Origin of the sequence: Psychrobacter sp. APC 3426, assembly GCF_030408035.1 — a bacterium.
Classification (GTDB): domain Bacteria; phylum Pseudomonadota; class Gammaproteobacteria; order Pseudomonadales; family Moraxellaceae; genus Psychrobacter.
Window position 1 is genome coordinate 1 of the sequence record NZ_JASDCF010000025.1, and the last position, 46,030, is coordinate 46,030.

The 46,030-nt window shown below is 43.1% G+C and carries 31 protein-coding genes and 1 tRNA gene; 21 read left to right on the forward strand and 11 right to left on the reverse strand.

Annotation, left to right across the window (positions count from 1 at the left end; translation table 11 throughout):
- Positions 1 to 845: 845 nt before the first annotated feature.
- On the reverse strand, positions 846 to 1,550 hold the full coding sequence (locus QL919_RS11290; protein ID WP_290189620.1) for a hypothetical protein: 705 nt from the start codon (positions 1,548 to 1,550) through the stop codon (positions 846 to 848).
- Between the two features lie 396 nt (positions 1,551 to 1,946).
- Entirely contained in the window at positions 1,947 to 2,960 is a 1,014-nt protein-coding gene (locus tag QL919_RS11295; protein WP_290189621.1) for a hypothetical protein, read from the reverse strand.
- A gap of 359 nt (positions 2,961 to 3,319) precedes the next feature.
- Between QL919_RS11295 and QL919_RS11300 the strand changes: the two genes are divergently transcribed.
- From QL919_RS11300 to QL919_RS11325, 6 genes are all read left to right on the forward strand, one after another.
- On the forward strand, positions 3,320 to 4,354 hold the full coding sequence (locus tag QL919_RS11300) for a LysR family transcriptional regulator (RefSeq protein ID WP_290189622.1): 1,035 nt from the start codon (positions 3,320 to 3,322) through the stop codon (positions 4,352 to 4,354).
- A gap of 424 nt (positions 4,355 to 4,778) precedes the next feature.
- Entirely contained in the window at positions 4,779 to 5,966 is a 1,188-nt protein-coding gene (locus QL919_RS11305; protein ID WP_290189649.1) for a divalent metal cation transporter, read from the forward strand.
- Positions 5,967 to 6,305: 339 nt separating this feature from the next.
- Entirely contained in the window at positions 6,306 to 7,199 is an 894-nt protein-coding gene (gene prpB / locus QL919_RS11310) for a methylisocitrate lyase (RefSeq protein ID WP_290189623.1), read from the forward strand.
- 111 nt (positions 7,200 to 7,310) lie between these two features.
- Positions 7,311 to 8,453 (forward strand): 2-methylcitrate synthase, encoded by a 1,143-nt coding sequence (prpC, locus tag QL919_RS11315; RefSeq protein WP_290189624.1) that lies wholly within the window; start codon positions 7,311 to 7,313, stop codon positions 8,451 to 8,453.
- A gap of 243 nt (positions 8,454 to 8,696) precedes the next feature.
- On the forward strand, positions 8,697 to 11,336 hold the full coding sequence (gene acnD, locus QL919_RS11320) for a Fe/S-dependent 2-methylisocitrate dehydratase AcnD (RefSeq protein ID WP_290189650.1): 2,640 nt from the start codon (positions 8,697 to 8,699) through the stop codon (positions 11,334 to 11,336).
- 164 nt (positions 11,337 to 11,500) lie between these two features.
- Positions 11,501 to 11,692 (forward strand): type II toxin-antitoxin system prevent-host-death family antitoxin, encoded by a 192-nt coding sequence (locus QL919_RS11325; protein ID WP_290189625.1) that lies wholly within the window; start codon positions 11,501 to 11,503, stop codon positions 11,690 to 11,692.
- Here QL919_RS11325 and QL919_RS11330 read toward each other — a convergent pair.
- Complete coding sequence (locus QL919_RS11330; protein ID WP_290189626.1) at positions 11,689 to 12,639, reverse strand: hypothetical protein; 951 nt, start codon at positions 12,637 to 12,639, stop codon at positions 11,689 to 11,691. The genes QL919_RS11325 and QL919_RS11330 overlap by 4 nt on opposite strands.
- Before the next feature lie 70 nt (positions 12,640 to 12,709).
- Here QL919_RS11330 and prpF point away from each other — a divergent pair, with 70 nt between their 5' ends.
- From prpF to QL919_RS11360, 6 genes are all read left to right on the forward strand, one after another.
- Positions 12,710 to 13,963, forward strand: coding sequence for a 2-methylaconitate cis-trans isomerase PrpF (prpF, locus tag QL919_RS11335; RefSeq protein ID WP_290189627.1), 1,254 nt, complete (start codon positions 12,710 to 12,712; stop codon positions 13,961 to 13,963).
- Positions 13,964 to 14,159: 196 nt separating this feature from the next.
- Positions 14,160 to 15,461: an adenosylmethionine--8-amino-7-oxononanoate transaminase gene (gene bioA, locus QL919_RS11340; protein WP_290189628.1), complete on the forward strand. Its 1,302-nt coding sequence runs from the start codon at positions 14,160 to 14,162 to the stop codon at positions 15,459 to 15,461.
- Complete coding sequence (gene bioD / locus QL919_RS11345; RefSeq protein ID WP_290189629.1) at positions 15,458 to 16,177, forward strand: dethiobiotin synthase; 720 nt, start codon at positions 15,458 to 15,460, stop codon at positions 16,175 to 16,177. Before bioA ends, bioD begins: the two co-directional genes overlap by 4 nt.
- A gap of 140 nt (positions 16,178 to 16,317) precedes the next feature.
- A complete protein-coding gene (locus tag QL919_RS11350; RefSeq protein ID WP_290189630.1) occupies positions 16,318 to 18,165 on the forward strand; it encodes an ABC transporter ATP-binding protein in 1,848 nt (615 codons plus the stop codon).
- A gap of 123 nt (positions 18,166 to 18,288) precedes the next feature.
- Entirely contained in the window at positions 18,289 to 18,879 is a 591-nt protein-coding gene (locus tag QL919_RS11355) for a GNAT family N-acetyltransferase (protein WP_290189631.1), read from the forward strand.
- Positions 18,880 to 19,032: 153 nt separating this feature from the next.
- Positions 19,033 to 20,550 carry a bifunctional 2-methylcitrate dehydratase/aconitate hydratase gene (locus tag QL919_RS11360; protein WP_290189632.1) on the forward strand — a complete coding sequence of 506 codons (1,518 nt, stop codon included), beginning with the start codon at positions 19,033 to 19,035 and terminating at the stop codon, positions 20,548 to 20,550.
- 63 nt (positions 20,551 to 20,613) lie between these two features.
- Here the strand turns inward: QL919_RS11360 and QL919_RS11365 are convergent, their stop codons facing one another.
- Positions 20,614 to 20,874, reverse strand: coding sequence for a hypothetical protein (locus QL919_RS11365; protein WP_290189633.1), 261 nt, complete (start codon positions 20,872 to 20,874; stop codon positions 20,614 to 20,616).
- The gene (locus QL919_RS11370; RefSeq protein ID WP_290189634.1) at positions 20,871 to 21,371 is read right to left on the reverse strand and encodes an SDR family NAD(P)-dependent oxidoreductase; all 501 of its coding nucleotides are present in this window, start codon (positions 21,369 to 21,371) and stop codon (positions 20,871 to 20,873) included. Before QL919_RS11370 ends, QL919_RS11365 begins: the two co-directional genes overlap by 4 nt.
- Positions 21,372 to 21,625: 254 nt before the next feature.
- On the opposite strand from QL919_RS11370, the gene QL919_RS11375 reads away from it, so the two are divergent.
- A complete protein-coding gene (locus QL919_RS11375) occupies positions 21,626 to 23,062 on the forward strand; it encodes a DUF2868 domain-containing protein (RefSeq protein WP_290189635.1) in 1,437 nt (478 codons plus the stop codon).
- A gap of 56 nt (positions 23,063 to 23,118) precedes the next feature.
- Positions 23,119 to 24,747, forward strand: coding sequence for a DUF3482 domain-containing protein (locus QL919_RS11380; RefSeq protein ID WP_290189636.1), 1,629 nt, complete (start codon positions 23,119 to 23,121; stop codon positions 24,745 to 24,747).
- Between the two features lie 50 nt (positions 24,748 to 24,797).
- Here the strand turns inward: QL919_RS11380 and QL919_RS11385 are convergent, their stop codons facing one another.
- The 3 genes from QL919_RS11385 to QL919_RS11395 all read right to left on the reverse strand — a co-directional run bounded on the left by QL919_RS11385 (position 24,798) and on the right by QL919_RS11395 (position 28,035).
- The gene (locus tag QL919_RS11385) at positions 24,798 to 25,820 is read right to left on the reverse strand and encodes an ArsA family ATPase (protein ID WP_290189637.1); all 1,023 of its coding nucleotides are present in this window, start codon (positions 25,818 to 25,820) and stop codon (positions 24,798 to 24,800) included.
- A 51-nt stretch (positions 25,821 to 25,871) separates the two neighbouring features.
- Entirely contained in the window at positions 25,872 to 26,150 is a 279-nt protein-coding gene (locus QL919_RS11390; RefSeq protein WP_356650378.1) for a cory-CC-star protein, read from the reverse strand.
- 205 nt (positions 26,151 to 26,355) lie between these two features.
- A complete protein-coding gene (locus tag QL919_RS11395; RefSeq protein WP_290189639.1) occupies positions 26,356 to 28,035 on the reverse strand; it encodes a carbon starvation protein A in 1,680 nt (559 codons plus the stop codon).
- A 301-nt stretch (positions 28,036 to 28,336) separates the two neighbouring features.
- On the opposite strand from QL919_RS11395, the gene QL919_RS11400 reads away from it, so the two are divergent.
- Positions 28,337 to 29,005: a hypothetical protein gene (locus QL919_RS11400; protein WP_290189640.1), complete on the forward strand. Its 669-nt coding sequence runs from the start codon at positions 28,337 to 28,339 to the stop codon at positions 29,003 to 29,005.
- A gap of 90 nt (positions 29,006 to 29,095) precedes the next feature.
- Positions 29,096 to 29,659 carry a hypoxanthine-guanine phosphoribosyltransferase gene (locus QL919_RS11405; RefSeq protein WP_290189641.1) on the forward strand — a complete coding sequence of 188 codons (564 nt, stop codon included), beginning with the start codon at positions 29,096 to 29,098 and terminating at the stop codon, positions 29,657 to 29,659.
- Positions 29,660 to 29,733: 74 nt separating this feature from the next.
- Here QL919_RS11405 and recD read toward each other — a convergent pair whose 3' ends face one another.
- From recD to QL919_RS11420, 3 genes are all read right to left on the reverse strand, one after another.
- Positions 29,734 to 31,962 (reverse strand): exodeoxyribonuclease V subunit alpha, encoded by a 2,229-nt coding sequence (gene recD, locus QL919_RS11410; RefSeq protein ID WP_290189642.1) that lies wholly within the window; start codon positions 31,960 to 31,962, stop codon positions 29,734 to 29,736.
- Positions 31,963 to 32,063: 101 nt separating this feature from the next.
- Entirely contained in the window at positions 32,064 to 36,653 is a 4,590-nt protein-coding gene (locus QL919_RS11415) for a UvrD-helicase domain-containing protein (RefSeq protein ID WP_290189643.1), read from the reverse strand.
- Between the two features lie 84 nt (positions 36,654 to 36,737).
- Positions 36,738 to 41,270, reverse strand: coding sequence for an exodeoxyribonuclease V subunit gamma (locus QL919_RS11420; RefSeq protein WP_290189644.1), 4,533 nt, complete (start codon positions 41,268 to 41,270; stop codon positions 36,738 to 36,740).
- A 376-nt stretch (positions 41,271 to 41,646) separates the two neighbouring features.
- On the opposite strand from QL919_RS11420, the gene QL919_RS11425 reads away from it, so the two are divergent.
- The 5 genes from QL919_RS11425 to QL919_RS11445 form a co-directional block, all read left to right on the forward strand.
- On the forward strand, positions 41,647 to 42,264 hold the full coding sequence (locus QL919_RS11425) for a hypothetical protein (RefSeq protein WP_290189645.1): 618 nt from the start codon (positions 41,647 to 41,649) through the stop codon (positions 42,262 to 42,264).
- A 70-nt stretch (positions 42,265 to 42,334) separates the two neighbouring features.
- The gene (locus QL919_RS11430) at positions 42,335 to 43,177 is read left to right on the forward strand and encodes a hypothetical protein (RefSeq protein ID WP_290189646.1); all 843 of its coding nucleotides are present in this window, start codon (positions 42,335 to 42,337) and stop codon (positions 43,175 to 43,177) included.
- 66 nt (positions 43,178 to 43,243) lie between these two features.
- A tRNA-Arg gene (locus QL919_RS11435) sits at positions 43,244 to 43,319 on the forward strand.
- A gap of 220 nt (positions 43,320 to 43,539) precedes the next feature.
- Positions 43,540 to 45,003: a tyrosine-type recombinase/integrase gene (locus QL919_RS11440; protein WP_290189647.1), complete on the forward strand. Its 1,464-nt coding sequence runs from the start codon at positions 43,540 to 43,542 to the stop codon at positions 45,001 to 45,003.
- A 189-nt stretch (positions 45,004 to 45,192) separates the two neighbouring features.
- On the forward strand, positions 45,193 to 46,030 hold an 838-nt coding region (locus tag QL919_RS11445; protein ID WP_290189648.1), incomplete at its 3' end, for a hypothetical protein.

Sequence of the window (46,030 nt, forward strand, 5' to 3'; positions counted from 1 at the left end):
TTACCTGTTCAAATAACCATTGTAATCATCACTAGTATAATTACTAACTGATATACTCGGGGCGGTTCAATAACCTTAAATGATTAAGTCAATCTAAAATATTCTTAGACACGTTGCCCGTAGCATTGAACTCTAAAAAGCATTGTTTCACTACTTATAAATAGCTAATAACCGTTGTGGAATTATGAAGTTCTCCATTAACATACTCCCAATCCTCTTTGGAGGCGTCTGGATTATACGCTGTTCTAACATCTAAATTCCCTTAATTATCATAGTCTAATAGTATTAAAAGACATCTCCCATTTGCTAGATAGATAGTTAGATTCAACAGTTCAACCTCTTTTTCTGCGAGCTCATTTTCTATTGTTATCTTCCCTATACAATAAGCGTTTGACTTGGCTTATCAATCATACGTAACTGGTTTATTTCCCTTGCCTTCTTTACCTGAATATCCAGAAATAGTTACTGATACCAGATACCATCTCCGCCTTTTCTAGCCATTGCTGCATTGTCAGCTTTACAGTAATCGCATACATTAATAAATGAGGATTATCGTACTCAGTCTAAGTTGAATATTAAGGTTCATGAACCATTTATTTTTATATTGACTATAGGTCATTGTTTTTACTAGATAATTATCTATTTTAACTCGCGAACCCAACTTTAGGTAGCCATAACGCAAATAGACTGTTTTAGAGTGAGCCCTGGTAAGGGTTTTATATAGATGCCGCATGGTCAATACTGACCAAATAAAATAAGTGACTGATATTTTAAGTGCTTAATATTTACGGTTACCTATTCTGCTGACTAGATAAGACCTCAAATCAATTAATGATAGATAACAGTCAATCTGTTGTCTCACGGTACAACACTATCTGTGCTTCTTGTGCAAAGTCATCAAAACTAATGGCGGGTTCTGTATTTCCTTCTTCAGGTACGACATTGGTGTTTTGGATACTCATCGAACGCATTCTGGTTCTAACGGTTGTCGGCATACTTTCTGTATTAGTAGCAATCAAGCTGTCATTATCACTCGCATCATTATCAGCATTGCCATTATTAACACCATTGACGATATTAGCATTATCTACTGTCTCAACAACGTCCGTACTATCACTAACCGCTGTATTGCTATTTCCTACCAAAACTTCAGTGGCAATAGGTATTGCTGGCGCCTGAGTGGATACTGTCGGTAAGCGTTCAGATAAAGACACAATAATACCTGTCACGTTAAGTATCACGACGATGACACCTATCAGTAGTACAGCGCAAAAAACACCAACCACAGTAAGCCACTTAGTACCACGGCTTGACCTACCCTCAGATGCATCAAATGTTTGAATAGGCGTTAATATATTAGTGTTAGCGTAATTTGATGTATGAGGTTTTTCGATAGCGCCTTCTTTTTCAAGAGCGGCACTTTTTATGGTTTGCTTGAGGTACTGCTCATACACGCCACGTGTACGTTTATTTATTTTAAGCTCAGCACTACTTTCTGCAGGCAGTTCTTGACTGTCATATAAGTTGCTATCGTTATTTGAGCTCTGCATAAATCCTCAAGTCCATATATTTGTATATCGGCATATATCCTGTGCATCTAAGCATCATACAAATATCATAGAAATATACAATCTATTTTAGTATGAACGATATATCTATCAGATAAACGGTCGAAAAACCATCGTTATAGCAAACGTTAGTTTATTAATATGAAAACAAGGCATGGCTCATATAGTTGCTGGTTGCAGTATATTTTGCGATTTATAGCGGTTATAAACGTTGTATGATATAAAAACACAGGAAAGCCAGGAGTAACAAGCTATCCGCAGATTTTAACAGTCATCGCAATGATAACTTTAGTTGATTAATGAGCTTTTACCAGTGTACATCAGTCAATGTGTTGATAAGTATTATGGTTATCCATATGGCGTTTCCTTATACATGCTTTAATCAGTCTCACGGTATAAAGTGGTCTGTGATTCGTCTCGAAAATCCTCATAGGTAATCACAGGTTCAGCATTGGAGTCGGCATTCATTGGTTTGTCCGATTGCTGTGCAGGCGCTATGGCTGTTGTTGTCTTAACTGGCTCTTGAGTTGATGGTTGCTCGTTTATAGCTGAGTTATCAATACTAGAAGTTGATACATTGGCTGTTGTCGTTGTAGTCGGTTCTTCTGCTGGCTCTACAGCTTCGTTACTAGCAGAGGCTGAACTCATTGGTGCGACCTTATCACCCACGATGCTTTTCACACCTTTACTGATATTGTCCGTTGTGACATTTTCAAAGGCGATATTGTCGGTTGATTGAGACAAATTACTAATAGTGCTATAGCCCAATACAATACCCGCCAGCAGTAACGAGCCAAAAGCCATGGTGATTAAAAATGGTTTACGTTTGCTTGCTGGCGTACTTACCGGTTCGGGCTCATGTGACGTTGGTACTGATACCTGATTGAATATTGAGCTGGTTTGATTGTCTTCTGCGTGGATGAGACTTTCATCTTCAGCCAAATAGACATTATCATCTGATACCAAGACTTTATCTATATTGTCGTGAGTATCAGGCTCATTATTGTTATCCTGATCTCCCACCTCTTCCCTGTTGGAAAAATCAAATGGAAAATCGAGTCCTTTATCCTCGTCGTCGAGATATTCTGTTTCGTTGCTTGAGGCTGATGTTGTTTTATCGCTCTCTGTAGCTGCTTCATCGGTATTTGAAAACAGACTAAGCTCTTCTGCGGTTAATGGTTCATAAGCAGATGGCTTGTTGAAACCTAGTAACGGCTCTAACTTTCTATTTGGCTCAATGCTATCAGTCGTACTCTCTACACGTTTAAGAAAGCGCTTATAGATATCACCGTTTTGTTTTTCCTGACGGTTTTTGGCATCAGCAATCTTTGCTAGCGTTGATTCAAGCTTTTTATCAAGGTCAATGCTACTGTCATTGTTGCTATCATTCATAGAAGGATACCGTGCCAGTTATACTATTGTGGTCAGATGGCTGTTAGAATTAATAATACAGGTTATTTGCTAAATGTAACAATAACGTTACCGTCAATATAGTTGTCTAGCGCTCTACCTTCAAGCACAATTTGTACATATGGCCGATTTTGTACAAATGATAGAAAGTAAATAGAGAATAATATGCTCAAAACCATCCCTCATCTAGCCTGCCATTTATTAAATGTGTAGAAGGCGCTTAGTAACTTCAATAAGAGACATTAACGAGACGCATTTTAGAGATGTGGTTTTTTAGAAACAAAAAGCATTTACCATATAGCGTATGACATGATAAGTGATAGATAACAGGCTTTTACGATATGGATTTAAAACAGCTTAACGCCTTCATTGCCATCGCAGATTTGCGCAGCTTTAGTGCAGCCGCGACTAAAACGGGACTGTCACAACCAAGTCTAAGCCGCCTACTCAAGCAGCTAGAGACGGATATGGGTGTGGAGTTGATAGACCGTTATCATAGACCACTACATCTAACAGAAGCGGGTGCGTTTTTTTACGATAAGATCAGTGCCATACTGACAGAGATTGATACAGTCACTAGCATGACGCAGCGCTTATCAGCACCAAGCAGCATTCTCAATATTGGCTTTGTACCTTCGGTATTATATGGACTCCTTCCTGAAATCATCGCCATGCTAAAGCAGTCGAATCCTGATATCGAGGTCAATCTCAAGGACATCAGCTCATATCAGCAAGTAGAAGCACTTAAGTCTGGCGAGATTGACATTGGCTTTGGGCGTTTTGCTCACCAAGATCCATGGATACAGCAAATATTGCTGCGTCATGAACGTTATATGGTGGCACTACCCAAAGCGCATCCTATGGCTCAGGTGCGTGAGCAGCGCTTAATCGACTTGGCCAATAACCGTTTGATTTTATACCATCAAACGCATCTGCCTATGGCAACCACTGTTTTAGCATCGAACGCTATTAGCACTGGACTGACAGCCAATACTATAGATGACGTAGCCAAAAGCTCATCCAATGGCTTATCCAGTGATAGCCATTTAGAGAACAAGCCTATCACCGAGCCGTTATTGCACTTGTTTGCACAGTACGGCATCTCTCCATTTATGACCACGACAGTGAGTGACTTGCAAGTGGCGCTCGGCTTAGTGGCTGCAGGTGAAGGCATCACACTGGTACCTGCCAGCTTACAGACCGTACGGACGGAGCAGATAAGCTACCAAAGACTGCTACATGAGAATGTTACCTCCCCTATCTACTTACATACCCTAAAAGACCTTGTTCACCCCAATATTCCTCATTTGCTTACGGCTGTTTATGAGGTTTATGAACAACGAGGCATCACCTATCGAAAACAAAATTTTGCCTAACGGTCGTAAATGATAAGAATAGTCTCAAATTTTCAGATATCGGCTGCGTATTGTGGTATAAAGAAACGCCAAAAATAATCAGTCCTAACCCTTGATATTACTAGCTTAGTATGCTAACTATCGAGAATGGATATGCAAACAATTAGTAATAATAATTAGGATAATCATTCTCCTGCACAGTGTCAGTGTGCTAAAGTCGATTCAATATGAATCGTTTTATATTTAAGCAGTTTATAAAACGATTATCTAACGACCATTGGCAGACTGACACAGGTAAGTGATGATTTGCCGTTTCAAACATTTAGAGGTATTCATGTCCACACAACCACTCAATAACCCACGCACCAACCCAAATACCACTGACGATGCTGCTGACTCGCAGCCTCAGGGTTTTAGTTGGCGAATATTCGGACCAGGTATTCTGATGGCGACTGCTGCTATCGGTGGTTCGCATTTGATTTCATCAACGCAGGCAGGTGCGATATATGGTTGGCAGTTAGCCATTATGATTATCTTGGCCAACGTGTTTAAGTATCCGTTCTTTCGCTTCGGTACTGACTATGTTTATGACACTGGCGAGAGTTTGATTGCGGGTTATGCTAAGCGCTCAAAAGTCTATCTCTGGGTTTACTTCATTCTATCTATCCTATCGGCCGTCATCAGTACTGGCGCCGTATCTCTGATTGCCGCTGTGATATTAGGCTTTATGCTACCCGCCTCTATCGGTCTCTCAACGATGGCATTATCTTTAATCATCGTCGCCGTCTCTTGGTTTTTTCTGATTGCTGGGCACTACAAGCTACTTGATGGCGTGACCAAATGGATCATGATTGCTTTGACGACAGCTACTGTCGCTGCGGTGATTATTGCTGCTGGCAAGCCGACAGTGATGGCCGCTGACTTTGTCGCCGCTTCTCCTTGGAATCTGGCAACACTAGGTTTTATCGTCGCGCTGATGGGCTGGATGCCTGCACCGCTTGAGTTCGCTGCCATTACCTCAATGTGGACATCAGCAAAAGTTAAAACAGACCACACGACCCATCGTCAAGGTTTGCTTGATTTCAATGTTGGTTACTCAGTCTCTGCGATTTTGGCATTGTTCTTTTTGTCATTGGGTGTGTTTGTTCAGTATGGCTCAGGTCAAGAGATTGAGTTGGTTGGCGGGGCTTATATCAATCAGTTAATCAACATGTATACGGCAACCATTGGTGAATGGTCAAGATTACTGGTCGCCTTCGTCGCCTTTATGTGTATGTTCGGTACCACGATAACCTGTGCAGATGGTTACGGTCGTGCCAACGCTGAATGCTGGCGTTTGCTAAAAGGTGAAAGTGAAATCAATAAGAAACAAATTGCCTTTTGGACCACTTATGCTATCGGTGGTGGTCTGGTTATTATTACGTTCTTCACGGGTCAGTTGGGTACGATGCTCAAATTTGCCATGATATCTGCGTTTGTCTCAGCACCTGTATTTGGTTGGTTGAACTACTCACTGGTAAAAAGCCATAAGAAGCTATCCGTTGGTATGAATGCATTGTCCATTGCCGGTCTGATTTTCTTAGCTGGCTTTGCCTTGCTGTTCTTGGTCAATCTCGCCGGTTTGTTTGGCTAAGCCATACTTTTAGATAGCGCTTGATATAAAACAGCCCTTTTAGCTTAGCTAACAGGGCTTTTTTTTGGTGAAGAGACTATGTTCTTAGAAGTTAAGATAGTATCAATTGTAAATAAATGTAAATTATCATCCGAGTATTTGAGAGAAATGAATACTAAATCTAATAAACTATTAATTTATGGATAATAGTATTTATATAATAAATACTATTAATAATTATACACTGTCTGTTTATTATTATTAATCAATAGAGGCTAACCAATGCTTTGCACGGTTGGATAATTGGGTATAATCAGGAGCAACAATGATAAGACTACCCCTCCACGTAAGGACTACGACATGACTTCATCATCAGCTGGCGCGCGCTTCCGCACTGCCATGAAACAAAAAAACGATAACAACCAACCACTACAAATTGTCGGTACCATTAACGCGTACACGGCCATGATGGCAACCCAAGTTGGTCATCAGGCAATATATCTCTCTGGTGGCGGTGTGGCAAACGCCTCATTTGGTCTACCTGACCTTGGCATGACTAGTCTTGATAACGTCCTAGAAGATGCGCGCCGTATTACTGATGCAGTAGACACCCCTCTTCTAGTAGACATCGATACGGGTTGGGGCGGTGCATTTAACATCAGCCAGACCGTTAGAAAAATGGAAAAGGCAGGCGTGGCCGCGGTTCATATCGAAGACCAAATTGCACAAAAGCGCTGTGGTCATCGCCCTAACAAAGAAATCGTCAGCATCTCAGAAATGGTAGACCGTCTAAAGGCCGCCTTAGATGCCAAAACAGACCCTGATTTTGTGGTCATGGCGCGTACTGATGCATTGTCTGTTGAAGGGTTGGACGCTGCTGTTGAACGTGCGGTTGCTTTCCAAGAAGCCGGTGCTGACATGATTTTCGCAGAAGCACTAACGGATATTGAGATGTATCGCAAATTCACTGATGTACTCGATATACCGGTACTTGCCAATATGACCGAGTTTGGCCAAACGGATCTGTACACCACTGAGCAGTTACATGCTGTCGGTGTCGATATGGTGCTGTATCCATTGTCAGCATTCCGTGCGATGAACAAAGCTGCCTTGAATGTCTATCAGCATCTATTAGATGATGGTACACAAGAAAAGGTCGTCGATACCATGCAGACTCGTATGGAGCTTTATGATTTCTTAAACTATCATGAGTTTGAACAGACCTTAGATAAACTATTCGCTGACAGCAAATAGTTAGCATTGCTTCAGCAGGGTTAAGCGATATAAATGACTGATATTGCTTAACCATTATATTATTCATTTTCTCAACATAATTATATAAGCCACCAAAAAAGGAATTCCATCATGGCAGCACAAAACCAATCAACAAAAGTATTGTCAGGCGCAGGTTTACGTGGTCAGGTCGCTGGCAAGACTGCTCTATCGACTGTCGGCAAATCAGGGTCAGGTCTGACTTATCGCGGTTATGACGTGTCAGAACTGGCGGACAAATGCATCTTTGAAGAAGTGGCTTATTTGCTGCTTTATGGCAACCTGCCAACGCAAAGTGAGCTAGAAGCGTATCAAGCGAAACTTAAGAAGTTACGTGGCCTACCACAAGCACTTAAAGACGTGCTTGAGCGTATTCCAGCAGAGGCTCATCCAATGGATGTTTTGCGTACCGGCTGCTCTATGCTCGGTAACCTTGAAACAGAAACGGATTTTGCTCAGCAAAATGACCAAACAGATCGTATGCTGGCGGTATTCCCATCAATTATCAACTATTGGTATCGTTTCTCACATGACAATGTCCGTATCGAGACAGATACCGATGATGACACTATCGGTGGTCACTTCCTACATCTATTAAAGGGTGAAAAACCAAATGAGCTGCATGAAAGAGTGATGAACGTCTCGCTTATCTTGTATGCAGAGCATGAGTTTAACGCGTCAACCTTTACCGCGCGCGTCTGTGCTTCTACGCTATCTGATATTCATTCTTGTATCACAGGCGCTATCGGCTCACTACGTGGCCCTTTGCATGGCGGTGCCAATGAAGCGGCCATGGATATGATTGAAGGCTTTAGCTCACCTGATGAAGCTGAAAAAGAAATGATGGCCATGCTAGCGCGTAAAGACAAAATCATGGGCTTCGGTCACGCTATCTATAGTGAGTCTGATCCACGTAACGTCGTCATCAAAGGCTGGGCTGAGAAGCTAGCAGCTGATGTTGGTGATGAGGTGCTATACCCAGTATCCGTACGCTGTGAAGAAGTCATGTGGCGTGAGAAGAAGTTATTCTGTAATGCTGACTTCTTCCATGCGTCTGCCTATCACTTTATGGGTATTCCAACCAAACTGTTCACGCCTATCTTTGTGTGTTCACGCCTAACGGGTTGGGCGGCGCATGTATTCGAGCAGCGCGCTAATAACCGTATCATTCGCCCAAGTGCAGAATATACAGGCGAAGAGCTACGTCCAGTACCAGCAATGAGTGAACGTGGTTAATCAGCATTCACGTATCTAAAACCTCTCAATCTGTCTTAGCAGGTTGGGAGATTAGGAGCTTGAGACGTTGATGTCTATTTTGGTGTCATATAGTTTATGATTAATTCTATCCAGAAATTATTCCACCTGTTAAGTCTTAAAGGCATCTCTTAAGTACTGTGTATATTTAATCAACCTTCTTAGTAAGGATAGTCCGTCATGACCGATAACAAGCAGCCGTTAACGCAAGTTAATCCGCAGACCATGAACGAAAAGTACAAAAAACCATTACCTAATACCGATTTGCATTACTTTGATGTCGAGCAAGCGGTTAATGAGATTGAGCCTGGTGCTTATGCCAAGCTGCCGTTTAGCTCAAAAGTATTGTGCGAAAACTTATTACGCCGCTGTCCTCCAGAGGATTTAACCGAAGCCTTGTCACAGCATATCTACCGTAAGCAAGACATTGACTTCCCTTGGTACCCTGCCCGTGTCGTATGTCACGATATTTTAGGTCAGACCGCTTTTGTCGATTTGGCAGGCTTGCGTGATGCTATCGCTGCTGAAGGCGGTGATCCCTCCAAAGTAAATCCCATCGTACCAACGCAGCTTATCGTTGACCACTCGCTAGCAGTAGAGCATGCAGGTTTTGAAGAAGACGCGTTTGAAAAGAACCGTGCTATCGAAGAGCGCCGTAATGAAGACCGTTTCCACTTTATCAACTGGTGTCAGTACGCCTTTGATAACGTCAACGTCGTACCGCCTGGTAACGGCATCATGCACCAAATCAACTTAGAGAAAATGTCGCCAGTCGTGCAAGTCGTTGCCGATCAAAATGGTGATGCGATTGCCTTTCCTGATACCCTAGTCGGTACCGATAGCCACACGCCTATGGTTGATGCATTGGGTGTTATCTCAATCGGTGTTGGTGGCCTAGAAGCTGAAAGCGTGATGCTTGGCAATCCCTCGTATATGCGACTGCCAGACATCATTGGTGTTGAGCTAACAGGTAAGCTAGAAGAAGGCATTACTGGTACGGATTTGGTACTAGCCATGACTGAGTTCTTACGTGATGAAGGCGTTGTGTCGTCTTATTTAGAATTCTATGGCGAAGGTGCACGCAATCTGACCGTCGGTGACCGTGCTTCTATTTCCAATATGACCCCTGAATATGGCGCAACCGCTGCGATGTTCTCCATCGATGAGCAAACCATTGATTATTTACGTCTAACGGGTCGCTCAGAGCAGCAAATCAAAACTGTTGAAGCTTATGCCAAGCAAGCTGGCCTGTGGGCAGATGGCTTGGTAGATGCTGAATATGACCGTGTATTACGTTTTGATTTATCAAAAGTCGTGCGCAACATCGCTGGTCCTTCACGCCCCCATGCTCGCGTCTCGACGACTGATCTTGTCAAAGAAGGTATTGCTCACGGCGAAGGTAACAAGTTACCAGAACCAAAAGACGGTCTCATGCCAGATGGTGCAGTCATTATTGCCGCTATCACCAGCTGTACCAATACTTCAAACCCACGTAACATGGTCGCCGCAGGTATTGTCGCTCGTAACGCAGTGGAGAAAGGCTTAATCCGTAAGCCTTGGGTGAAATCCTCACTAGCACCAGGCTCAAAAACCGTTAAGCTGTATTTAGAAGAAGCTGGCTTGCTACCTGAGCTACAAAAGCTAGGCTTTGACGTCGTTGCCTTTGCTTGTACGACATGTAATGGCATGAGCGGTGCATTAGATCCAGAGATTCAGCAAGAAATCATCGACCGTGATCTATTTAGCACGGCTGTCCTATCTGGTAACCGTAACTTTGATGGTCGTATCCATCCATATGCCAAGCAAGCGTTCCTCGCCTCACCGCCTTTGGTTGTGGCTTATGCTATCGCTGGTAATATCCGCTTCGATATCGAAAAAGACTCACTTGGCAAAGATAAAGACGGCAACGATGTGTATCTAAAAGACATCTGGTTTGATGATGCTGAAGTTGATGCCATTGTTAAGTCAGCGGTGAAGCCTGAGCAGTTTAACCAAGTATATATTCCAATGTTTGATGAAGCCAAGTCAGATGCTGGTCGCAATGAAGCATCTGTCATCGATCCGCAGTATGACTGGCGTGAGATGAGTACTTATATCCGTCGCCCTCCTTATTGGGAAGGCAAAATGGCAGCGATGAACAATCTAAAAGGCATGCGTCCGCTAGCAGTATTGGGTGACAACATCACCACCGATCACATGTCACCGTCTAATGCCATTATGGGTGATAGCGCGGCTGGCGAATATCTCGATACGATGGGCTTGCCTGAGGAAGATTACAACTCCTATGCGACTCACCGCGGCGATCATTTAACCGCGCAACGTGCGACCTTTGCCAATCCAAAACTGCTAAACGAGATGGTACGTGATGAAGAAGGTAACGTTATCCAAGGGTCACTCGCTCGTGTGGAGCCGCAAGGTGAAGTCATGCGTATGTGGGAAGCAATTGAAACTTACATGAACCGTGAACAGCCGCTGATCATCATCGCTGGTGATGGCTATGGTCAAGGCTCTAGCCGTGACTGGGCTGCCAAAGGCGTGCGTTTGGCTGGTGTGGAAGTCGTCGTGGCTGAAGACTTTGAGCGTATTCACCGTCAAAACTTGGTCGGTATGGGTGCACTCCCCGTTCAGTTCAAAGAAGGCGTCAACCGTAATACGTTAAAAATCGATGGCAGCGAAGTATTCGATCTTGAAGGTGAAGTGTCGGCTGGTGGTGAGATGACGCTAGTTATTCATCGTAAAGATGGCACAGTCGATAAAGCGCCCGTTATCTGCCGCTTAGACACTGCTGATGAGGTGAAGATGTATAACTCTGGCGGTATGCTCCAGCGTTTTGCTAAAGAGTTCTTGGCTGGCGAAGTCGCTTAAATCTCTCAGGTTTAGCTTGTAAATCAAAATAGAGCCGATGTTATATAGAGATATGGCATCGGTTTTTTTAAGCTTATAATCTCTAACTATTTGAATTTGGCGTAGGCTGGGTTTTTAACCCAGCCTACAACAATGCGCGTTTGGCATTAATTAGGAGAGCTATCATGGAAGTTATCAGCTTTGATGCCGATGTAGTCGTAATAAATCGTAAAAACAATAATGATGCGGTTGTAATGTCACACAATCATTATAATAGCTTGATGGAAACGCTTTATTTATTAGGGACACCGGCGAATGCAGCACATTTGGCTAAGTCTATTAAGCAATATCGGTCTAAAAGTCGCATCAGTGACTAATGTAATAATAAAAATTCGTCAACGGAAAGCACTTTAGTTCTAGAGCCAACGAAAGCGTAACATGCTTTAGTTTTTTGCCTAAAATTATAGTCATCTGAAATTATATAGTCAAAGTGCCAAGCAGTTCCAGCATGGGCTGCGTCACGCATAGATGCGGAATGAAAACCTTTTTTATTAGTATCATTCTGAAATTTATCAGGATAATAGCCTATCCAGTTAAGGAAGTTAAAAAAGAATTCAATCTTTGTTTCTATATTATTTGCATTAAATTGAAATATATTTATGAAGTGAGGGTCATAATCACACAAAGCTTTAATGATAACGAACATAGCTTGTTCAGCCTCTAAGGTTTTAACCTTAGTGTCCATCTTGATGTATTCTCTAAAATTAACTGGATCGAAGTCTAGTAGCTCATCACTTATACTAGAAAAATAGTTTACAGTAAAATCGACCGCTTTTTTTGAGAGATATCTATTCAACTTTGTCAGAATCGGTAGCTTATCATTTAAGTAAGAAAACGGTATATTGACAGCTTCATCAAGCATACTGTTAAAGCTATCTTTGGTAGTTATTCCAATATTTATACCATTGATTCTTTTAATAAAACCTTCACCGCTAGCATAAAGATTTTTAGAAAATTTACCTTCATGTACTTTGACGAAATTTTCATATATAACATTTACGTCGTGTTCATTGGGTGTGAAGAGTCTGTCCCAATATATTGCATTTAGTAGCTTGAGAGCTTTTAAGTGTTCAACTATATAAATATCGTTATCTATATTATAGATTTCCATTAAAGTTACACGCGAGTAAACTACGGTATATTTATTAGAGGTCAGTATTTTTAATATTTGGATATACTTCAAATCATTCGTATAAAGCTTATGAACTCTTAGCTCTGTTAAAATATTTTGATCTAAATAGATTGTTTTATTAGTTTCAACCATAGTTAAATCACTTCAATATAATTAAATAATTAATTTCACTATTATAACATCATTAAAAGGACTCTAAATAATGACCCAATCAAAACCAAAATTCGCCCCACAAATCTCCGTACCCGCCACCTACATGCGCGGCGGCACGTCAAAAGGCACCTTCTTTAAGTTATCTGACCTACCAGAGCGTTGCCAAGTGGCTGGCAAGGCGCGCGACAACTTTCTACTAAGAGTTATTGGCAGCCCAGATCCTTATGGTAAGCAAATCGATGGCTTAGGCAACGGTAGCTCTAGCACCTCAAAGACAGTGATTTTGTCTGAAGCGAAACAAGCAGACCATGATGTAAACTACTTGTTTGGACAAGTTAATATTGCAAAACCCATGATCGATTGGGCAGGTAATTGTGGTAATTTGACGGCAGCAGTTGGTGCTTGTGCTATCAATATGGGCTTAGTCGACGCGGATAAAATTGCCAGTAGCATTGATAAAGACGCGGAAAGCGGTATTTGCGAAGTGCGTATTTGGCAAGAGAATATCAGCAAAACCATTATCGCCCATGTGCCTGTATACAAAGATGAGAATGGCAAGGTACAAGTACAAGAAACGGGTGACTTTGAATTAGATGGTGTCACCTTCCCTGCTGCTGAAGTGAAAATCGAGTTTATCGATCCGGTTGATTCCTCTAGTGATATGTTCCCGACCAACAATCTAGTCGATGATTTTGATGTCTCTGGTTGTGGTCTAAATACCGATAGCGTCAAAGCGACCTTTATCAGCGCAGGTATCCCAACTATCTTTATGAAGGCAGAAGACTTAGGATTTACAGGTACTGAACTGCAAGGCGATATCAACAGTGACAGCGAAACGTTAGCAAAACTAGAAAAAATTCGCGCCCGTGGTGGCGTTGCAATGGGCTTATTCAAAGATGTCAGTGAGGCACAAAGCAGCCAGCATATTCCTAAAATTGCATGGGTTGGCGCGGCGCAAAGTTATACTGCATCTAGTGGTAAAGAAGTTAATGCAGTAGATATTGATTTAGTGGTAAGAGCTATGAGTATGGGACAACTGCATCATGCGATGATGGGTACAGCAGCAGTTGCTATTGCCGCGGCAGCGACTACGCAAGGAACGCTCGTTAACCAAGCAGCGAGCGCTGGCCAATCTGAAAAACAGTTAGGTGAAGTGCGATTCGGTCATCCATCAGGTACGTTGCTCGTTGGTGGAAAGACCGAACAAGTCGACGGACGCTGGCAAGCCAAAAAAGTTTCCATGAGCCGCTCTGCTCGTCGTATTATGGTGGGTGAAGTTTTTGTGCCAAATGATAGTTTTTAATCTTTTAATATATCTCTCTACGATGAAAGATACAAAGCACTTATTCTTATGAGATAAGTGCTTTTTTATGGTATTAGCTTTATAAAATCGCTCAAAATGAATGCTGAAAGCCCAAGGCTTGTATAATGCATCTTAAATTCAATAACATAGCTTCATCTAATCTACTTTAAAATTAAAAAATAGAGAAATAATAACAATGTTTGACACCTCTTTATCTGATAGCGCCTTTGATGAGCAGCATCTTTGGCACCCTTACACCAGCTTACCGCCAACGTATCCAAACTTAATCATTGAACGTGCAGAGGGCGTGTACTTGCACACCCAATCAGGCGAAACACTGATAGATGGCATGTCATCTTGGTGGGCAGCAGTTCATGGTTATAACCACTCTGCTTTAAATGATGCGGTGAAAAATCAGCTCGATAATATGGCACATGTTATGTTTGGCGGGCTGACGCATAAGCCCGCTATTGAGCTAGGAAAAACCTTGTTGTCTATCGTTCCTAAAGGTCTAGATGCTATTTTTTATGCTGATAGCGGCAGTATCGCGGTCGAAGTTGCCTTAAAAATGGCATTACAGTATCAGTTGGGCTGTCATCATAAAAATCGTAAGCAAATAGCCACCACGCGTTCAGGCTATTATGGTGATACTTGGCATGCCATGAGCATATGCGATCCTGAAGCAGGTATGCACTCCATCTATGGCAAACAGTTACCCATACAGTTATTTGTTGATGCTCCCACCGATGGATTCGATAAGCCAATGTCAGCCAGTAGCCGACAAGAGCTGGAGGCGTTTTTTGTAGCAAACCATACTAAAATGGCTGCGTTTATCATCGAACCTATTGTGCAGGGCGCTGGTGGTATGCGCTTTTATAATCCAGAGTATTTACAACTGCTTCGTAAGCTGTGTGATGAATATCAGGTACTGCTCATTGCAGATGAGATTGCCACAGGCTTTGGGCGTACGGGTGCTATGTTCGCCTCTGAGCATGCAAATATCGTCCCAGATATTATGACAGTGGGTAAGGCATTGACCGGTGGTTATATGACATTTGCCGCTACTTTGTGTACACGCCATGTCGCAGATACGATTGCCAGTAGTGACAATCCTGCGCTTATGCATGGGCCCACATTCATGGGTAATCCGCTTGCTTGTGCTGTAGCAAACACATCATTACAGTTAATGATTGAGGGTGACTACCCTGAACGTGCACGTCACATTCAGGTGCTATTAGAAAAGCAGTTATTTGCATTAAACACTCAAACGGCTGTCAAAGAAATACGCTGCTTAGGAGCGATTGGGGTTATTGAGCTATTTGACAGTGTAAATATGCCTCGTTTTCAACAGTTGCTGATTAAACATAAGGTTTGGGTCAGACCTTTTGGAAGGCTGGTCTACATCATGCCACCAATCATCATGACCGACGAGGAGGTAACGTTGCTGTGTGAGCGTTTAAGTGCTGTTCTGACTGAATATTTGGAGGCCTTGTCATGAGTGTGCTGTTCGTCACCGGCATTGACACCGATATTGGTAAAACCTATGCAACTGGCTATTTGGCCCAGATGCTGTTAAAAAATGCACTTGATAATCCCAATGCTGTCATCACTCAAAAACTGGTACAAACAGGATGTACAGGAATTGCAGAGGATTTATTAACGCATCGAGAGATGATGGGGTTGCCGCTACAGGATGTTGATAACAACCAGATAACTTGCCCATTTGTATTTGATGTCCCTGCATCACCGCATTTGGCCTCACGGCTTGAAAACCGTGTGATTGATGTTGAGATAATCACCAAATCGACGCAAACACTGCTTCAAACCTATGACACCGTACTGCTAGAGGGTGCCGGCGGTTTGATGGTGCCTATTACCGAAAACTTACTCATTATTGACTACATTGCCGCGCAGAGCTATCCCGTTATATTGGTCACCTCGGGCAGACTGGGAAGTATCAATCACACGTTGCTTAGCTTGGATGCCTTGAAACAGCGTAATATCCCGCTACATACTTTGGTTTACAATCACTGGCAAGGATCTGATTCTGATACAGAAAATGACCATCCTTTGTGTGATAATCAGACGGATGGTAATCAAGCGTCAGTAGATAATCAAATTGCCAATGACACTCGATTGTTCTTACAACAGCACATAGCCAATCATTATCCAAGAGCAAAATGGCTCGATCTACCCAATTTTAAAGCACTCTAAAAATTAGCAGTAATTAACGTTGATTTGTGTGTATTTAGCAGTGATTAACGACAAGCTTTATACATACTTGCTCTGTTGAGTGCGCTCTAACGTGGTTAAAATAGTGTTTTTGAGAATTAATCAACGATAAGTATACTATTATGGCCTCATCTCCAAAACGTGTCCCTTTAGATAATAAGCCTCCCACTAAGAAAACAGAACGGGGGGCTTTGTTGTGGTCTATTTTAAAAAGACTTGGAGAGTTTGCCAGACCCTATCGCGGACTATTTATATTAACCCTTATACTGACGGTTCTTGGGTCGTTTACCGCTCAGGTTAACGCCTTTGTACTGCAATATACCATTGACACCTTAACCAATCTCGTTGACTTACCTGACCCTTGGGAAGAAGGTTTAAATTTACTGATACTCATTAGTACGGTTTTATTGGTAAAAGAGGTGCTAAACGTCTTCATCACTTTTGGTCAGCGCTATTTTGGTGAGCGTATCCGTATTAACTTGTCGCGTGATCTCTCACAAAAAGTAGTCGAACGTATTTTGTCTTACAAGATGGCGTTTTATACCAGTGATGAAAACGCCAGTGGTAAGCTACAAACCCGTATTGATTTGGGTGTTAGCAGTCTGACGCAACTGGTGCAAAACTTCTTTATTGACATGCTGCCCCTGTTTGCCAGTGCCATCGTGTCATTAATTATTATGTTTAATGCCAACTTTTGGGTCGGTATGGTCGGTCTAATCATTGTACCGATTTACTTTTTTGTCAGTCAGAAGCAAGCGAATCGTTTGCAAGGGTTTCGCAAGCAAATGCGCCAATACCGTGAGACCAAAAGCGGATTGGTCATTTCAATTATCGATTCCATTACTGTCATTAAATCCTTTGTGCGTGAGCCGATTGAGTCTGATAAGCACTGGGAAATCCAGAAGGACATGACCGCCAATCAGCTGCGTATTCGCAGTATCGCCTTTATGTATAATGCTGGTAAGAGCTTTATTGAGCAAATCGGCGTCGTGGTAATTATCATTCTAACCGCTTATTTCGTGCTTAATGGGCAGATGACCATTGGTGCGATTATGTTTCATATTTTACTGTTTCAAAACGTCGCCGCCCCTATTCGTGAATTGCACCGTATCTATGACCAAATCAATAATGCCTTGACCTATGCTGAAGGGTTCTTTGATATCTTGGATGATGATCAGGCGATTGAGAGCGAAGGTGAAGTAGAATGCACCGACTTAAAGGGTCATATTGAGCTAAAAGATGTTAATTTTTCATACCCTAATGGTAAACAGGCGCTTAAGGATGTGAGTTTTAATATTTATCCCAATCGCATTACGGCTTTGGTTGGATTAAGTGGTGCGGGTAAGAGCACCATTATCAATCTATTGGTGAAGTTCTATGACCCAAGCAGCGGCACTATTTGCTTAGATGGTCGTGATTTAGAAGAGTACAGCACCCAGAGCTTACGTGAGCAAATCGGCTTGGTACTACAAAAAAACCATATTTTTTCGGGTACTATCGCTGACAATATTCGTTATGGTGCCATGGATGCCACTGATGAGGAGATTGTTGACGCGGCGAAACAAGCCTCTATTCACGAGCAAATACTAGGCATGCCTGAAGGCTACGAAAGTGAAGCCAAACTACTCTCTGGCGGTCAGCAGCAGCGTATTGCGCTGGCACGTATGTTCTTAAAAGATCCACCGATTGTATTTTTGGATGAGCCAACAGCTAGCCTTGATGCCATTGCTACGCAGCAGATTAAGCAGAGCTTAGACTTAATCAAAAAAGACCGTACCGTAATTATCGTCTCACACAATATCTCACAAATTATCGATGCCGATGATTTGGTGGTTATTGAAGATGGACAGGTTATGGAGACAGGAACGCACGAAGAGCTGTATGCCAATCACGGTAAGTATTATGAGATATTCAATGCTATGTCGGACAGTCTAAACCTGGACAAAATCAGTCAAACCTTAAATAGTTAATGCAGGGCGAAATCGTTATAATGCTCAGGCGTTGATGCATTACTGCTATATTTGTCATTTATATTGTGACTTTACAGCAGTAACTCTATAACAGTCCTTTAAATCGTTAGAAGCTATTTGACTATGACCTGTGAATTTTCTATAAAAACCTTTGATGAGCTGACCACCGTTGATCTTTACCATATTTTAAAAGCCCGCTCACAAGTATTTGTGGTCGAGCAAAATTGCCCGTATCAAGATATGGACGAGGTAGATTTTGATTGCTTACATCTGGTCGCTCATCAAAACCAAGCCTTGATTGGCTACTGCCGGATTATCCCGCCTCAATTCAATAACAAAAAATCCTCAGTCAATCCTTCTGGTCCCATACCCGCGATTGGCAGAGTGTTAGTGCTAGCAGAACATCGAGGTAATGGCGTTGCCCGTCAAGTTATGAAACAAGCCATCAAATACTGCCGTAAAAAATATGGCAAAAAGACCATCATCATATCCGCCCAGACCTATTTGCTAAACTTCTACGAATCGTTAGGGTTTGTCCCTGAGGGTGACCACTATCTTGAAGATGGCATTGAGCATGTCACGATGGTATTGCCTGTGCTGAAAAAGGTGAAAGTAAAAAAGAAGCGCTCAGGTACAGCGAGTAGTATCCTCAGCTTTTTACTGTTGATACTGGCATTGTTATTCATCGTAGGTTTGATTTATTTGATGATTTAAAGTCGTCAAATGATAAAACAGTCTTACACGACTTCACTGTTGTTCGATATTGAGTATGTTATTTTTGATGGATGGCTGATGAATAAATCGCTTAGTAAATAAGTTAGATTTATTGATCGCTCAAATATTTGACTCAAGGAAGGGGTAACGATTATGTCTAACACTCAAAATGCCACCGTAGAGAGCAATATTCGTCCAGAGTACGACGATGAGATTCAAAAAATTGCCGATTATGTGCTCAATTACTCTATCGATAACGACTCGCCTAATAGCGCTGATGCTTGGAATACCGCCCGCTACTGCCTGATGGATACGCTAGGCTGCGGACTACTGGCATTACGCTTTCCTGAATGTACCAAGCATCTAGGACCCGATTGTACTGATCAAATCACCCCTAATGGCGCGCGTGTTCCCGGTACTTCCCATAGACTCGACCCTATCAAAGCTGCTTTCGATATTGGCTGTATGGTGCGCTGGCTTGATTATAACGATACATGGCTTGCTGCTGAATGGGGTCATCCTTCGGACAATTTAGGCGGGATTTTAGCAGTGGCAGACTATATCAGTCAGCAGAATGTCAGCCAAAATAAAGCACCGCTCACCATGCACGACGTTTTAGAAGCCATGATAATGGCGCATGAGATTCAAGGCGTGCTTGCCTTAGACAATTCATTTAACCGTGTGGGGCTTGACCATGTGTTCCTAGTCAAACTCGCCTCGACAGCGGTGGTTGCTAAACTCTATAAATTACCACGTGAGCGCATCATGGCAGCCATCTCGCAAGCGATTGTCGATGGTCAAGCATTACGTACCTATCGCCATGCGCCAAATGCTGGTAGCCGTAAGTCTTGGGCGGCAGGTGATGCGACCAGTCGTGCGGTACGCTTGGTCGATATCACCCGTCGCGGCGAGATGGGTATCCCGGGGGCACTTACTGCGCCGCAATGGGGCTTTTATGATGTGCTATTTAGCCATACCAATAAAGACTTGGCACTCAAACCTGAAAACGAGTGCCGCTTTACCTTTCAGCGTGAGTTTGGCAGTTATGTGATGGAAAACATCTTATTTAAGATAAGCTTCCCCGCCGAGTTCCACGCACAAACTGCCTGTGAAGCGGCTGTCATTCTGCATCCACGTATCGATGATAGGATTGATGAGATTGAAAAAATCGTCCTAACCACCCATGATTCAGCCATTCGAATCATTTCTAAAGAAGGCACGCTTGATAATCCTGCCGATCGCGATCATTGTCTGCAATATATGGTCGCCGTGCCTTTATTAACGGGCGACTTGATGGCAGAAAATTACGAAGACGACTATCATGAACAGCATCATATTTTGATTGATGAGTTGCGTCGTAAGATGGTTGTCGTAGAGGATACCGATTATTCAAAAGATTATCATGACCCAAACAAACGATCGATTGCCAATGCCATTCAAATATTCTTTAAAGATGGCACTAGTACTGATAAAGTCGCTGTGGAATACCCGATTGGCCATAAACGCCGCCGTGCAGAAGGCATCCCTGTATTAGAAGCAAAGTTCCGAGCCAGTTTGGCAACGCGTTTTATTGACAGTCGCTGTGCGGATATTTTCGCGCTATGTGATGACCAACAACGCTTAGAGCAAACACCGGTCAATGAGTTTATGGATTTATTTGTCGCTAATTAATGTTAAAGCGCATCAATAATTCAGCGCCTGTTTGTTTTGATGAATCTTGTTTTTACCAATCTTTTACCAAGATATGGACTCACCTGCCCAATCGACAAAACTGCCAGATTGGGCAGCGCTCATCCTATCGAGCACTTCCAGTAAACGCTCGGCGCTATAGGCTGGCGAGAACAGCTTTTCGTCAGCCACATTGCCTTGAAAAGGTGAAGATAACTGGGTATCAACCGTACCTGGCTGCATGACGACCACGCAGATATCCTTTAGCGACCGACTCCATTCAATGCTCAAATTCTTCATACCCATATTTAGCGCCGCTTTACTCATACGGTAGCTATACCAACCACCCAGATACTGCCAACACGGGCGGATATGGTCGCAAAAACGGCAGGCTTGTCGGCGTCACGTTCAGATTTTGCGAGTAATGGTCTGATATGCTTGGCAATCAGCAAACTTGCTAAAGCGTTAATCTGCATACTCTGTAAAAAGAAGTCCGTCTCCAGTTGTCGTAGTGCTTTTTCTGGCTGATTGTGTGCTGTATGTAATAAGCCGACACAGTTAATCACCCAGTCGATATGGGGAGTTTGCTGCTTAATATCAGCAATGGCTTGTTCGATACTATCCTCATCGCTCACATCCATCGGTAACCAATGCAAATTATCTGCCGCAAAGTCAGGCTGACTTTTGTGATAAGTGACATATACCCTTGCATTTCCTATATTTTCATCACTTTGTTCATTAGCACTCCGTTGTAGTAGCTCTTTCACAATCGCTTGACCAATACCACCGGTGCCACCAATAATTAAATAATTCTTATTATTCACAAGGTCTTCCTTATTGCTCTCTGTATTATTATCTATTACTCACCTGCATTCATTTTGGCGCATTTACTTTACATTTACTATGATAAAACGCTAAGAATAATAGAAGTTATCGCCGCGCTATATGAGCTACAATAATCACTAATGGGTAGAATACTCAACATTTTTAAGTAAGCATTATTTTTAAGTAAGCATTGACATAATAAAATCATACTTATACTTTTTAACCAACGCTTTTATAGGGATATCATCGCACTATGCTATCACCCCAAGACCAATTGACTGAGCTGGTACGTACGCTTGAGACGCAGCAGCATGTTTTTGCTACTGACCCGCTACTGATTACTGAAAAACTGCAAGGTGAGGATGGAAAACCTATCCAAAAACTGCATCGCCGCGCCTCGCGTATTGATAGTAACGGTGCGCTGGCACGTGTGCTCGGTAAGATTGACGGTCGCATAAAGGGTATTATGGTGGTTATGAGTGTGGTGTGGTGCATCTCAGGGTTTTTGGGATTGTTTACGCTACTTCAGACCAATGTGGTGAATTTCTTTTATGTGCTGGTCTGTCTGCTTGGTTTCCATACCGTTATGCTCTTAGGCTGGCTAGTAATGACGCTAATCAATCAAGGCAAGCAGTCCTCGAATTGGTTTGCCAATTTTGTCAGTCCTAGCTATCTCATCCGTGGCAAGGATGATGTGACTAAGGCGGCGGTTGACTTGTACGAGCGTCAATTACAACACAGCGGTATGCGTTGGTATTTGGGACGCTTTAGCCATCAACTGTGGCTCGCTACCTTGACTGGTATGCTGCTGGCGATTGTGTTTTTATTGATTGTGCGTCAGTACAGTTTTAGCTGGGAGTCGACACTACTATCTGATCAGGCGCTTATCACGTTGACTCAGATACTCGGCTGGCTGCCAAGCATGGTAGGGTTTGGCGTGCCAGACAGTACCGCTATCGTTCAGAGTCGCTTGGTAACCGATGCGATGCCGCTGTCTGTCGCGCGGCAATGGGCGGGGTTGTTGGTTGGTAGTCTGCTGATGTACGGTATTGTACCTAGAGCAATCGCTTGGGCATTTTGCGCGTTGGTGTTCCGTCGTAAAAAGATGCGTTTGGATATCAAACAGCCTTATTATCAAAAGATTTTGAATTTTTGGCAGCGTCATGTGGTTGATGCTGATAATTTTAAAGAAGCACCCGCTCCTATCGCCCCAAAAGCGACGGTCAGTACTGGCAAGAAACTGGTGGCTTTACTCGAATACCCATCAGAGCAGAATAATTGGTGGCTTGAGGGTCTTGATGCCAATATCAATGATAATAGTGAGATAGAGGATTTTGGTATCGTTGATGATCGCGATGATATGGATCGCTTGACAAGCTATCTTGATAAGCACCCAGTGCAGGTGTTATTAGGGATTCATAGTAAAGCCCTGCCTGACCGTGGCACCCTACGTAAACTCGATCGTATCGCAGAGCATGCGACAGATGGGCTCATCGTACAACTGCTTGGTGATACCAGTTTGACTGACAATGATATTATTAATGCTGATATTTCAAATAACGCTGTTTCAAGTACGGCAGATTTAAAAAAGCAAACATCGGCGCAGGTGGCGGGAAATCAAGAAGTTCGCTATCAACAGTGGCAAACCGCGCTCTCTGCGCGAAAAATTGGTCTGGTGGACACTAAGTAGCGTTATGTCCTTAGCTCTACTCAATAGCTTTTATACAAATGATATGGAATCATAAGATGGATAATAATAAGACCAATGGTCAACCCGTCGGTTTATTTGCTGACAAGGCACTAAAAGACGGCCCTAGCAGCAACCTAATGAACCCAGAGGCAACAGCATCTACTCAGGACAATGTTAATACCACCCCCATAGATTATTCTGCTGATGAATCTGAAAAGCTGACAGCGCGAGATGGTAAAAAAACCACGATAGCCAGTGGCGAAGCACTCAAATTAGCAGTCGTTGGTCATACCAATACGGGTAAGACCTCTATCCTGCGCACACTATTACGTGATGTCTATTTTGGTGAGGTCAAGAACGAGGCTGCAACCACGCGTCATGTGGAGCAAGCCAAACTAACAGACAGCCAAACCGGTGAAGATTTGGTCATACTATATGATACTCCGGGTCTAGAGGACGCCTCAGGGCTGATGGATTGGCTGGAAGACAATACGGCCAGCCGCCGTGATGGTATTGAGCGCCTGCAGCAGTTTTTGGCAGCAGACATTGCCCAAGGTGGTGATGCGCTAAGCAGTAATGAGGACTATAGCCAAGAAGCCAAAGTTATCCGTCAGTTGCTGGCAAGTGATATGGCCATTTATGTTGTCGATGCGCGTGAGCCGGTACTCGGTAAATACAAAGACGAGCTGGCTATTTTATCGTGGGCCGCGATACCTGTCATGCCCGTATTCAACTTTACGGACAGTCAGGATGCCAATATCGATGACTGGCAAACGATGCTCGCCAGACGCAATCTGCACATCTCGACCCGTTTTGATTCAGTGGCGTTTGAATTTGAAGATGAAATGCGCCTATGGCAAAACCTCGCCACCATGCTCACTCACTCGGAGATGCTTGAGCAACTGATGACGCGTCGTACGGAGAACTGGGAGCAACTCTATGATGAGGCCAATATCATCATTGCCGACTTTTTGTTAAATGTCGCCGCTTTCGTCCATGAGATTAATGAAGATGATGACCCAATGCCCGTATTGGAACAAATGCAAGAGGCCGTTAGACAAAGTGAACGGGCGATGCAGCACAACCTACTTAACTTATATAAGTTTTATGATAATGCCGTGGCAGCAACCCCACTTGAATTACAAGCGTATCAGCAAGACCCTTTTGACCCTGAACTGCTCAAAAGCTATGGTATTCGCACCACATCTGGCGCGGCAGCGGGCGCATTATTAGGCTTGGGTATTGATGCGGCAGCATTAGGCACGACGTTGGGATTGGGTGCCGCGATCGGTGGTATCGCAGGTGGGCTATTGTCTAATACCAGTAGCATCGCCGATAGAATCACTGGGGTAAAACGCTTATATATCGACCCTGCCACCCTAACCTTGCTCGCCACTCGTGCGATAGATTTACTCACTGCTCTGCGTCATCGTGGTCATGCAGCAACTGATGCCACGCAATTGCTGTATAAAGGTGAGAAATCCAGTATTGAACAGTCGTTAGATGACGAAAGCAACACCGTCACGCCATGGCCGACACATAAATTGCCAAGTGAGCTCAAAAAAGCCCGTGGCAAACCGCAGTGGTCGTCGCTCAGTAGCGGTAAGTCTGAACAGGCTCAGTTACTACGCGCAGATATGGCATGGTCGCTGGCAAGTAAATTACAGTCACGTGGGGCTGAATAATACCAGTTGAGTAACAATATTTATTTCTTTATGGAGCTATTTTTATATAACTATGCCTCTAGTAAGGTACTTAATGCATCAGTACCGCGTATATCTGTTTTCTGTAGATAAATTGGATACAGCGGATAATTCGTAAAACTCTTTTCAATATCATGCATTAGCTGCTGCTGGCGCTCGGCACGATGTTGCCAAAACTCATCAGCCTGTATGGGTGTTATCAGTTGATTGACCACTATCGCTGCTGGCGGCAGTTTACTGTCCTGTAACTGTTCGATAGCGCGTTTGGTCTCTGCCAATGGTAGTACATCGGCAGTCATTACCAATACAATCGCGGTTTGGCTACGGTCATGCAGCAATATTCCTGCCTGACGAAACAGCGCTTTGCGTTTTTCTAGTACGGATACTGCTTGCTCCCAGCGGTCAGATTTGTTTGCAGCAAATGGATTTGGCACATCATTATCGACGTCTTTTTGATTGCTCTTTTGATTGTGACTGTCTAAATGGTTCGCGACCGAGCGCAATTTAGCTTGCCGCCTTTGCTGTGCCAATAATCCATCTGTCCACGCGCCCATCATCTCGGGCAAGACTAATAAACGCAGTGTATGACCAGTTGGCGCGGTATCAAATATGATATGTTCATAATTGGCATCCGCTGCACTGACTAAATGCTGACACATGGACTCGAGCATGGCGGCTTCTTGTGCACCTGGCGCAGATTTTGATAGGCGTAGGTGCTCACGAATTTTGGGCATCATATCGGGATTGGCATAAGCGCTGATGGTACGCTCAACTTGGGCAAAATGCGCATCGACGATGACGTTAGGATTTAGCTCGATGGCATCAAGATAAGGTGTTACCGCTATTTTCTCGTTACTTAACCGCATATTAAGCACATCACCCAAACTATGGGCAGGATCGGTTGAGATAATCAGTGTCTTTTTTTGTTGGCTAGCATAATGACTGGCAAGTGCCGCGGCAGTGGTGGTTTTACCCACACCGCCTTTACCACCGACGAATATAATCGGCTGCGCTGCCAGTTGTTCTACTAGTTTATGCAGAGGACGTAAAGCCATACTCGTGTCTCAATATTGAATCAATGGAACGGTTAATAAATTAGCAGCCGACTAACAGCAACCAACGTGGTCAAAGGGGCATCTATCCATACCCATGCGTGTGTGCCATTCGTGGAAGTTTTCTAAAAAAAGCGGTTGTAACTCAAGGGTATAAAAGCTGGCTGGATTATCAATACCGAGGCTCTCAGCGAACATAAGCAGCATAAAGAAATCTTCTTCGTCACGCGCTGCACGTGCCATCGTTTGACGATACGGCGCATGATAAAACTCATTCAGTCCTGCCGCAAACCTCTGCCACCATGTTTGAGGTTTATTGGTATCGCTTAAAATAGATTCTTTATCGTCTGCTAGATATGCTGCCGCATCACTTCCTATAGCATTTTTTGACTTATTTGGTATCTTGTTATCTTCCATGATTTACTCGCAATCTGCTTATTTCTTATCATCTATCATGCCTATCTCATACAAAAAACGCCAGCAATTGCTGCTAGCGTTTTTTATTTATAAAGATATGGATTATAGGTTTTAACCTCAACTAGGCATCCGTTTTACCTTTATGCAATGTCCATTCTTTACGCAATACGGACAGACTCTCAAACGTCACTAGAATTGTGGCTATCAAGATAATAATATCCATAATAATAAGCAGCCAATTACCATCATTAAAGAATGTTTTTAGCTGAATTAATAAGGCAAAAACGGTCATCACTAACAAGAATGACAAGGGCGCTAAGGTGTACCAGACAGGTTTACCTTTACGTAATAAGATGACGGTGACAATCATCAAGGTTAAGGCAGCCATGAGTTGGTTGGTCGTACCAAATAGTGGCCATATAATCATACCGCCTGCGCCATCAATGCCACCTGCACCAAATGCCAACAGTAGACAGCTTCCAACAGCAAGTAACGTGGCTACTACACTCTTATTTAGGACTGGTAGTTTATAAATCTCACCAAACTCTTGGAAGATATAACGTTGTAATCGAACGCCAGTATCCATCGTAGTGCCAGCAAACAAGGCTGCCATCACGGTCAGCATCGTCTGTGATAACACCATATCAATACCAACACCGGCATTTAGTATGGTTGCACCACCATCAATGAAAGCACCAACAGATCCGTCACCAAATTTTTGATAAACGGCTTGCCAGTCGCCAAGGGTTGCAAAGCCTGCAGTGGCAGCAAGAATAGCACCCAGTGCGAGCATGCCTTCACCCAGTGCGCCAAAGTAACCAACGAAGCGCACATCTTCTTCTTTATCAATCTGTTTTGACGTTGTTCCAGTCGCTACCAGTCCATGGAATCCTGAAATGGCACCACAAGCAATAGTCACGAATAATAATGGTAATAGTGAAGGCGTACCGACTGGAAGGTCTGTATTGATGGCTGGCGCGACAATATTTGGCGTAGCAATAAATACCGCCGCGTATAATAGAATCAAACCGACAAATAACTGCAAGCCATTAATATAATCGCGAGGCTGCAATAGCATCCACACCGGTAGTAGTGACGCAATCGCGGCATAGGTAAATAAGATAATAATCCACAGCGCATTGTCAGGAAGACCCATAAAGGTCTCAGGTAACACGACGGGGAACATAGGGCCAAGATAAATTAGTCCATATAAAGCAGTGACGCCAATGATAGATACCCAAACCAGATTCATCTTATAGCGATAGATACACTGACCGATGATAAAGGCCACGATCAACGCACCCCAAACCGGTAATACGGCAGACGGCGTTTTAATCATCATATTGGCGATAGCAACGCCAAATACCGCATTAACCATCAATAACAATAAAAAGATAACAACCATCATTAAGCTACGGACACGTGTACCCATGACCGTACCCGCAATAGAGCCAATAGACTGACCTCGATTGCGCATACTGGCCCAAATGGCGGACATGTCATGGACACCAGCCATAAAAATGGTGCCCAATACTACCCAAATGATGGCAGGCACCCAACCCCAAATCACTGCAATGGCAGGACCGATAATCGGTGCCGCCCCTGCCACCGAGGTAAAATGATGACCCCATAAGACGTATTTATTGGTAGGGACATAATCTATCCCATCCTTCATCGTATGAGCTGGCGTGGGACGACTATTGTCCAATGCCAGAATTTTTGTAGCAATAAACTTTGAATAAAACACATAGCCGCAGAGCATTGCGGCAACTGCAACCAACAGTACAATAGCACTATTCATCTTATCTCTCCCTAGACAAGTTATAGATAGCCTTATGAGTTCAAGCTTTTTAAATCAAAATCTAAAAAATATGCTAAATTAGTGTGCGATGAGTGACTCAAATCACTCATCATTAGGGAAATAAAACGCCTCCATCAGATTGTTATTAACTAACCAAGCATTGCACTTTAAGATTAAGACACTTCACTGATTTATGTTTAAAATGACGAGCTCTTTCTTTGTATTCTGCATAAATAGTAACTGATTTAACGAGGTTTGTAACGTCGATAAGACGTCAAAAACAACAAATAAAGGAGTTGGCATGACACACTATTTCGGATTTGTACCTTCAGATAAATTAAAAGCGCTGATTATTGAGGCAGAACAAGTCGTTGAATCAAACGAAGAAGTAGAATATTACCCTTACCGTGATGCCCTTACTCATCAAACGGCACGTGATTTAACGGATAAATTACTGGTTGGTTTAGTAGATATCATTCCAAATCCTGAGCGCCAAGCTTCTATGCGCAAAATCGTTGGCACTATCGAGCGTGCAACAGATACCCTACTCAATATTCTATTGGGCAAAGAAAACAATGAAGAAGTGATGCCAAGCTTTCATTTCTTAAGAGATCAAGCGACATTTATTGATAATGAAGGCGTCAAGCGCATCGGTTTTAAGTTATCAGATGCAGATGCCAAAACCATTGATGACGGCTTTGCGGCTATTACGCCTGAACACGTTGATAGAGCGACATTTAAAAAAGCGCTTGAAACCGTAAACGAAGAGACTTTAACGCATTTTATCAGCCGCTATGCTGATACATTAAAGTTGGGCATGATTAAGCGTAAGTCTGTGCCAGTTGCTAAGGCAGCTATCGATAAAGGCATGAGCATGGCCTTGAATAAGCTGTTACCTGACTTACCAGACGACTCCTTAAACCGTTTGGCCAATTATTACCGTCCTTTTATCGTCAAAAAGCCTGAATAACGAATATTATATTTTTATTAAGACTGTAGTGTTGGGCAAATTTGCTAAAATTTGCTAAAATAGGCGGCACTTTTATCGAAGGCGCAACTCATGACCCAAATTAGTAATCAAGAAATCGAAAAAACCCTGCGCAACTCAGAGTGCCTTATTAGCAGTATCGAAGTAGCCGCTGCTTATGAGCGCCTTGCCGCCCAGCTCAACTTGCATTATGCCGGTTTAAATCCAATCGTCATGGTCGTTATGAACGGTGGACTTATTCCAGCCGGTCAACTACTGACTCACTTGACTTTCTACCATCGTATGCATTACATACATGCCTCACGCTATCGTGATAACGAAGGTACTAATGATCTTGATTGGAAATTTAAGCCTGATGTAAGCATCGAGGGCGAACATGTCTTATTAATTGATGATATTTTTGACGAAGGTATCACTTTAAAAGCCATCGTTGAAGAATTGGGTAAAGAAAAACCTCTGTCTATCGAGTGCTGCGTCTTACTTAATAAAGAGCACGACCGTAAAGTAGCTGACTTTGATGTTGATTTTGTTGGTATCAATGTTGATGATCGTTATGTTTATGGCTGTGGTATGGATTTCCACGGTTACTTGCGTCATTTGCCAGGTATTTATGCTATTAAAGAAGACAAAATTTAGTCAGTCTTTCGTTTTAGGCAATAAAAAAGCACCCAGTGGGTGCTTTTTTATTGCCTAAAACGAGGGAGCAGCAACTAAAACTGTAATGCCAAACCCGTATGTCGCTCAGTGGGTGTTTGGACAGCTTTTTCTAGTGCATGTTTTGTACTATATATGGTTACTTTTTCTTTGGCACGTGTCACTGCGGTATAAATGAGTTCCTTGCTCAGTAGCCTTGCATGACTATTATCAAAAGTAATGGCCACATGCTCAAACTCAGATCCTTGCGATTTGTGAATGGTCATCGCATAGGCGGTGGCAATCACCTCTTCATTAAGCAGATTGACGGCTATCCCCTGCTTCTTGTTTTCAAAAAACACTTCGAGTCGACTACGCTCATCACCAGTTTGCAAACAAAAACCAATATCGCCATTAAATAATCCTAGCTCATAGTTATTTTGAAGGACCATAACGGGACGACCATGAAACCATGTGTTTTGACCCAGTGGTAGCTTAAGCTCAGTCAGATGCCATTGAGTAAAGTAATTATTAATATAATGGTCGCCCCACTCGCCATTATGGCCGGCAGTTAACACCCTGAACTGATTAAAGGTTTCCATTAATGAAACAATAGTATCTTTAACTGATTCTGGCATGGATTTTTCTATCGGATTTATCAGCAACGTTTTGATTTTTTTTATGTATGAATGGTAATTTAAAGTGAGGTTTAAGATATTTTCATTTTTGCTTAGGCTATTTTCTATTTTATTACTTAGAGAAGTTTCTGTTTGTAAGCCGTTGACGCTATTCACATATTGAAAACTCAGTGCCTTATCATGCTTTAACAACTGCCAAATAGCATGAGTATCTGTCTTTGCCTTATTGATTTGATAAGCAAGCTTGCCAATACCCGAATCTGCTGTAAATCGGCGGCTCTCTGTTAGCTCTGCATGGATAGGCTCTAACCGCGGAATACGGCACAAGTCAGCCAGTACCGCCCCTGCATCTACAGCTGCCAATTGGTTCGCATCTCCTAATAATATCAGCCTTGCGCCAGGCTTTACCGCACTCACAAGATAGTTCGCCAGCTCCACCCCTAGCATCGACGCCTCATCGACGATGATAATATCTTCGCCAAGTGGATTATTGGCATCGTAACGCGGTATGCCCGTCCGACCGATACCTAACAAGCGATGAATGGTTTTTGCTTCTTGCAACTGTAGCTCAACATCTGCTGCGTCCAACGCCGCCTGCAGAGACTCTTGCATCCGCTGTGCAGCTTTACCAGTTGGTGCTGCTAATGCCAAGCTGGCACTGTCAGTGCTGAACCTAATGCTTTTAGACGCATCTTCCCCACTCTCTGTTGCCTGTTGCAGTGCAATCACTAGCTGAGCAACGGTGTAGGTCTTCCCCGTACCTGGTCCACCAGTAATAATACTAAAGGCGTTGTTGTTGGCGACATTAATTGCCTTTATCTGATGTTCATGAAGGTTTTCGGGTATTGCTATCTCTAGCGGTGTTACCTGCTGCTCTAAAATAGTGTTGATGCGCGCGGCTAAGTTAAACTCTGCTTGCCAAGCTCGGTGTAACCAAAAGGTGATGGTCGTATGTTGTTTATCAGTCTTTTGGTTCTTGATAAACTGATAAACAATAGGTTGATTATTTTTGCTTAGGCTATTTTTATTTTCATTATGGTTTGCGTTAGCATTAACGTCAGCGAACAAAGTGTGCTCATCGATTAACTTAGAAAAAAACGTTAAGTTGCTATTTTTCAATAGCTTATAAAGTAAGGCAACGGCATCGAACCTTTTAATCAACATCTCTTTGTCATGATTACTGAGTGCCAGCTGCGCCCATAACTGGTCTTGCTTAGCAAACAAAGTCTCTAGCAATACAAATATTGATGCCTCAGCCGTAATGCCCACCTCTGACTGAGCCTCTATTTGAGTGTCAATCAAAGCAATAAGCGGCATTGCTAGCATCTCTAACAGCTGCTGTTGCCAAGCATGCTGTTGCCAAGCATATAGTGTCACCATCTCGTCATTGATATGACCGCTGAGCGGTACTTCATGCTCAGTTTCCTGAATGGTGAGTACCGTATGACCCTCTTCTAAATGCGCGGCTAACATAGTAAATAAGGCTGTAAATAAGCCGCTATCTGGTGTTCTGTCTATTTTTTCGCTACCAGTACCAGTATTAGGCTTGGCATCGGTCACGTTATACGCCAAATACGTTTGCTGACGGCGCAGCAAAATATAATCACTGATGTTGCTGGCCCAGCTTTCTTGTAAGCTAATAGCAGCGCTACTCTTATTATTATTCATAGATTATTACTCATGGTCTGTTTTTTTCTATATTTATAGGATTAATCTCTATAGTAATTTGTTGCATCAAATTCGTAATTGCATGAATGTCATGTAGTCTGCTAACTTGGTATGCCAAACAATGCATCTAGGGCTTTAATAAAATCAATGGGAATGTCCCAAGTCACCAATCCATAGCGGGCACTGCTTATTGATTTATGCTTCATTGAATTACTGTGTATTGAGTTGCTACCGTCAAGCGTATTAGCCTCTTCTGCTGCTTCAATAGTTAACGGGGCAGCTGGATCATATACGCCCCGTAAAAAGACATACTCCACAGCGCCCAAATACTTATCTTCATTGCCTGCATAGTCATCAATCCTCATCGATAAGAATCGATGCAATGCCACCTGATAAATTGCTGCTTGTAACCAATACCCTGCTTTGGACATTGCTTGCTTGAGTGTATCTTCGTCATAATCGCTTAGGCTATTTCCTAAAAAATTACTCTTATAGTCGACGACGTAATACTTGCCAGCATGCTCATACACCAAATCAATTTCACCACGTAAATAACGATATAGATGCGCTTTGTTTTGCGGAACAAGACTGACGTGTTTATCGATTTCATTAGGCAGGTACTGTTGAAAAAGTCTATTAATATCTTGTGCTTTAAAGCGCTCTGACAGTCCCATATTGAACTCTAATTCAGCGAACCTCTGACTTGCATCAATAGAACATAACGGTTGATTGGACGCTAATAGCGGCGTATGTAGCACCTCTTCAATCCAGCCAATGAGAGCCTCATGCTTGCTAGCATCTATCGAGTCTGAATCCAATGAATCAGTGTTTAATGAAGCACTATCACCTTGCTCTTGCTTCTTAGCTTGTAATCGACGACTTTGGGTTTCGGCACTGCTATACACCAATGGCAGCTGATAGCTACTGATGGCTCTATCGATAACCTGAGACCACTGAGATTTATTGTTAAAATCAATTTTTTCAAATATCTCATGCAAAAACGTACCCGCATTGGCACCTTTCACAAAAGTAAAACGAATATCATCCTCTAACTTGAGAATTAACTCATCGACTTGGTTGGCAGACTCATTATTATTCAGTGATGACACAACTGAAACCGAATTTTCGGTCATATCGATATCTATCGCATCATCAATACGCTCATCCATCACAGCCATTGTCTGAGCCGACTCGTCTAGCTGCCGGGCTAAAGCGGTAAAACTGGTCTTAGCCCAACCATAAAAGTAATTGATTTTCATAACTTCTGAAAAATCATCATACTCAATAGATTGGGTTTTGGGCGTAATAGAATCGGGCGATCCACTTTCCGTTAATGTGCCTGCTTTAGCGGCAGCACAGTTATCGTTATAGAACTCATTGACCTTATGGCCTCTAATCATACCTATGGTGCCTTTGAGTCTATCTGGCAATTCAAATTTTGGCTCTGGTGAATCAAACCAATAGAACACCGGCTTTAATTCAAACCCTGTTTTGTTATGAGGATCTCGCAGTACCACATAAAGCTGCTCACTGGCGCGAGTAAATGCCACATAACCCAGCCGGCGCATCTCATCAAAGCACTCTTGCGTCTCAATATCGGTATAGTAGCCCTCTGTGGTCGCAGAGCCTTGTACAGGAGAGAATCGGCGCTGATTGCCTGTCGATTGCTGAGCTAGCGCTGACTGATTTTGTTGAATAGCGTCTTGCTGGATAGGGTTTTGTCGCGCGTTATAGAGATACAACCCATAGTCTTCTTTATTACCTGACTTCCTACTGGCATCGCCCATACCCAGCACATAAACAATGGGAAATTCTAACCCTTTTGATTTATGAATGGTCATCAGCTGCACGCCAGACTCTGTAGGCAGCGGATACTGCTTGGCCCAATCACTGCTAGGCGCGGTATCTATGTTTTGTCTAAACCAGGCTAGCAGCTCATATTCACCCATGCCGATACCATACTGTGCCAAGATATCCATCACATGACGCAAATCCATAATATGACGATCGCCTTCTGGATGCGCGGCTAATGCTTGCCAAACGCCTTGCGGCTGCACAGGGCTTTGATCTAACAAGTAATGCATGGCCGATAATATGCCAAAGTGCTGCCAACGCAGTGTGCCTTCTTTTAAATAGCTAATAAAGTGCTGCCAACGCAGTGTGCCTTCTTTTAAATAGCTAATAAAGTCTTGATAGCTTTTCTTATTATCAATGGCTTTTGTATTAACGCTATTTAAATCTACAGCCCCTGACTCATGGTCAGTCATCATGGCTTTGATATCTTTGATACTCAGGCCATACAAATGACTGGTCAGCACCCGATTAATCATGTCATGACGATACGGATATAACATGGCACTCAGCAGCGCTGCCACATCCTCTGCCATGACGGTTTCGAAGATACTGACATCACTGGTGGTCAAGGTCGGCACATTGAGCTTTACCAGCTCGTCTTCCACCCGTTTTAAGTCTTTTTTGGCACGTGCCAGCACGCCGATATCGCTCGGCTGAATCGGCTTGCCTTTTAATGTCTGACCACTGCTGAGTAAGGTCGCAATATGACGCGCTGTGATTTCATGTTCATCGTACTCAAGCTCCTTGTCCTTATCATAAGGCAAGTGCAACACACTCACTGGCTGAGCAGAGAGCACGTCATTTACTAAGTCGCTATTTAGGTCGCTGGTTAGTATGTCTGGCTCATTAAACCAAGACAGCTGATTTTCTTGCTTTTCAGCTTTAATGTGCTGGTAATAAATACCACTACCTAACTGTGCGAGCCTATTCTCATGAGTCACAGGCGCAGGCATACCGAACCAGCAGTTTAGAGCGTTAATCACACTAGCGTTTGAACGACGGTTAATATCGAGCGTCCAAAGGCTGCTTTTGTCAAACTGGGCTTTCATATAATTGTAGTTGGCGACATCACCGCCGCGAAACCCATATATGGCCTGCTTAGGATCACCTACCAATAATAAAAACTCATGGTTGGCTTTATTGCTAGTAGCCTGCTTGTCATTGGCCGACGGTTTACGTTTACGCTTTGGCAAATAGATACTTTCAATCATAATGGCTTGCTCGCCATTGATGTCTTGCGACTCATCAATCAATGCCACTGGATAGTGATGACGAATATAACGTGCCAGCTTCTCTCCTTGCCGACCAGTTAATGCTTGGTTTAAGCGTACCATCTGCAAGCTAAAGGTGGTTTCACCGCGCTCTTCTAAGATAACCGGTAGTCTGTCACGAACCGCCAACACGATATGGCGATTGAGATTGGCTAAAATAGTAATAACGTATTCATCGAGCTTTTTGCTTTCTTCAATATACCGTTTAAAGTCACGAACCACCTGCAACTCATTAAATATTAAATTAACTCTTTCACCGTCTTTTGGCTTGTAGAACTGTTTGCCTATATCATCAGTTTTCTGAAAAGCTTCAATTAACTTTCCAGTATAAGTTTTTTTGTCTGATATGAACTTATAAGCGGCGGGACCAGACTCTTCTAACACTTGAACGATTTTCGGCCAAGACTCTCTGTTATTCTGCAACTGTCCTTTGGGAACTTCATAGTATTCGCCATCAAGCTTAAAAAAAGCATCAAGCTCATCGCTGCGCTCAATGATACTGTGGATAAGCCGCTCATAACCCTCAAAAGAAAAATCACTGCTCACAACTTCATTAATCGGCGCAGAAATAAAATTCAGCGACCGAGTTACATAACTTTTATGATCGCCCACCGCCGTCAGCTTACCTTGCTGATCCATCAATGCATACAGCTTAGGCTGCTCATGATACAGTCTACTTTGAAACTGACGCAGTTCATCATGAACAATACTGTCCGTCACTTGCTCAATACTGCTGTCTTCAATAATAGCCATGCCTTGCTGATGACCGGTCTCGCTACTGTACTCCTTCAACCATTTCTGCGCCAAACTATCAAGGGTCCCGACAAACAGCTTATCCAAGGTGGTTAATACCAGCGCCGTACGGCGAATGGCTTCTGTCATAGGATAGCTGTATACATGATCAAGCAAGTAGCCGACCAGATGCAGATTGATAGGGTCTTGCATGATGTCATCTAAGCGCACATATTTAGCCTGAGCGACTAACCAATCCTCACGATCTTTTTTTGCTTGTGCACGCTTTTCAGCAGCGGCTTTTTTGTCATGAGCTTTGTTATAAACAATGTCTTGATTTAGTTCATCAACATCTGTTTCAGCGTTTGAATCCGTATTTGAGCTATTGACTGCTTGATTATCACTATCAGGTGTCACCTGTAGTATATGCGGATACAAACTCTCTTTATTAGCGGGGTCAGCACTCAGGCTATTCACCCATTGCAGCAGCTGATAAAAATCCACCAAACGATCATGAATGCGCTGACGCATCTCAGCTGCCGCGGCGCGGGTAAAGGTCGTCGCAATGATTTGCTCTGGCGCACGCCGTGCTTCAATCAACAGACGCAGTACAATGCCAGTTAGTGTCCACGTCTTACCAGTACCGGCTGACGCTTCGATAAGATGCCGACCCGTCAATGCAACATCAACCGCTGGTATCACATCCGCCTTATTCTTAGGCTTGGTCATGTCGTGATTCGCAACCTCACTGTCAGTCATACCCTGATGTGTATCAAATGAGTGTGGATGGGTAGAAATGTCCATGATGTGAGTGGAGGCAGTAAATTCTGTCATAGGGGCGTACACTTTTTATTATTAATTAAGCCAAAGGGCAAAAAACGAACCGTTTTAAACAGTTTTAAGTAATCAGCTAGCCTGCTAACTATCTAGACCAACTAGCGCTGTGAACATTGGCTCATACAGCGGCTGTGCTAACGTCGTTAATGCTGCTGATAGGGCTTTAAAGGCGTCTTGATCACGCAGTACGTATTGCCAAATGGCATGCTGCGAGCAGGTATCGTATACCGTGTCTACGTGATAGTTAGGTCTTAGCCAATCTGAGAAGTCTGCGCGTTTTGGCCAATAGCTGCCGCTCTCATCTTCACTCTCTGCCGCTTTTGCGCACTTATCAAGATAACTGAGCGCATATTCTGGCAATAAGGTAATCGGTACTTGACCGACTAGCTTGCCAAATATCGCCCACTTTATCAGCTCAACTACGGCATCTTCATACAAAATAGGGCTTAACTTAAATGCGATTACATCTTTATATTTACCAACTTGCGAGTTGGACTTGTTAAAGCGCCAAATACTCACGCCATCATTCAGAGCCACTTGCTCAGCAGTGGTACGTCTGGCAACTTGCCAATACAAATGCGACAACCAAAACTTGATTAAATGTTTGGGACTGGCAGAATTAGGCAGTATGTTTAACCACTGCTTGGGTGATTGCTCGGCATAGGATACGCCAGCCTGTAGATTAGCTCGATGGTGATTGTCATCTATCGATACTGATGTTGGTATTGATGTAGGAACTGATATTGGTACTGAGCCTTTTATCTTAATGAATTGGGGTAATAGCTTCAGTAATGGCGCATCATCAGTATCATTTAATACAGCCACTAACTCTAGCTGAACGGGATGTTCGGTGGTTGGGGTCAGTAGCTGCAAACCACCTATATCGCTCGCCTCCAATATCTGAGCATCATCCAAACCATTGTCCAAGCCATTAGCAATTAGCTGCTCTTTAAATTCCTGACATTGCTGCTGCAGTTTTTGTTGTTGATTGGGCAAGGTCGTTTGACGCGCCACACCTGCTGGCATGATTTTTTGATACATTAGAATTGGGCTGTCTTGCGTGGCTGTGCTGTCGGTACTGCTATTAGCTGCATCGCTCGCCAGCTCATTAATCAAATACTCTTTAATCTGATAAGTTGTCAGATTGTCTAGAAATAGCGGCTCTTGATGAGCCATCGCTTCCTCGCCTTGCACCACATGCACCTTTTGAGTACGTAAAAATGCCTTAGCAGGATGCCGCACTTGATACGCCAATACCCCTTCAACGTCTATCTCTCCAATGTTAAATACAGTTTCGGAAAGTGCCTTTTTAGTAAGGTCATTAATCTCACCAGAATCACTGGAGACAGCGGTCGCTTCTAATGACAGCATCTCAGCCAATGTAGCTAAGGTTTGATTGTCTACTTGTCCTAACTGACCTAGAGATTGACCAAGCAGCTGAGCGATTGATTCGTACTGTGCTTTGGTAGGCAAGCCAACCAGTTCTGCATGTTCACTAAATGCTCGGCCTTTTAAGGTATGAAACACAGCTTGCCAAAGCGGCGCAGGCGGAAATTGACGTTTTTGCGCCAGCTTGGTTTTGCGCATGGCTTTATTCAAAAGAACATCTAACTCATCTGCATTATTAATAAGGCTGTTGTCTTGAATATTATTGTCAGTGTGGATAGCTGCGCTTTCATGCAAATTGAGCTTAGGAGTGTCAGACGCTTGCTCACAAACATCTGCGTCTTCAATGTCTGTTTCAAACAAACTCTCATGAAAAGGCAAAGCTGGATGCTCAGTCACCAGCCACTGCTTAATCAATTTAGGTAAATAACGCTTAAGGCTCTCGGTGATAGAGTCAACATTCTCAGGCAATGTGTCTAACGCTTCAAGCGAGTTGACCTGCCACTGCACCTCACCTTGCAAAAACTGCAATAGCTCACTCACTGGGTTGGCTGGCAGGTGCTCGTGGGTGTCTGTCAGACTTTGACCGTTATAAAATATCCAGCAAGCACTGCGCGCACAAAGCAATGCGTCTAAAAACGCACCATTATCATCATCTTCACTGACTCTATCACCGCGGCGGGCATTGGTGGCTTTCATCAAATCATAGCGATTATCAAGATCACGCCCAGGGAATTCAGAGAGATCCATATTGAGCATCACCACCAAATCAAAAGGCACGTTTCTTAACGCACCAAATCGACCAAAGGTAATCACCCCAGTCGGCTCGGCACTGACCTGCTGACTCTCAAGCTCCGCCTCAATACTGTCCAGCATAAAACTCAGCTTTAATGGCAACTGCTCAACGCCTGCCAGCCTTTGCTCTACTTCTTTTTTGTTAGCATTACTGGCACTATCACTACTGGCATACTGTCTATAGTGACGATTGGCCCTCAGGCTTGATTTAAAGCCATTCATCGCATTATAGATGGCGCGCATCGTACGGGTCTGATCGACATCACCAAAATAGCGATGAATGACTTGTTTCTCAATCTGATCAAGCCAATCCTCCGCTTTAAGTTTTTGTGTATGATCATCACGGCGCGCGGTCAAACCGGCATAAATACGGCAAAGCGCTTCAACAATCATCGCATCATTTAGGCTCACTTGCGGCAGCGGCAGACTCATCTCTGGCAAGGCAGTGCTTGGCCAATCTTCCTGTGCCAAAGGATAGAAGCAGTCGCTCAAACTGGCCTCTGGCATCACCAGACCCAAGGTCAATCTATCTAACGCTTGAGCAAAGGTAAACCGGTAGTCATAGTCGTTGCTATCTAGGGTTTGTTTAAGATGCCATTCATCAAAGCCGCGAATAAAGCCTGCCTCTACCAGCAAATCACAACCACGGCTCATCTGGTCATGGGTTAAGCCAAAACTTTCATACAGCGGTGGCAGCATTAGCCAATCAAGCACCTCAGCGGCTTCAAAGCGGGCACTATGACTGCCTAACAGCTTATAAAAACCAATGATGGCTTCCCATAGCTGACGAATATCTGCATCGACCACACCCGTCACTTTGGCAGGCAGGGTCAAACCGTCTTGACCTTTACCGCTGACGAAAATAGAGCTGATCAGCGCATGGTGACGCTCAACATCGGGTAGCAACACGACAATATCGGATATATGGCGCTTTTTCTCACCAGGTTTTAATGGATCATTCAACCAGCGCCCAATCATAATACGCAGTACTTCAAGTTGACGCTGCAAACTATGGCATGAATGAATACTTAGGCTATTGTCTTGCGCAGACATTGCCCAAAAGCGCTCCTTCTCAAAGCGTTTATTCTCTAATGCTTCATCGTCATACCACGCCGTCTCTTTCTCGTCTTGATTAGAGCCCGTCTCTAGTTGTTTACTGACTGCTTGCGAGACTTTGGCCGCGGTCGCTTGCTGGGTAGACTGCTCATCTAGCATCAACACATCATTTTGTAAACGTCTTAATAAGCTTGGGCTCTCTTGCAGCTGTTGCACACTGTCATCAAAATTAATACTGAACTCGTCGCTCAAGCCATCATTGCTATCATCGCCCTCATTAAAAATATCCTGCCACTCGACGAGTGCATCTTGGTATTGCTCATTACCCGATAAATTTGCGAGCATAGCAAAGGTATCACGCGACTGTTTGCCTAAACGCGACAGCAAACTATGCCCATAGTCACGCAAAAACACGCTTTCAGGGTTAATAATCTGCTGACGCTGTAGCCACGACTTATCAACAATATCTGCCCAAAACAGCTTAGATGGGTTGTAGTGCAACAGCGTGATATCCATGTATTGTGACAAGCGCTGTAAAAAGTCGAGCTCGGTTTGTGGCAACTGCTGAATGGTAAAAATACGCAGAACTTTTGGCAGTTGAGCACGCTCATTCGCCTTGTTGCTTTCTAGCGCTGACCAAAAGGTATCTTCAAGTGCCACACGGTGCTGATGCACATCGGCAAACAAATGTGACCACAAGAAACGCTGCGCGATCTCTAACTCTACATAGTGCGCCACCAACCATTCAGGGGTGCCACGTGCATACTTATCGAAGCGCAAGGATAGTGCATCCTTATCCGCTATCAGCGCATCTACATTAAGCTGCTTATTGTGTGACCACAGATCTAACCAGTCCTCACGATGGGTCAAATAGCGGTTAAACACCCTCGCCAAATCACTTGCCAGCTGCCAAATACGCGCATCTTGCTGTGCCTTATCCTGCTGAACTCCTTCTTGCGGCTCATCAATCAAAGACGCCAGCAGTGGATGAACGGGATGTTTTTCATCAGCGACAATCGCCTCTTGATAGTAAGTCAAATAACCAAACAATCGCCACTGCATTACCGTTGGTGACAGCACTGCTACCTCAGGCACATTCAACGTTGACGCTTCAGGGTTTTGTTCTAGTAAATAGGCATTGTGGCGGCTCAACACATCCTGCATCAATGTCCACTGATACTGACCCCAAAACGTCGTCGTCACTAAGGTGCTGATACCCGCTTGGCTCGCAATAGACTTATCTAGCCAATCACCAAGTACCATTGACGGCACAATGACCACAAACTCTTCAAAAATGGGTTGGTCTTTGGACTTATAAGCTTCCAATAACTGCTCAACCAAAAGCTCGGTACGGTGGGACTGAATGATTTTAAACATAGGGGCAGTCTAATTGTAGTAGTAGTAGTAGTAAAATAATAGGACGAATAGTTAGGGTTGAGACAACAGGCAAATATAAATAGTCATGGTTCTCAGCATAATAACAATGCTGCTAACGATACTCATCAATCCATGTTTGACGGTCGTTACTGCAATACATTTCTGATAGCATGATGGCTATCGATCAGCCCGAAATATTTAAAATTAACAAAAACCAACTTATAATATTTCTTGTAGCACTCAAGAGAGCCTGCTGATTAGTGTGCCACTGTTCGTTATGGTTTACCAGTATAGATGCTGCCCATAAACACCGAGCGCGACAACAGATGTCGCTGCATTTTTAACTCAAATTTTATTAAAGAGACAATTTAATACTATGCCCCTGCGCCCTATCGATGCTATCTTTATTCATCCTGAACGACGTCTATATGTTGTTTACTATCGCGGGGCTCTGTGGCAGCTACCTCGCATGAAAATTGATGAGTCATCTTGGCAACGGCGACAGCCTTATAAAGATGATATGAGTGCCCTCTATCTAAGTAGCCATCAATTCATTAGTGACCCTCTGTTGGCAGCAAAACTACGAACACTGAATTTACCAGCTGCGATACGCGGCAGTACTTTACCACGCTTCGAAGCATGGTGGGAAACGCAAGGTTTTGACTGGCTGAGGGAAAAACTTGAAGCAGGTCAATCGCCATTGGCTGTACATAGTCATTCAGCGACTATCAATAACCAAAGCCAACCCAAGGTTGATCCCAATGATGATGCAAATCATATAAACCAATCAGCACAACGTATAAATAATGGCTCTCAGAAAGATGACTTGCCAGCTAGAAACACTCCTCCTAGTAGCAAACATAAGAGTGATGTTAAAAAGAACGACATTAAACACAGTACCAATCAAGACCTTGATAAAAAGACAGCCAGTACGGATGTCTTTGCAGATATGCTAGCAGATTTGACACAAGAGGTGCTGCACCAACAGCTGTAAATACTCATTTATGTTATATAAAGCATTTTTGATAGTTTAAACAAACTCATTAAGAGAAGAGCTTTACTATATGAAAGACTACAAGCTACTACTGGCTGGGCTAATTTTATTACTACTAATCATTTTCATCGCAATTTTTACGTGGCTGTGGACTAGCAATCGTAAAAATATGGATCCACTGCCTATTATGGCAAGTGATAATGAACCTAGCACTATTGCAGCTGAAGATGAAGAAAGCGATATCTCTAATGCCACCTTATACTTACAAGCAGAAGAGAGCCTGCAAGTACCCTTAGATGATGTTATTGTCAGTTTTGAGTCTCGTTACCCTGACGTGCAAGTCTTAGCAAATTATGTACCCTCTAGTGCCATTTTAGAGTTATCATCTGGTCGTTCTAATGACCATGAGAGCGCTTCTATTAATACAGATACAGACATGATTATTGCCAATGACAGTCTGTCTAGCGAGCGCCTCAAACCATTACAAGCGCAACTAAAAGCAGCCCAAGACCAAGCCAACCAAAAAGCTCGTGATACTCAATCAAGTAGTGTTGACGATAGCACCGTCCAAAACAGTACGGCTGCGGATGAAGATAGTACATCAGATGATAACATTGCTACTGAGATAGACAGAAAAGAAGCGCGGGCGCTGAACTCATTTAATTATGCGCTAAGAGACGAGCAAACGCTTGATGGCGTGATATTAACAGACAACACGGTGGCTATTAACTTCCGTAACTTTTTACTGTCAAGCGCAGGTCAAGACATCCTGAAAAAGTATGACTACTATAATATTGATGGCTATAAAAACAGTATGGATGACTTATTTAGCCCAACATCACGAGCGAAGAAAGCGTCAGGCGATAGCTCAGTTGATGTCGCTGACGCCCTTAGCAATAGCGAATCACCATAAATTATTTTATTTATGGTTTGTTGATTGCTTTTATGACTGCTTTTTTTTACAATGTCACTCCATAATGCGCCTATAGCTCAACAGGATAGAGCAGTTGCCTCCTAAGCGATCGATCCGAGTTCGAGTCTTGGTGGGCGCACCAATTATTGTATTTAGACATAACCTCGCATTATCTCAAGCCCTTTAAACACCTATCATACCTAGTTTTTAGTCTTTATTAAACACTTGCCATTACCTACTAGCACCTCTAAAATGTTGTACATACTGATGTACATAAATAAAATTACCGCTATTTTGTTGTACACAAATCGCATTATTGTTGTACATGGTAATTATTAATCGTGGCTAATCGAGGTGCGGCAATGGCTGAGCGCAAAAACTACCTATTAAACGTCAATGGTGTGAAGGCTATTGCTAAGCTTGCGCCACCAGCTAAACGCAAAAGATACAGCGATGGTGATAGCCTTCATCTAGTCCACGATCCAAAAGGTTCGCTGTACTGGGTAATGACGTATCGTTATCAATCAGATAAAGATATTAAGCCCAAACAAAAAACCTTTCATATTGGAACATATAGATCATCTAAGGAAGATGTTGATACCGTGTTCAAACCTGATGTTAGCCTTAAACAAGCCCGTTCTTTGCGTGATAAAGCTAAGGCATTACTTGCTGATGGTATTGACCCTGCCATTGATAAGAATAAGCACAAGAATAGCGTTGAGCAAAAAGACTTATTCAATGTGATAGCGCAAAGCTATATCAATGATAAGTCGGACACCACACCCAAAAACGTGCAAAAACTTCAAACCAACCTTGATAAGCATGTGGCGCCGCATATCGGTGACTACCCTATTCAAGCTATTACGGCTCAAGATGTGATTAAGACAGGTTTAGCCGTACAAACTTACTTTGAGCAGCAAGGTAAGTTGACAACAGACACCGCCCATAAGAGCGTGGCGTTTATAACGTCAGTGTTTGAGTATGCTATCAATACCTTAGGCTATGACATTATCAATGTGGCTTACGGACGTAGTAAGGCGCTTAGACCGCATAAAGCCGAACGTATGAAAGCAGTAGAGCAACACCAATTCCCTGATCTACTCCGCAATATCGACAACTACGGTAAAGATAACCCCAACGGACATCTTCAGACAGTGGCAGGTATGCAGCTAATGACGCTGTGTTTTGTCAGAACTAAAGAGCTCAGGTTCTTTGAATGGTCAGAGATTGATTATTATAAAAACGTATGGCGCATACCAGCGCATAAGATGAAAATGCGTCAAGACCACATCATTCCACTATCACCACAAGCGATGGCTATTATCGAAAGTATGCGTCCCCTAACGGAGCAGACGGGTTATGTCTTCTACAACTTTGAACGCAGCCAGCCCTATAGTGAGGTGTGGTTTAATCAAGCGCTCAAACGCATGGGTTACACAGGTGATCCCTACCCTAAGATGACAGGTCATGGCTTTAGGCAACTTGCCAGCACAGGATTATACGAGTTGCAGTTTAGTCAGAACCTTATAGAAATACAATTAGCCCATCTTGAACAGGCGAGCGTCAAAAAGCGTTACGACTTATCAGCACATCTAGCCGAACGCCAAATGATGATGAATAAATGGGCGAACCATCTTGATGACCTACGTGCTGGCAAGGCTGTCAGCTTTGATTTATTGACGCCTGATCAACTCAATAAGGAAATGGATAGCCGTAACGAGCAAGCGACTGATATAGCGCTGCATGATAAGGACATACTGATAAAGAGCTTACAAGCACAAGGCGTATCGCCAGAGGTATTAGCGCAACTTGCCGAACAGCTTTAACAACCGCATTCAGCAGCATCGCCTCACTACTTATTGTCAGCATTGGGCTGGCAAGCCAAGATTGATAGCATTAGTCGCTGTCATCATCGATTGCAAGGCTAGGATTAATTACCCGAACGACAGCAACCGCACCCTTAGCTGTCAGCGCCTTGCTCCTATTTTAATTTAAGGGGTGTGAGGGTGCGAATTATGGGATATTTTGATGAATTAGAAAGAGAATTTCATGAAGGTTATATAGATTCTGTTAGATATTTGGATTTAATTGCAAAACAGCATGATAGTACTATCAAGGCAACCGCCCATTACCTTCTCTACTCAGACTCATGCTCAACGTTAAATAATATTTTCTATATAGAAGATGGACTCTATAGAGTAGCTGACCCTGATACTGACGAGCCTCCAGTTATCGTAGAATTTTTCCAAAGTGCAATGTCTATGCATACTAGTGAAAAATCTGTTTTATCCGAATTTAAAAAAATATACAAAGGACTATATTTTGACAATACAGAATTACCAATTCATATAACCGAACAAATAGAACAACAAAGTAACATCAATATTAAAAAAGATAATAATGACTACATACATAGCTCAAGTATAGATTACCAAAAGCGTGTAGCTGAGTTGGAACAACAATTAGCAGACGAAAAATCTAATAGTAGTGTTATCTCGGGAAGGCTAAAAACAGAGCAAAGTGAATCAAAAACAAATGGACAAATGATCAAGGAGTTTGAGGATCGTATAAAAAAAATAGAAGTTGAGAACCATGATTTGAACAATAGATTAAACACAGCTAGAAACATCTATACACAACAACAAAATAAAATAAAGATTCTCGAAAAGAATCTCAAACAAGCAGAGTCTGATAATGACCAGCTACGACTGAATAGTTTAGATAATGACAAGGAGCTAACACCCAAATCACAAGCTAAAGTAGCTTGTATGCTCTACGCTATCTTAAAAGAAAACGATTACGATTTATCCCCGCCAATGGGAAAAGGTTTAACAAACGATTTAATTGTCACAG

Excerpts from the sequence above, each read along its gene's own strand:
- QL919_RS11375 (WP_290189635.1), top strand. The coding sequence starts at position 21,626 with ATGCTATCACCCCAAGACCAATTGACTGAGCTGGTACGTACGCTTGAG.
- recD (WP_290189642.1), bottom strand. The coding sequence starts at position 31,962 with ATGAATAATAATAAGAGTAGCGCTGCTATTAGCTTACAAGAAAGCTGG.
- QL919_RS11400 (WP_290189640.1), top strand. The coding sequence starts at position 28,337 with ATGACACACTATTTCGGATTTGTACCTTCAGATAAATTAAAAGCGCTG.
- bioA (WP_290189628.1), top strand. The coding sequence starts at position 14,160 with ATGTTTGACACCTCTTTATCTGATAGCGCCTTTGATGAGCAGCATCTT.
- QL919_RS11405 (WP_290189641.1), top strand. The coding sequence starts at position 29,096 with ATGACCCAAATTAGTAATCAAGAAATCGAAAAAACCCTGCGCAACTCA.
- QL919_RS11360 (WP_290189632.1), top strand. The coding sequence starts at position 19,033 with ATGTCTAACACTCAAAATGCCACCGTAGAGAGCAATATTCGTCCAGAG.
- QL919_RS11330 (WP_290189626.1), bottom strand. The coding sequence starts at position 12,639 with ATGGTTGAAACTAATAAAACAATCTATTTAGATCAAAATATTTTAACA.
- QL919_RS11380 (WP_290189636.1), top strand. The coding sequence starts at position 23,119 with ATGGATAATAATAAGACCAATGGTCAACCCGTCGGTTTATTTGCTGAC.
- QL919_RS11365 (WP_290189633.1), bottom strand. The coding sequence starts at position 20,874 with ATGAGTAAAGCGGCGCTAAATATGGGTATGAAGAATTTGAGCATTGAA.
- bioD (WP_290189629.1), top strand. The coding sequence starts at position 15,458 with ATGAGTGTGCTGTTCGTCACCGGCATTGACACCGATATTGGTAAAACC.
- QL919_RS11350 (WP_290189630.1), top strand. The coding sequence starts at position 16,318 with ATGGCCTCATCTCCAAAACGTGTCCCTTTAGATAATAAGCCTCCCACT.
- QL919_RS11290 (WP_290189620.1), bottom strand. The coding sequence starts at position 1,550 with ATGCAGAGCTCAAATAACGATAGCAACTTATATGACAGTCAAGAACTG.
- QL919_RS11305 (WP_290189649.1), top strand. The coding sequence starts at position 4,779 with ATGGCGACTGCTGCTATCGGTGGTTCGCATTTGATTTCATCAACGCAG.
- QL919_RS11440 (WP_290189647.1), top strand. The coding sequence starts at position 43,540 with ATGGCTGAGCGCAAAAACTACCTATTAAACGTCAATGGTGTGAAGGCT.
- prpF (WP_290189627.1), top strand. The coding sequence starts at position 12,710 with ATGACCCAATCAAAACCAAAATTCGCCCCACAAATCTCCGTACCCGCC.
- prpC (WP_290189624.1), top strand. The coding sequence starts at position 7,311 with ATGGCAGCACAAAACCAATCAACAAAAGTATTGTCAGGCGCAGGTTTA.
- QL919_RS11395 (WP_290189639.1), bottom strand. The coding sequence starts at position 28,035 with ATGAATAGTGCTATTGTACTGTTGGTTGCAGTTGCCGCAATGCTCTGC.
- QL919_RS11425 (WP_290189645.1), top strand. The coding sequence starts at position 41,647 with ATGCCCCTGCGCCCTATCGATGCTATCTTTATTCATCCTGAACGACGT.
- QL919_RS11420 (WP_290189644.1), bottom strand. The coding sequence starts at position 41,270 with ATGTTTAAAATCATTCAGTCCCACCGTACCGAGCTTTTGGTTGAGCAG.
- acnD (WP_290189650.1), top strand. The coding sequence starts at position 8,697 with ATGAACGAAAAGTACAAAAAACCATTACCTAATACCGATTTGCATTAC.
- QL919_RS11415 (WP_290189643.1), bottom strand. The coding sequence starts at position 36,653 with ATGACAGAATTTACTGCCTCCACTCACATCATGGACATTTCTACCCAT.
- QL919_RS11300 (WP_290189622.1), top strand. The coding sequence starts at position 3,320 with ATGGATTTAAAACAGCTTAACGCCTTCATTGCCATCGCAGATTTGCGC.
- prpB (WP_290189623.1), top strand. The coding sequence starts at position 6,306 with ATGACTTCATCATCAGCTGGCGCGCGCTTCCGCACTGCCATGAAACAA.
- QL919_RS11430 (WP_290189646.1), top strand. The coding sequence starts at position 42,335 with ATGAAAGACTACAAGCTACTACTGGCTGGGCTAATTTTATTACTACTA.
- QL919_RS11325 (WP_290189625.1), top strand. The coding sequence starts at position 11,501 with ATGGAAGTTATCAGCTTTGATGCCGATGTAGTCGTAATAAATCGTAAA.
- QL919_RS11355 (WP_290189631.1), top strand. The coding sequence starts at position 18,289 with ATGACCTGTGAATTTTCTATAAAAACCTTTGATGAGCTGACCACCGTT.
- QL919_RS11385 (WP_290189637.1), bottom strand. The coding sequence starts at position 25,820 with ATGGCTTTACGTCCTCTGCATAAACTAGTAGAACAACTGGCAGCGCAG.
- QL919_RS11295 (WP_290189621.1), bottom strand. The coding sequence starts at position 2,960 with ATGAATGATAGCAACAATGACAGTAGCATTGACCTTGATAAAAAGCTT.